At 66.4% G+C, this 57,440-nt stretch carries 51 protein-coding genes (1 of these 51 running past the window's edge); 14 read left to right on the forward strand and 37 right to left on the reverse strand.

Annotated elements, in window-relative coordinates; all coding sequences use genetic code 11:
• Window positions 1–163 precede the first annotated feature (163 nt).
• From QW887_RS31975 to QW887_RS31995, 5 genes are all read right to left on the reverse strand, one after another.
• On the reverse strand, window positions 164–883 hold the full coding sequence (locus QW887_RS31975; RefSeq protein ID WP_315716983.1) for a ribonuclease activity regulator RraA: 720 nt from the start codon (window positions 881–883) through the stop codon (window positions 164–166).
• 154 nt (window positions 884–1,037) lie between these two features.
• A complete protein-coding gene (araD, locus tag QW887_RS31980; protein WP_315716982.1) occupies window positions 1,038–2,774 on the reverse strand; it encodes an L-arabinonate dehydratase in 1,737 nt (578 codons plus the stop codon).
• The gene (locus tag QW887_RS31985; RefSeq protein WP_315716981.1) at window positions 2,771–3,631 is read right to left on the reverse strand and encodes an ABC transporter permease; all 861 of its coding nucleotides are present in this window, start codon (window positions 3,629–3,631) and stop codon (window positions 2,771–2,773) included. Before QW887_RS31985 ends, araD begins: the two co-directional genes overlap by 4 nt.
• Before the next feature lie 11 nt (window positions 3,632–3,642).
• Window positions 3,643–4,407 carry an ABC transporter ATP-binding protein gene (locus tag QW887_RS31990; RefSeq protein ID WP_316173306.1) on the reverse strand — a complete coding sequence of 255 codons (765 nt, stop codon included), beginning with the start codon at window positions 4,405–4,407 and terminating at the stop codon, window positions 3,643–3,645.
• Window positions 4,407–5,438: an ABC transporter substrate-binding protein gene (locus tag QW887_RS31995; RefSeq protein WP_316173307.1), complete on the reverse strand. Its 1,032-nt coding sequence runs from the start codon at window positions 5,436–5,438 to the stop codon at window positions 4,407–4,409. The genes QW887_RS31990 and QW887_RS31995 overlap by 1 nt, the downstream gene beginning before the upstream one ends.
• Window positions 5,439–5,562: 124 nt before the next feature.
• Here QW887_RS31995 and QW887_RS32000 point away from each other — a divergent pair, with 124 nt between their 5' ends.
• From QW887_RS32000 to QW887_RS32010, 3 genes are all read left to right on the forward strand, one after another.
• A complete protein-coding gene (locus tag QW887_RS32000; RefSeq protein ID WP_316173309.1) occupies window positions 5,563–6,273 on the forward strand; it encodes a GntR family transcriptional regulator in 711 nt (236 codons plus the stop codon).
• 382 nt (window positions 6,274–6,655) lie between these two features.
• Complete coding sequence (locus QW887_RS32005) at window positions 6,656–7,090, forward strand: response regulator (RefSeq protein WP_316173311.1); 435 nt, start codon at window positions 6,656–6,658, stop codon at window positions 7,088–7,090.
• Window positions 7,071–10,682 (forward strand): PAS domain S-box protein, encoded by a 3,612-nt coding sequence (locus tag QW887_RS32010; protein ID WP_316173312.1) that lies wholly within the window; start codon window positions 7,071–7,073, stop codon window positions 10,680–10,682. The genes QW887_RS32005 and QW887_RS32010 overlap by 20 nt, the downstream gene beginning before the upstream one ends.
• Window positions 10,683–10,782: 100 nt before the next feature.
• On the opposite strand, the gene QW887_RS32015 is transcribed toward QW887_RS32010, so the two are convergent.
• The 10 genes from QW887_RS32015 to QW887_RS32060 all read right to left on the reverse strand — a co-directional run bounded on the left by QW887_RS32015 (window position 10,783) and on the right by QW887_RS32060 (window position 20,996).
• Window positions 10,783–11,418 (reverse strand): response regulator transcription factor, encoded by a 636-nt coding sequence (locus tag QW887_RS32015; protein WP_315750719.1) that lies wholly within the window; start codon window positions 11,416–11,418, stop codon window positions 10,783–10,785.
• A gap of 461 nt (window positions 11,419–11,879) precedes the next feature.
• Window positions 11,880–12,389, reverse strand: a complete 510-nt coding sequence (locus QW887_RS32020; protein WP_315750717.1) for a response regulator — start codon at window positions 12,387–12,389, stop codon at window positions 11,880–11,882.
• Between the two features lie 197 nt (window positions 12,390–12,586).
• Complete coding sequence (locus tag QW887_RS32025) at window positions 12,587–12,910, reverse strand: PilZ domain-containing protein (protein WP_315716973.1); 324 nt, start codon at window positions 12,908–12,910, stop codon at window positions 12,587–12,589.
• 34 nt (window positions 12,911–12,944) lie between these two features.
• The gene (locus QW887_RS32030) at window positions 12,945–13,814 is read right to left on the reverse strand and encodes a protein-glutamate O-methyltransferase CheR (RefSeq protein ID WP_315750716.1); all 870 of its coding nucleotides are present in this window, start codon (window positions 13,812–13,814) and stop codon (window positions 12,945–12,947) included.
• Between the two features lie 29 nt (window positions 13,815–13,843).
• Window positions 13,844–14,233: a response regulator gene (locus tag QW887_RS32035; RefSeq protein WP_315716971.1), complete on the reverse strand. Its 390-nt coding sequence runs from the start codon at window positions 14,231–14,233 to the stop codon at window positions 13,844–13,846.
• Between the two features lie 30 nt (window positions 14,234–14,263).
• Window positions 14,264–14,737 carry a chemotaxis protein CheW gene (locus QW887_RS32040; protein WP_315800634.1) on the reverse strand — a complete coding sequence of 158 codons (474 nt, stop codon included), beginning with the start codon at window positions 14,735–14,737 and terminating at the stop codon, window positions 14,264–14,266.
• 26 nt (window positions 14,738–14,763) lie between these two features.
• On the reverse strand, window positions 14,764–17,532 hold the full coding sequence (locus QW887_RS32045; protein ID WP_315714011.1) for a hybrid sensor histidine kinase/response regulator: 2,769 nt from the start codon (window positions 17,530–17,532) through the stop codon (window positions 14,764–14,766).
• 257 nt (window positions 17,533–17,789) lie between these two features.
• Window positions 17,790–18,185 carry a flagellar biosynthesis repressor FlbT gene (gene flbT / locus QW887_RS32050; protein WP_315740791.1) on the reverse strand — a complete coding sequence of 132 codons (396 nt, stop codon included), beginning with the start codon at window positions 18,183–18,185 and terminating at the stop codon, window positions 17,790–17,792.
• Between the two features lie 216 nt (window positions 18,186–18,401).
• Entirely contained in the window at window positions 18,402–19,952 is a 1,551-nt protein-coding gene (locus QW887_RS32055; RefSeq protein WP_315729343.1) for a flagellin, read from the reverse strand.
• A gap of 294 nt (window positions 19,953–20,246) precedes the next feature.
• Window positions 20,247–20,996 carry a histidine kinase dimerization/phospho-acceptor domain-containing protein gene (locus QW887_RS32060; RefSeq protein ID WP_315825811.1) on the reverse strand — a complete coding sequence of 250 codons (750 nt, stop codon included), beginning with the start codon at window positions 20,994–20,996 and terminating at the stop codon, window positions 20,247–20,249.
• Window positions 20,997–21,665: 669 nt separating this feature from the next.
• On the opposite strand from QW887_RS32060, the gene QW887_RS32065 reads away from it, so the two are divergent.
• From QW887_RS32065 to QW887_RS32085, 5 genes are all read left to right on the forward strand, one after another.
• A complete protein-coding gene (locus QW887_RS32065) occupies window positions 21,666–22,388 on the forward strand; it encodes a Crp/Fnr family transcriptional regulator (protein WP_316173644.1) in 723 nt (240 codons plus the stop codon).
• Between the two features lie 237 nt (window positions 22,389–22,625).
• The gene (locus tag QW887_RS32070; RefSeq protein ID WP_008968243.1) at window positions 22,626–23,015 is read left to right on the forward strand and encodes a response regulator; all 390 of its coding nucleotides are present in this window, start codon (window positions 22,626–22,628) and stop codon (window positions 23,013–23,015) included.
• Window positions 23,016–23,238: 223 nt separating this feature from the next.
• Window positions 23,239–23,553, forward strand: coding sequence for a response regulator (locus QW887_RS32075; RefSeq protein ID WP_316173645.1), 315 nt, complete (start codon window positions 23,239–23,241; stop codon window positions 23,551–23,553).
• A 6-nt stretch (window positions 23,554–23,559) separates the two neighbouring features.
• On the forward strand, window positions 23,560–26,109 hold the full coding sequence (locus QW887_RS32080; protein WP_316173315.1) for a hybrid sensor histidine kinase/response regulator: 2,550 nt from the start codon (window positions 23,560–23,562) through the stop codon (window positions 26,107–26,109).
• Window positions 26,110–26,356: 247 nt separating this feature from the next.
• A complete protein-coding gene (locus tag QW887_RS32085) occupies window positions 26,357–26,602 on the forward strand; it encodes a hypothetical protein (protein WP_006614403.1) in 246 nt (81 codons plus the stop codon).
• A gap of 123 nt (window positions 26,603–26,725) precedes the next feature.
• On the opposite strand, the gene QW887_RS32090 is transcribed toward QW887_RS32085, so the two are convergent.
• Window positions 26,726–27,331, reverse strand: coding sequence for a helix-turn-helix transcriptional regulator (locus QW887_RS32090; RefSeq protein WP_315825808.1), 606 nt, complete (start codon window positions 27,329–27,331; stop codon window positions 26,726–26,728).
• A 315-nt stretch (window positions 27,332–27,646) separates the two neighbouring features.
• Here QW887_RS32090 and QW887_RS32095 point away from each other — a divergent pair, with 315 nt between their 5' ends.
• The gene (locus QW887_RS32095; protein ID WP_315750707.1) at window positions 27,647–28,798 is read left to right on the forward strand and encodes a hypothetical protein; all 1,152 of its coding nucleotides are present in this window, start codon (window positions 27,647–27,649) and stop codon (window positions 28,796–28,798) included.
• A 32-nt stretch (window positions 28,799–28,830) separates the two neighbouring features.
• On the opposite strand, the gene ipdC is transcribed toward QW887_RS32095, so the two are convergent.
• The 4 genes from ipdC to QW887_RS32115 all read right to left on the reverse strand — a co-directional run bounded on the left by ipdC (window position 28,831) and on the right by QW887_RS32115 (window position 33,285).
• Entirely contained in the window at window positions 28,831–30,468 is a 1,638-nt protein-coding gene (gene ipdC / locus QW887_RS32100) for an indolepyruvate/phenylpyruvate decarboxylase (protein ID WP_315715990.1), read from the reverse strand.
• A gap of 156 nt (window positions 30,469–30,624) precedes the next feature.
• The gene (locus QW887_RS32105) at window positions 30,625–30,816 is read right to left on the reverse strand and encodes a hypothetical protein (protein ID WP_315715989.1); all 192 of its coding nucleotides are present in this window, start codon (window positions 30,814–30,816) and stop codon (window positions 30,625–30,627) included.
• 141 nt (window positions 30,817–30,957) lie between these two features.
• A complete protein-coding gene (locus tag QW887_RS32110; RefSeq protein WP_316173317.1) occupies window positions 30,958–31,869 on the reverse strand; it encodes an acyl-CoA acyltransferase in 912 nt (303 codons plus the stop codon).
• 195 nt (window positions 31,870–32,064) lie between these two features.
• A complete protein-coding gene (locus QW887_RS32115) occupies window positions 32,065–33,285 on the reverse strand; it encodes a hypothetical protein (RefSeq protein ID WP_316195963.1) in 1,221 nt (406 codons plus the stop codon).
• Between the two features lie 147 nt (window positions 33,286–33,432).
• Between QW887_RS32115 and QW887_RS32120 the strand changes: the two genes are divergently transcribed.
• Window positions 33,433–34,617: a glycosyltransferase family 4 protein gene (locus QW887_RS32120; protein WP_316169913.1), complete on the forward strand. Its 1,185-nt coding sequence runs from the start codon at window positions 33,433–33,435 to the stop codon at window positions 34,615–34,617.
• Here the strand turns inward: QW887_RS32120 and QW887_RS32125 are convergent, their stop codons facing one another.
• From QW887_RS32125 to QW887_RS32165, 9 genes are all read right to left on the reverse strand, one after another.
• Window positions 34,618–35,796, reverse strand: coding sequence for a glycosyltransferase (locus tag QW887_RS32125; protein WP_316173318.1), 1,179 nt, complete (start codon window positions 35,794–35,796; stop codon window positions 34,618–34,620).
• Window positions 35,789–36,811: a polysaccharide deacetylase family protein gene (locus QW887_RS32130; protein WP_316173320.1), complete on the reverse strand. Its 1,023-nt coding sequence runs from the start codon at window positions 36,809–36,811 to the stop codon at window positions 35,789–35,791. Before QW887_RS32130 ends, QW887_RS32125 begins: the two co-directional genes overlap by 8 nt.
• Window positions 36,808–38,328: a lipid II flippase MurJ gene (locus tag QW887_RS32135; RefSeq protein WP_316173322.1), complete on the reverse strand. Its 1,521-nt coding sequence runs from the start codon at window positions 38,326–38,328 to the stop codon at window positions 36,808–36,810. Before QW887_RS32135 ends, QW887_RS32130 begins: the two co-directional genes overlap by 4 nt.
• On the reverse strand, window positions 38,325–38,504 hold the full coding sequence (locus tag QW887_RS32140; RefSeq protein WP_316173323.1) for a hypothetical protein: 180 nt from the start codon (window positions 38,502–38,504) through the stop codon (window positions 38,325–38,327). The genes QW887_RS32135 and QW887_RS32140 overlap by 4 nt, the downstream gene beginning before the upstream one ends.
• Window positions 38,501–39,658, reverse strand: coding sequence for a glycosyltransferase family 4 protein (locus QW887_RS32145; RefSeq protein ID WP_316173324.1), 1,158 nt, complete (start codon window positions 39,656–39,658; stop codon window positions 38,501–38,503). Before QW887_RS32145 ends, QW887_RS32140 begins: the two co-directional genes overlap by 4 nt.
• Window positions 39,655–41,925 carry an exopolysaccharide transport family protein gene (locus tag QW887_RS32150; RefSeq protein WP_316169917.1) on the reverse strand — a complete coding sequence of 757 codons (2,271 nt, stop codon included), beginning with the start codon at window positions 41,923–41,925 and terminating at the stop codon, window positions 39,655–39,657. The genes QW887_RS32145 and QW887_RS32150 overlap by 4 nt, the downstream gene beginning before the upstream one ends.
• A gap of 26 nt (window positions 41,926–41,951) precedes the next feature.
• Window positions 41,952–43,106 carry a glycosyltransferase gene (locus QW887_RS32155; protein ID WP_316195899.1) on the reverse strand — a complete coding sequence of 385 codons (1,155 nt, stop codon included), beginning with the start codon at window positions 43,104–43,106 and terminating at the stop codon, window positions 41,952–41,954.
• 380 nt (window positions 43,107–43,486) lie between these two features.
• Window positions 43,487–44,179, reverse strand: a complete 693-nt coding sequence (locus tag QW887_RS32160; RefSeq protein WP_316167743.1) for a DUF2848 domain-containing protein — start codon at window positions 44,177–44,179, stop codon at window positions 43,487–43,489.
• Between the two features lie 72 nt (window positions 44,180–44,251).
• Window positions 44,252–45,577, reverse strand: coding sequence for a DUF3422 domain-containing protein (locus QW887_RS32165; protein ID WP_316195901.1), 1,326 nt, complete (start codon window positions 45,575–45,577; stop codon window positions 44,252–44,254).
• A gap of 1,181 nt (window positions 45,578–46,758) precedes the next feature.
• On the opposite strand from QW887_RS32165, the gene QW887_RS32170 reads away from it, so the two are divergent.
• Window positions 46,759–48,063 (forward strand): sorbosone dehydrogenase family protein, encoded by a 1,305-nt coding sequence (locus QW887_RS32170; protein WP_316195903.1) that lies wholly within the window; start codon window positions 46,759–46,761, stop codon window positions 48,061–48,063.
• Between the two features lie 61 nt (window positions 48,064–48,124).
• Here QW887_RS32170 and QW887_RS32175 read toward each other — a convergent pair whose 3' ends face one another.
• Window positions 48,125–48,370, reverse strand: coding sequence for a hypothetical protein (locus tag QW887_RS32175; protein ID WP_316195905.1), 246 nt, complete (start codon window positions 48,368–48,370; stop codon window positions 48,125–48,127).
• Window positions 48,371–48,556: 186 nt separating this feature from the next.
• Here QW887_RS32175 and QW887_RS32180 point away from each other — a divergent pair, with 186 nt between their 5' ends.
• Window positions 48,557–48,730, forward strand: coding sequence for a hypothetical protein (locus QW887_RS32180; RefSeq protein WP_315715975.1), 174 nt, complete (start codon window positions 48,557–48,559; stop codon window positions 48,728–48,730).
• A 130-nt stretch (window positions 48,731–48,860) separates the two neighbouring features.
• Here the strand turns inward: QW887_RS32180 and QW887_RS32185 are convergent, their stop codons facing one another.
• On the reverse strand, window positions 48,861–49,670 hold the full coding sequence (locus QW887_RS32185) for an NAD-dependent protein deacetylase (protein WP_316195965.1): 810 nt from the start codon (window positions 49,668–49,670) through the stop codon (window positions 48,861–48,863).
• 107 nt (window positions 49,671–49,777) lie between these two features.
• Here QW887_RS32185 and QW887_RS32190 point away from each other — a divergent pair, with 107 nt between their 5' ends.
• Window positions 49,778–49,933: a hypothetical protein gene (locus tag QW887_RS32190; RefSeq protein WP_316195907.1), complete on the forward strand. Its 156-nt coding sequence runs from the start codon at window positions 49,778–49,780 to the stop codon at window positions 49,931–49,933.
• Between the two features lie 6 nt (window positions 49,934–49,939).
• Here the strand turns inward: QW887_RS32190 and QW887_RS32195 are convergent, their stop codons facing one another.
• Genes QW887_RS32195 through QW887_RS32215 form a run of 5 tightly spaced genes read right to left on the reverse strand, consistent with a single transcriptional unit; the run spans window position 49,940 to window position 54,617 of the window.
• Entirely contained in the window at window positions 49,940–50,845 is a 906-nt protein-coding gene (locus QW887_RS32195; RefSeq protein ID WP_316195909.1) for a polysaccharide deacetylase family protein, read from the reverse strand.
• A gap of 4 nt (window positions 50,846–50,849) precedes the next feature.
• Entirely contained in the window at window positions 50,850–51,650 is an 801-nt protein-coding gene (locus tag QW887_RS32200) for an ABC transporter permease (RefSeq protein WP_315715972.1), read from the reverse strand.
• The gene (locus tag QW887_RS32205) at window positions 51,647–52,513 is read right to left on the reverse strand and encodes an ABC transporter permease (RefSeq protein ID WP_316195912.1); all 867 of its coding nucleotides are present in this window, start codon (window positions 52,511–52,513) and stop codon (window positions 51,647–51,649) included. The genes QW887_RS32200 and QW887_RS32205 overlap by 4 nt, the downstream gene beginning before the upstream one ends.
• A gap of 2 nt (window positions 52,514–52,515) precedes the next feature.
• Entirely contained in the window at window positions 52,516–53,586 is a 1,071-nt protein-coding gene (locus tag QW887_RS32210) for an ABC transporter ATP-binding protein (protein WP_316195914.1), read from the reverse strand.
• Complete coding sequence (locus tag QW887_RS32215) at window positions 53,583–54,617, reverse strand: extracellular solute-binding protein (protein ID WP_316195916.1); 1,035 nt, start codon at window positions 54,615–54,617, stop codon at window positions 53,583–53,585. The genes QW887_RS32210 and QW887_RS32215 overlap by 4 nt, the downstream gene beginning before the upstream one ends.
• A gap of 197 nt (window positions 54,618–54,814) precedes the next feature.
• On the opposite strand from QW887_RS32215, the gene QW887_RS32220 reads away from it, so the two are divergent.
• Window positions 54,815–55,552 carry a GntR family transcriptional regulator gene (locus QW887_RS32220; RefSeq protein ID WP_316195918.1) on the forward strand — a complete coding sequence of 246 codons (738 nt, stop codon included), beginning with the start codon at window positions 54,815–54,817 and terminating at the stop codon, window positions 55,550–55,552.
• 14 nt (window positions 55,553–55,566) lie between these two features.
• Here QW887_RS32220 and QW887_RS32225 read toward each other — a convergent pair whose 3' ends face one another.
• Window positions 55,567–57,440 carry the 3' portion of an adenylate/guanylate cyclase domain-containing protein gene (locus QW887_RS32225; protein ID WP_316195920.1) on the reverse strand. 223 nt of this gene lie beyond the right edge of the window, so 1,874 of the gene's 2,097 nt are visible here — the last part of the coding sequence; its start codon lies beyond the right edge, outside the window; it ends in the stop codon at window positions 55,567–55,569.

Raw genomic sequence — 57,440 nt, forward strand, 5'->3', positions numbered from 1 at the left:
CTTCTAACCATCCTGAATGCCATGATGCGCGACCGAAAACCTTATGCGATCACTCCATCAACATAACAGTTGCCGGCTCAAGGCCGGGACGACAGCGGAGTATGGGGCCAATCTCGCCTCGCAATCGGCGTCGCATCCGCAACGACAGCCGAGGACGTAGCGGCTACCGGTTGTTCTTCGCGCGCCACGCCGCGAAGTCGGCGGGCGTCTGCGGATCGGTCGCCGGATAGAGGCCGAGGATCGAGCGGCCCTTGGCAACTTCCTCGGCAACGAAATCCTCGAACGCGGTCATCTCGAACGTCTCGTCCGCGATCTCGTCGGCGAGATGGGCGGGGATGACGATGACGCCGTCGGAATCGCCGAGGATGACGTCACCGGGAAACACCGGCGCGTCGCCGCAGGCGATCGGGCCGTTGATCTCGATCGCATGATGCAGGGTGAGATTGGTCGGCGCGCTCGGACGCTGGTGGAAGGCGGGGATGCCGAGCTTGGCAATCTCGGCGGCGTCACGGAAGCCGCCGTCGGTGACGACGCCGGCGACGCCGCGCTGCTGCAGGCGGCTCACGAGAATTGCGCCGGCCGAAGCGGCGCGCGCGTCCTTGCGGCTGTCCATCACCAGCACGGCGCCGGGCGGACAATCCTCGACGGCCTTGCGCTGCGGATGGCCGCGGTCGCGAAACACCTCGATGGTGTTGAGATCCTCGCGCGCTGGGATGTAGCGCAAGGTGAAGGCTTCGCCGACCATGGTCGGCTGCGCCGGGCTGAGCGGATGGACGTTCTCGATGCACTGGATGCGCAGGCCGCGCTTGAACAGCGCGGTAGCGACCGTGGCCGTCGAGACGGTCTTGAGCTTGTTGCGGGTGGCGGTGCTGAGTCTGGTCATGCGGTGCTCGTCGTTCTCCCCTCCCCCTTGCGGGGAGGGGTTGGGGGTGGGGGTCCACATCAACGGTGTCGCTTTGGGTACCCCCCTCCCCCGCAAGGGGGGAGGGAGCGCACCTCGATCGCGGAAACAGCGCGGGCTAACGCGGCGCTATGAACTAATAAATCGCGGGTTCCCCGACCGGCGCGCCGAAGCCGGTCTCCAGGAAGTCGAAGTCGCAACCGTCATTGGCTTGGCGGATGTGGCGGGCGAACATCCAGCCATAGCCGCGCTCGAAACGCGGCGCCGGCGGTGTCCAGGCGGCGCGGCGGCGCGCCAGCTCCTCCTCGGGCACGTCGAGATTGATGGTGCGCGCGGCGACGTCGAGCGTGATCAGGTCGCCATTCTTCACCAGCGCCAGCGGGCCGCCGACATAGGCCTCCGGCGCCACATGCAGGATGCAGGCGCCATAGCTCGTGCCGCTCATGCGCGCGTCGGACAGCCGGACCATGTCGCGCACGCCCTCGCGCACGAGCTTGGTCGGGATCGGCAGCATGCCCCATTCCGGCATCCCCGGCCCGCCCTGGGGCCCGGCATTGCGCAGGATCAGCACATGGTCGGCGGTGACGTCGAGATCGGGATCGTCGATCGCCTTCTTCATCGAGGGATAGTCGTCGAACACCAGCGCCGGGCCGGTGTGCCTGAGGAAGCGCGGATCGCAGGCAGAGGGCTTGATGACGCAGCCGTCCGGCGCAAGGTTGCCCTTGAGCACGGCGAGCGCGCCCTCGCGGTAGATCGGGTTCGACTGCGGACGGATGACGTCGTCATTGTAGACGCCGGCGTCAGCGATGTTGTCGCCGAGCGTACGGCCGTTGACAGTGAGGCAGTCGAGATGGAGATGCTCTTTCATCCGGCTCATCAGCCCGGGCAGGCCGCCGGCGTAGTAGAAATCCTCCATCAGATAGGCGTCGCCGCTCGGCCGGACATTGGCGAGCACCGGCACCTTGCGGCTGGCGGCCTCGAAATCGTCGAGGCCTATATCGGCGCCGGCGCGGCGCGCCTGCGCGATCACATGGATGATGGCGTTGGTCGAGCAGCCCATCGCCATGGCGACCGCGATCGCATTCTCGAACGCTGCGTGGGTCTGGATCTTCGATGGCGTCAGGTCCTCCCACACCATCTCGACGACGCGGCGGCCGCATTCCGAGCTCATGCGGATGTGCTCGGCATCGGCAGCCGGAATCGACGAGGCGCCGGGCAAGGTCATGCCGATCGCTTCCGCGATCGCGGTCATGGTCGAGGCCGTCCCCATGGTCATGCAGGTGCCGTGGCTGCGGGCGATGCCGGCCTCCATGGCATTCCAATCGGCGTCCGACAGCTTGCCGGCGCGGCGTTCATCCCAGTACTTCCAGGCGTCGGACCCGGAGCCGAGCGTCTTGCCCTTCCAGTTGCCGCGCAGCATCGGCCCGGCCGGGAGATAGATCGCCGGCAGGTTCATGCTGGTGGCGCCGAGCAGCAGCGCCGGCGTGGTCTTGTCGCAGCCGCCCATCAGCACGACGCCATCGACGGGGTGTCCGCGCAAGAGCTCCTCGACATCCATCGCCAGCATGTTGCGATAGAGCATCGTGGTCGGCTTCAACAGCGACTCCGACAGCGACAGCGCCGGCAGCTCGATCGGGAAACCGCCGGCCATCAGCACGCCGCGCTTGACGTCGTCGACGCGCTGCTTGAAGTGCATGTGGCAGGGCTGCGCGTCGGACCAGGTGTTGATGATGGCGATGACCGGACGGCCCTTCCACTCCTCCTGGGCATAGCCCATCTGCATCACCCGCGAACGATGGCCGAAGGAACGGAGATCGTCGGGCGCGAACCAGCGCGCGCTGCGCAGCTGATCGGGGCTCTTCTTGTGGCTCATGATTGCGTTCCCCAGGTCAGCACGGTCTTGCGCTCGATGGTGCGGAAGATCAGATTCTCGACCACGAGGCCGATCAGGATCACGGTCAGCAGGCCGGCGAACACCGCGGGGATCTCGAGCAGATTGCGGTTCTCGAAGATGAACCAGCCGAGGCCGCCCTGCCCCGAGGAGACACCGAACACCAGCTCGGCCGCGATCAGGGTGCGCCAGGCGAAGGCCCAGCCGATCTTCAAACCCGTGAGGATGGCGCCGAACGCCGCCGGAATCAGGATGCGGATCACATAGGAGAAGCCGCTGAGACCGTAGTTGCGCCCGACCATGCGCAGCGTGTTCGAGACGCTTTTGAAGCCGGAATGGGTGTTGAGCGCGACGGGCCACAGCACCGAATGGATCAGCACGAAGACGAGACTGCCGCTGCCGAGCCCGAACCAGATCAGCGCCAGCGGCAGCAGCGCGATCGCCGGCAAGGGATTGAACATCGCCGTGATCGTCTCGAGGAAATCGGTGCCGATGCGGGTCGAGATCGCGAGCACAGTCAGGATCGCCGCGAGAACGATGCCGGCGGCATAGCCCATGAACAGCACCTTCAGCGAGGTCCAGACGCGCATCGGGATGGTGCCGTCGCGGACCTTCTCCCACAGCGCCGCGATGGTGTCGGAGAAGGTCGGGAACAGCAGGGGATTGTCGAGATAGCTGCCATAGGCCTGCCAGATCGCGGCGAGCAAGACGATGATCAGGCTCTTGCGCACGAAGCCGTCGTTCCACAGCAGCTCGAGCACGCCGAGCTTGCGCGCGACATCTGCAGGCGCGGCGCTCGCGGGCGACGTATCGCGCAGGATGATCTTGGCTTCAGCCATGGGCGCCGTCCTCAATGCGTCGTTGCAGGTTCGGAGAACAAAAGATCATGGATCTGCTTCTCCAGGCGCGCCGCGCTGCCGTCCTCGGCCGAGACCTTGTCGACGTCGACCACCTCGGCCTTGACGCGGCCGGGATGCGGCGACAGCAGCAGAATGCGGTTGCCGATCTTGATGGCTTCGGCGATCGAATGCGTCACGAACAAGACGGTGAATTTCGTCTCGTTCCACAACTGCAGCAGCTCGTCCTGGCAGGTGCGCCGCGTCAGCGCATCGAGCGCGGCGAACGGCTCGTCCATCAGCAGGATGTCCGGCTCCATCGCCATGCCCCGGGCGATCGCGACGCGCTGCTTCATGCCGCCCGACAGCGTGTGCGGATAGGCATCGACGACGCGCGTCAGCCCGACTTTCTCGATATAGGTGCGGGCGCGGCTCTCGGCCTCCTTGCGCGGCATGCGCCGCGCCGTCAGCAGCGGGAACATCACGTTGGCGAGCACGGTCTTCCACGGCAGCAGCTGGTCGAACTCCTGGAAGATCATCATGCGATCGGCGCCAGGACCGGTGATCTCGCGGCCGCTGATGCGCATCCGGCCCTCGCTCGGCTTGATGTAGCCACCGACCGCCTTCAGCAAGGTCGACTTGCCGCAACCGGACGGTCCCAGCAGCACGAAGCGATCGGAGCGGTCGACGGAGAAGCCGACCCGCTCCGTCGCGGTGATTACCGCGCTGGAGGTCTTGTAGCGCAGGGTGACGCCATCGACGTCGAGCAGCGCGGACATCAGTTGCCCTTCAGATCATGCGCGACCGGCAGATAATAGTCGGTCCAGGCCTTGGGCTGGGTCTTGATGGTACCGATCTTGGCGAGATGGGCCGCGAACTTCATGGTGCCCTGCGGCTCCAGATTCCATTCCATCATGCCGGGCTCCTTGAGCCAGGCGAGCAGGTCATCGACCGAGGTCTTGTCGCCGGTGATCTCCTTGTAGATCTCGACCGCCGTCCTGGTATCGCTGCGGATCAGGTCCTGCGCTTCCTTGGTCGCATCGCGCACCGCCTGGATGATCTTCGGATTGGCGTCGGCGAACTTCGTGGTGGTGAAGAACTGCGCCTGGCTCAGCGGTCCGCCCATGACGTCGGGCGAATTCATCACGACATGCGCGCCGGGCACGTTCTTCAATTCGAGGAACGTGTAGGGCGGGATCGAGAAATGATTGTGCACCTCGTGCTGCGGGTTCGACAGCGCCGTATAGGCGTCGGGGTGACCGAGCTGCACGGTGTTGGCGTCGAGCTTGTTCCACTGATCGGCGCCGAACGCTTCGGCGGCCGCGATCTGCAGCACGATGGCCTGGGTCGAGACCTTGACGGTCGGCACGGCGATCTTGTCACTGGGACCGAAGTCCTTGATCGACTTGATGTTGGGATCGCGGCTGATCAGGGTCATCGGCTGCGCCGAGGTGGCGACGATGCCCTTCACGCCACCGCGGGTACGATCCCACAACAGCAGCAGATTGCCGGTGCCGGTGTTGAGGATGTCGACGCTGCCCGACAACAGCGCATCGGTCTGCGCGCCGCCGCCGGAGAAGGTCAGCCATTTGGTGGTGACGCCGGGCACGCCGAGCGCGGCCGCATGCTTCTCGATCAGCTTGTTCTTCTCGATGATGTGGCTCGGCATGTAGAAGATGCCAGGCTGGCGCGACAGCGAGATTTCGGTCTTCTGCTGGGCCTGCGCGGCGTCATTCCAGGCCGCCGCGACCAGCAGCGTGGCCAGCAGGCCGGCGGCTCGTGCGCCCGAGCGCGCGAACTTCTCGAACATGGGACATCCCTCCTCGCGTGCCGGCTCCTTCTTGACGGCCGGCGGAGAGATGCACTAATGCATTAGTGCATCTCTGACAAGGGCTGTTCTCCCCCTGCGACATTCGAGCCGGACGTCCCACCAAATGGCATTGCCCGCGACGCCTGCTGCGGTTCTCCCGCCCGAACGGCTCGATCCGAGCCGGCGCGCGGCACCGCAGGTCTTCGAGCGGTTGCGCGACCAGATCATCGCCCTCGCGCTCCCACCGGGAGCGCCATTGTCGCGGCCGGCGCTGCAGGCCGAGTTCGGCCTCAGCTCGACGCCGATCCGCGACGCGCTGATGCGCCTCGCCGAGGAAGGCCTCGTCGACGTGTTCCCGCAGCACGCGACCCTGGTCAGCCGCATCGATGTTGGTCGGGCGCAGCAGGCGCAGTTCCTGCGCCAGGCGCTGGAGCTCGAGATCGTGCGCCTGCTCGCGCTGCGGCCTGCGGCGGCGCCGATCGACGAACTCCATGCTCTGATCGCCCAGCAGCGGCGATTCGCCAGGGACGGCGACTTCGCGTCATTCACGGTGGTCGACAACGCATTCCACGAGCGGCTCTACACTGCCGCGGACAAGCACGAGCTGTGGACCCTGGTGCGCAGCCGCAGCGGTCACATCGACCGGTTGCGCCGGCTGCATCTGCCCTCACCCGGCAAGGCGCAGACGATCCTGCGCCATCACAAGCAGATCGTCGATGCGATCGCCGCGGGCCGGCCGAACGACGCGCAGACGCATCTGCGCGAGCACCTGACCGGGACGCTGAGCGACCTCGCGACCATTCGCGGCCGCTGGCCGGACTATCTCAGTGGCTAGCAGCCCCGCCCAATCGGAGGACGTGAGCGGTGTCACGCCGCACGCCGGCATGTCGTCTGTGGCCACTCCGTCCCGTGCTGGTCCGCACCGTCTGTCGCGCCGCCTGGGATCGCAAATCCTCAGACATGTGCTCAAATATTGTGCATTCGGCGCGAGGACGAGGCGATTATGGAGCGCTCCGTGCCATGCAACTACGGCGCGAGCGCCCCGAATGCAGGCCCGGCGCCCGGATAGTCCACCCTTGTCCCGTACAGGACATCGATCACCGCGCCCCATCCTGCATGTGACTTGCCCGGCGAAACGCTTGCGGCGCGCCGCGAATTGGGCAAAACCTTACAACTGACCGTTGGTCTTGCTGCCAGCCAATCGGGAGATGCGGAGCGTGGCGAAGATTCTGGTCGTGGACGACGATCCGCTCATGCAGCTGACAATTCAGCGCGTGCTCGAACGGGCCGGTCACGTCGTCGGCATCGCGGGCGACGGCCAGAAGGCGCTCGTCCGCTTCACGAGCGAGAGCTTTGACTTGGTGATCCTGGACATCTTCATGCCGGGCATGGACGGGCTGGAGGCGATGCGCTTGATCCTCAAGCACACGCCCGGCGTTCCGATCATCATGACCTCGGGACGTGCCCACAGCCCGACCTCAGTGATAGAGCCCGATTATCTTACCATGGCCACGAGGCTGGGAGCGGTGTCCGCATTGCCCAAGCCGTTCAAACCGGCAGCTCTCCTGACGATGGTTTCCGAATGCCTGGCATCGGCAGGCGATCGGGCTGCTCGACCCCGGCCAGGCCAAGATGCTGTTCCGAAATCCTGACGGCCGAACCGAAGGGCTCCTGCTCAGCGGCGCGCAGCGCGCGAGCGAGACGCCGCGGTTCGGCGGCCGCCTCACGCTGACGACGCGGCTGGCGATCGCGATGATCCTGCTGGTCGCGATCGCGGTGTTCGCCGTCGGCTGGCTCGGCTATCGCAGCCTCGAGCGGGCGCTGTTGCCGCGCGCGCTCGATCGAATCGAGTCGCATTCGCGCCTGATGGCGACCGAGCTCGAAAACTATGTCGGCGGCGCCCGGAACGACATCAACGGCTATCGCGCCTCGCCGAATCTGGCAACGTTGATACGCACACTGAAGACGGGAGCTCCCGATCCCCGCGAAGGGCTGCCGGCGCAGTCGTGGCGCGAGCGGGTCGCAACGCGCTACTTCGCCGAGCTACAGGCCAAGCCGACCTACGCGATGATCCGCCTGGTCGGGATCGAGAACGATTATCGCGAGCTGATCCGGGTCGACCGGCTCGGGCCGGGCAACACGGTTCGGATCGTTCCGGAGAACGAGCTGATCACGCGCGGCGAGCGCAACTACATCAAGGAGACGCTGAGCCTGCCGCCCGGCGGCATCCGGCTCTCGCCGATCATTCTCGACGGCAACACGACGGACCCCAAGACAGGCGTGCCGATGCTGTGCGTCGGCACGCCGGTGTTCGCGCCGGACGGCAAGCCGTACGCGATCCTGATGGTCGATCTCGACATGCGCCCGATCTTCGCGCATCTGCGCACGGCGGCCCGCCCGGGCGCGCAGCTCTATGTCGTGAACGCCCGCGGCGACTATCTCTTCCATCCCGAATCAGACCGGGAATTCGCCTCGAAACGCGGCCGATCGACGCGATGGCAGGACGATTTTCCGACGCTCGCAGGCGCGACCGGCAGCGCCGAGGGTTTCGCGCAGATCCTGCACGACGAAGCCGATCGCCCCGGCGGTGTCGCCTTCGCGCCGGCGCTGCTCGCGGGACAGGAATGGGTGGCGGTGATCGAGACGATCCCGAACACCGCCTTCATGGCGCCCGCCCTCGCCATCCGCAAGACGGCGATCGAGGTCGGCCTGATCGCGATGCTGTGCGCGGCCGCGCTCGCCTTCGTGGTCGCGCGCTCGCTGACGCGGCCGATCAACCAACTGACCCAGGCCGTCGAGGGCGTGGGGCGCGGCGAGGCGGTGAATATCCCGCTCGATGCGGTCGGCGAGACCGGCGTGCTGGCGCGCGCCTTCGCCCGCGTGCTGGACGAGGTTCGCACCAAGACCGCCGAGCTCGAGCGCGAGGTCCAGGAGCATTACCTGACCGAAGCAGCGCGCGACCATTTCGCCGCCCGCGAACGGCTCTACAGTGCCGCGGTGGAATCGTCGAACGACGCGATCGTGACGCTGTCGCTGGACGGCACCATCACCGCCTGGAATCCGGCAGCCGAGGCCATGCTGGGCTACTCCGCCGAGGAGGCCGTGGGCCGCCTTGCGGATTTCCTCGTGCCGCCCGAGCGCATGGCCGAGGCCCAGGACCTTCTGGCGCGCATGGCCCGCGGCGAGCGGATCCAGCATTTCGAGACGGTGCGGATCCGCAAGGACGGTGAGCTGGTCCAGGTCTCGCTCAGTGTCTCGCCGATCAAATCACCGACGGGCCAGATCATCGGCGCCTCCAAGATCGCACGCGACATCACCGAGAGCCGCCGGACCGAACTGGCGCTGCGCCAGCAGACCGAGGAACGGCGGCGCATCTTCGAGACGTCGCAGGACCTGATCCTCATCACCGACCGCAATGGCATCCTGGTTCAGGTCTCACCGAGCGTGGAGGCGATTCTCGGCTATACGCCGGCGGAGATGATCGGCCGCAGCGGCGCGGAGTTCATCCACCCGGACGATCTACCCAAAGCACGCGAGGAGCTTCGCGCCTCGCGCCTCGGCCTTCGGGCGCGCACCTCCGACTGCCGCTACGTCCACAAGGACGGCCGCGTGGTGACGCTGTCCTGGACCTCGAACTGGTCGGAGCCGGTGCAGCGCCACTTCTTCATCGGCCGCGACATGACCGAGAGCCGGCTGGCGCAGGAGACGCTGCGGGAAAGCGAACAGCTCGCCCGCAACATCGTCGAGACCGCGCTCGATGCCTTCGTCCAGGTCGACGACAACGGCGCCATTCTCAACTGGAACTCCCAGGCCGAGAAGATCTTCGGCTGGTCGCGCGCCGAGATCATCGGCAAGGACGTCTTCGACGTGATCACGGTCGGGGATGTCGGCGAGGAGCTGCGCGCCGCGCTCGGCCGCATCCTGATGACCGGACAAGCGAGCGCACTCGGGGGCGGCCGCCGACGCGAGGTCATGGTGAAGCGGCGCGACGGCCGCGAGTTCAAGGCCGAGCTCAGCGTGACCGCGCTGAAGACCCGCAACGGCTTCGTGCTGAACGGCTTCTTCCGCGACCTCACCGACAAGATCGCGACCGAGGAGCGGATCCGCCAGTCCGAGAAGATGGAGGCGATCGGCCAGCTCACCGGTGGCATCGCACACGACTTCAACAACATCCTCACCGTGATCACCGGCACGATCGAGATTCTCGCCGCGGCCGTGGCCAAGGAGCCGCAGCTCGCCGCGATCACCAGGATGATCGACGAGGCCGCCGCGCGCGGGGCCGATCTCACCCAGCATCTGCTCGCCTTTGCGCGCCGGCAGCCACTGCAGCCGCGCGAGGTCGACGTCAACACGTTGATGATCGACACGGCCAAGCTGCTGCGGCCGACGCTCGGAGAGCAGATCGAGATCGAGTCCGTCTTCCAGGACGAGACCTGCGTGGCGCATGTCGATCCGAACCAGCTCGCCACGGCGGTCATCAACCTCGCGCTCAATGCCCGCGACGCGATGCCGAATGGCGGCAAGCTCATCCTGGAGACCGGCTGGGCCGACCTCGACGAGAACTACGCAAGTCTCTACGACGACGTGCGGCCCGGTCGCTACGCGATGATCGCGGTGAGCGACAGTGGCAGCGGCATTCCCGCCGCCATCATCGACAAGGTGTTCAATCCGTTCTTCACCTCGAAGGGGCCGGGCAAGGGGACGGGGCTCGGATTGTCGATGGTGTACGGCTTCGTGAAGCAATCGGCCGGCCACATCAGGATCTACAGCGAAGAGGGCCACGGCACCACGATCCGGATGTACCTGCCGCCGGGCAGCGAAGAAGCGATCACGCAGCCCTCGGGCGACGCGCCGGCGATCCAGGGCGGCCAGGAGACGATCCTGGTGGTGGAGGACGACCGGCTGGTGCGCGGCTACGTTCTCGCCCAGCTCCATGCACTGGGCTATGCGACGCTGGAGGCGGCCAATGCCGCCGAAGCGCTGGCGATCACCAATGCCGGAGAGCCGTTCGATCTGCTCTTCACCGACATCATCATGCCGGGGACGATGAACGGCCGCCAGCTCGCATCCGAGATCCAGCGGATTCGTCCGACGCAGCGGGTCCTGTTCACCTCCGGCTACACCGAGAATGCCGTGGTGCATCACGGCCGGCTCGACGAAGGAATTCTTCTGCTGCCGAAGCCGTACCGCAAATCCGAGCTCGCCAAGATGATCCGCAAGGCGCTCGCCGCGACCGAGGCTTGAAAAACGAGACTTGGCCAAGGCGGCCCGACCAACGCGGCCTGGCGCTTGCGGTTGCCGCTACTCCAGCTTGAGGCCACGTGCGGGCGGCCCGGCCATCGGCTCAATTGGCGCGCGACGCCGTCATCACGATGCGGATCAGATCGGCCGCGTTGCGCGCGCCGAGCTTCTTCATGATGTTGGCGCGGTGATCCTCGATCGTGCGCGGGCTGATGCCCAGCGTGCGCCCCGCCTCCTTGTTCGAGGCCCCCGCCGTGAATTGTTCCAGGACCTCGCGCTCGCGCCGCGTCAGCGGCTCGCGGCCGGGGAAATGCAGCGAGCCGATCTTCGGCGAGGCATTCTCCTTCTGCCGCCGCGCGAACGCGCCGATCGCCTCGTTCAGACGGGCCACGATCTCACTGCCGCGGAACGGCTTCTCGATGAAGTCGAGCGCCCCGTTCTTGATCGCATTGACGGCCATCGGGATGTCGCCCTGGCCCGAGATCATGAAGATCGGAGCCGGATAGTCCTCGCCGTGCAGTTCCCTGAGAATGTCGAGACCGGACTTTCCGGGGATGTGCACGTCGAGCAGGATACAGGCCGGTGTCCTGCTCCGCGCCACCGCCAGGAGCGCGGCGCCGTCCGCAAAACAGATCACTTCATACCCACCTGCCGACAAGACCATCGAGAGGGTGTCGCGCACGGCTGGGTCGTCATCGACGACAAAAATCTCACCGCGGGAAGCTGTTTGTTCGGCCATGGGCGATTGCTCTTGCAAAGGAGAAGAAACAATGAAAGCGCGTCTTATGATACCATACTCGTCGGGTGCTTTGGGCACCCGTATTTGTACGGTTTATGATCCTAACCCACAAGTAGTAGCTGCAGATCGGTGATCGCCTTCACGAGACCATGATCTGGACACGATCTCAAGGCAGTCGTCTCGGGCAGCATGCTGCCTTGCAAAAACACATCAACGCCGACAGCGTCATGATCGACATCAAACTCTGATCGCATCGGCGTTGCCCACGTGCACCACGCCCACAGACATGCTCGGCGGCGGACGCGTGCACGGCCCTCAGCCCACGAAAATCTGCACGGCATTTGACACAAGACGTACAGCCGTCAGCCGGCCTTGCCCTCGTTTTGATCAGAGATCGGCGGGATTCGGACGTTGCATAGGATTGTGCGCCCTGGACCGCGGCTTGCGCCGATGCAGCTCTGTCAGGACCGATGCTTCGCGGCAACACTTTCGGCGGCGACGCCGCCCCAGGTGTGAACCACGGGCAGGCCGAGCACAGTCTTGCCGAGATTCGCCAGGCAGATGCGCAACGCTGCCAGATCGACTGGCTTCGGCAGGCTCTGCAGGTCGATCCCGAGCGAGCGCGCGAACAGCCGGGCCTCAATTCGCTTTGCCGCATCCATGCCGCTGATCACGATCACGGAACCGGCGAAGCGGGTATCTGCGATGACCTTGAGGACCTCGGTCCCCTCGCCATCCTCGAGCATGAGATCGAGCGTCACGCAGTCAAAGCGGTTGTTGCGCACCTCGCGGATCGCATCGCTGCACGTGGCCGCGACCGTCACGGCGTGGCCGGCCTGCTTGGCCGCCAGCGCGATCAGCGTCCGCTGCGCGGCGTCGTCGTCGACGACCAAGAGCTGCAGCGCGCGCCGTTCGCCATCATCGGCGCGCTCCGACCGGCTGGATGCAAGTTCCGAACTCATGACCGGCATTGGCCGTCCCTGGAAAATTTGACCGACGTCGTTGTCATACACGTCCGACCCTGCGGCGACGTAAAGCGGCTCTCGGAAAAAAGGCCACGCGTCTTAGGACTTGCGCAGGACCCGGGCTGGCGCGTCTCCTCGTCGCTCCGCGCGCGGAAGTTTCCCGAGCGGCGGGCGAGCAATGCGCCGTGCTGCCGCAAGGCGAACTAGTTGACGGTCGTTTCCTGGCCGGCGGAAGCGTTGCCACGTTTCTTCTTGTTCTTTCCCTTGATGAACTGGATGTCCATCTCGGAGCCGTTGACCCGGACCAGCTCGCAGCGGCGGTAGGCGAGCCCCGTCGAGGACAGCAGCAGAAAGAACTCTTTCAGATTCAATCCCTGGATCGATCCCTCGACCGTCAGCACCGCGTCGGTGTCCGAGATGGCGTTGAGCTGGCAGTCCCTGCGCCAGGTCCCGTCGATGCCCATGATGCAGACATCGTAACCACGGCTGAAGGTGACGCGCTCCGTACCTTTGTTGTCGTCAGACATCTTCGCGTCCTGCTCTATTGGGCTGCGGGAACATCTAGTTGCCCGCGGCCGCGATCCTGGGCATTCCCGGAGCGGACGCCTTCGCCGCGGAAGCGATCCCGCTCGGGCGATACAGGCCACGCCGGTCCGCGAGCGGCTTGAACACGTCGGTGAGGCCGACGACGGTCTCCGCCGCACCGAGTACGAGGAAGCCGTCCGGCTCCATCTGCTTGGCGAGCCGGCCGAAGATGTTGATCTTGGTGTCCTGATCGAAATAGATCAGCACGTTGCGGCAGAACACGACGTCGAACGTGCCGAGCTGTGAGAAGTCGTGCAGCAGATTGAGCTGGCGATGCTGGACCATGCCGCGCACGTCGGAATTGATCTGCCAGAGTTCGCCTGCCTGCTTGAAATATTTGACCAGAAGCTGGATCGGCAGCCCGCGCTGCACCTCGAACTGGCTGTAGAGGCCGGCCTTCGATTTCTCCAGCACCTCCTGCGACAGATCGGTGGCGATGATCTCGATGCGCCATCCACTGAGCGCAGATCCCATCTCCTTGAGCGACATCGCCAGCGAATACGGCTCCTGGCCGGTCGAGCAAGCAGCGCACCAGATCCGGATCGACTTGCGGTTGGCGCGCGCCTTGAGGAGCTCCGGCATGATCACGTCGCGAAAATGATCGAACGGGACCTTGTCGCGGAAGAAGAACGTCTCGTTGGTCGTCATCGCTTCGACGACCTGGCTGATCAAGGCGCTCGACCCGTCCTTCAGCTTCTGGACGAGATCGCTGATGCTGGCCAGGCCGGCCTTGCGCGCGAGCGGAAGCAGGCGGCTCTCGATCAGATATTGCTTGTCGGCAGACAGATCGAGACCGGACTTGTCTCGAAGCAGCTTGCGCAGGAACTCATAATCAGGCTGGTTCACGGGCGGCCTCTTCTGGGCAGACGAAGGGATCAGGCGGATTCGGCTGACAGCGCCTGGATGAGACCAACTTCCTGGAATTTGGCGGCCACAATCTCTTTGTCGAACGGCTTCATGATGTATTCGTTGGCGCCGGCGTTCAGCGCGCGCGAAATGTGATCGATGTCGTTTTCGGTGGTGCAGAACACCACCTTGGGGCCTTCGCCGCCCGGCAGCCGGCGCAGGCGCCCGAGGAAATCATAACCGTCCATGACGGGCATGTTCCAGTCGAGCAGAATGGCGTCCGGCAGGCTCTTGGTGCAGATCTCGAGCGCCCGCTCGCCATCCTCCGCCTCGACGACGGAGAAGCCCAACTCCTCCAGGATACGCCGTGCGATCTTGCGCACGACGCTGGAGTCATCCACGACCAGACAGCTCTTCATTGTTGTCTCCCCTATGGGACGGTTGACGGGCTAGGCGGCGATTGCTGCCTTCGGCAGGAGTTCGAGCACGCGATCGACGTCGAGAATGACCATCAGCTGGCCGTCGAGGCGGTGCACGCCGCCGGCGAATTTCGCCATGCGCGGGTCGAGATTGACGGGGTTCTCCTCCCGGCCCTCCTCGGGCAGCCGCAGCACCTCGCCGATCTGGTCGATCAGGAGACCGTAGGACTCGCCGCGCAGATCGACGCCGACCGCCATAGGCGGCTTGCCGTCCTCGGCGCGGGCAAGGCCGAGCCGCGCCCGCATGTCGACGACGGTCACGATGCGGCCGCGCAAGTTCAGGACCCCGGCGATCTCCGCCGATGACAGCGGCACCCGCGTCACCCGCTCCGGCATGAACACGTCCTGTACCCGGGAGATCGGCAGGCCGAACAGCTGGCCGCCGATCATCGCAGTGACGTATTCGACGGCGGCGCCCTCGGTGGTTTCGATCTTGCTGCTCATCGCACGCTACTCCTGTCCGCTTGCTGTCACGCGGCCCGCCGGTTGGCTTCGGCGCGGGCCCGTTCCTCGATCTGTTCCTTCAGCGCCGCGATCAGGCCTGGCCGGTCGAACTTGGCGATGTAGTCGTAGAGGCCCGCCTGGCGGCCGCGCTCGATCGCCGCCGGCGACACCAGCGACGACACCGCGATGACCGGCATCTGGCTCAGGTTCTGGTCGGCGCGGATCGCCTCGGTGAACTCGAAGCCGTTCATCTCCGGCATCTCGATGTCGGTGACGACGATGTCGAAGCTGTGCCCGGAGCGCAGCGTGGCCAGGCCCTCGATCGCCGAGGCCGCCGTGCGCACCTTGTAGCCGGCCGACTTCAACACCGGCGCCAGCATGTTGCGGAAGAACGGCGAGTCGTCGACCAGCAGCACCGACTGCGTCTGCGCGTCGGTGTGCATCTCCTTGCGGATGAACCAGTCGGCGAAGGCCATCGGCAGGAAGTGGCCGACGTCGATCACCTCGGTCGCCTGGCCCTTGATCACCGCCGAGCCGAGGATGCCGTCCTTGGCGCCGGAGACCTGGATGTTGAGCCGCTCCTCGACGATGTCGATGATCTCGTCGACCACGAGGCCCATCGCGCGGGTCTCGTCGGCGAACACCAGGATCGGCTGCGAGCCCGACGTCTGCACCGACACGCCTTCCATCTGCACCAAGGGCATCAGCTGGTCGCGGTACTGCACCATGTAGCGGCCGTTGGAGATCTCGATCTTGTCGGCCGCGATCTCCTCCAGGCGCGTGACCAGCGCCAGCGGCACCGCCTTGGGCTGCGCCGTGCCGGCGCGGAACACCAGCAGCGAGGTGAGCTGCTCGCCGCCGATGGCGTGATGCGCGGCGTGCTCGTCGGACACCGCCTGCGAGGCCGAGCCGGCGGCGCCGAGCGCTTTCGCAATGCCGTTCGGATCGATGATCATGATCACGGCGCCGTCGCCCAGGATGGTGTTGCCCGAGAACATGTCGATGTGACGCAGCTTGGTCGACATCGGCTTGACCACGATTTCCTCGGTGTGGAACACGCAGTCGACCACGATGCCGAAGGTCTGGTTGCCGACCTGCGTCACCACGATGAAGCCGTTCTCCGGATCGGTCGACGAGCCGTCGTCGATCTTCAGGAGCTTCTTCAGATGCATCAGCGGCAGCAGCTTGTTGCGCAAGCGCAAGACCGCGGTGTCCTTGATGCGCTCGATGCGATGCTCGGAGTTGGCGCGCGCACGCACCAACTCGACGACCGACAATTGCGGGATCGCGAAGCGGTCGCCGCCGGCTTCGACGATCAGCGCCGAGACGATCGCGAGCGTCAGCGGGATCTTGATGGTGACCGAGGTGCCCTCGCCGAGCACCGACTTGATGTCGATGGTGCCGCCGATCTGGTCGATGTTGGTGCGCACCACGTCCATGCCGACGCCGCGGCCCGAGACCGAGGTGACGGCGGCCGCGGTCGAGAAGCCCGGCTCGAAGATGAACTTGTGGATCTGCGCTTCCGTCATCTTCTCGAGCTCGGCCTCGGTGACGAGGCCGTTCGCCAAGGCCTTGGCCTTGATGCGCTCGGTGTTGAGGCCGCGGCCGTTGTCGGCGATGCAGATGATGATATGGCCGCCTTCGTGATAGGCGGACAGCCGGATGGTGCCCTGCTCGGCCTTGCCGGCCGCGGCGCGCTCGGCCATCGTCTCCAGGCCGTGATCGGCGGAGTTGCGCACCATGTGGGTGAGCGGGTCCTTGATCAGGTCGAGCACCTGGCGGTCGAGCTCGGTGTCGGCGCCGTGCATCTCGAGCTCGATCTGCTTGCCGAGTTCGGTGGCGAGGTCGCGGACGATGCGCGGCAGCTTCTGCCAGGCATTGCCGATCGGCTGCATGCGCGTCTTCATGACGCCCTCCTGCAGCTCGGCGGTGACGTTGGACAGCCGCTGCAGCGGCACCTTGAACTCGGTGTCCTCGTTGCGGCGGGCGATCTCCAGGAGCTGGTTGCGCGTCAGCACCAGCTCCGAGACCATCGTCATCAGATGTTCGAGCGTGTCGACGTTGACGCGGATCGACTGGTTGGCGACCTTGTCGTTCTCGTGCACCTCGCCGTCGGCATTGACCTTCGGCCGCGCCGCCTTCTTCGGCTCGGCCTTGGCCTCTGCTTCCGCCTTGGCAGGCCCGGCCTTGGCGACCGGCGCCGGGGCAGCGGCCTTGGGCTCAGGCGCCTTCTCATGCGCGGGCGGCAACTCGATCGCGGTCTCGCGGAAGGCCCGCTCGAGCTCGTCGAGCGACACTTCGCCCGGACGCAGCGGACGCTCCAGCGTCTGGTCGATCAGCGAGCCGTGCGTCACCGCGGGGGCGGGCGGCGCGGCCGGCACCAGCGGCGGGGCCGCCTCGCCGGCGGCCATCGCCGCCATGCCGCGCTCGACCATCGCCTCGAGCTCGCTGATGAGGTCGCGGTCCTCGCCCTCGGGCTCGGCCTCGTTGGCCTCGAGCTGTCCCAGGATGTCCTTGATGCGGTCGATCGTGGTCAGGATCAGCGTCACGGCCTCGCCGGTCACCGGCATGCCGTCGCGGAATTTGCCCATCAATGTTTCGGCGGCGTGCGCCAGCGCCTCGAGCCGCGGCAGGCCGAGGAAACCGCAGGTCCCCTTGATCGTGTGCACCAGCCGGAAGATGTTATCGAGGATCTTGGCGTTGTTCGGCTCCTGCTCGAACCGCACCAATTGATTGTCGACGGTGTCCAGGCTCTCGCTGGTCTCCGTCAGGAACTCACGCAACAGATCGTCCATGAAACTGGCCTTCCAAGAATTGGCGCCGCGGTCACGGGGCGACCGCTGATCCTGTCAGAGCGACGGTCGGTCACGGCCTTCACCAGCAGCGCGGATCGATACCCGGCCCTCGGCGACTCCGGCTGAACAGACTTTTGTCCACGCCATCGTTAGGTGGGGCTTTTATCCGTCCCGTTAATTTTATTGTCCGTGCTAATACGGACGTAGTACCAACCTCTCAGGCTGTGGCGAGCCCGGCTCCTTCCGCGGCCGGAATGTCAAGGCATCGCTTCGGCCGGCGCGACTGCGCGATCCTCTCGCTCGATCAGCGCCCTGATCTCCTTCAGAGCCTTGTACAGCGCTCCTTCCGTGACATGGCGATCCACCGTCTCGGCTTGGCCGGCGGCTTCCGGAATCGCCCTGCGCAACTCGTTCATACAGGCGAGATAGGACGCGCGATAACGGATCGCGTCGTTCTTCAGATACATCGTCTGGACGCAGAGATAGAGGCGCTTGGCCGGCGTATCGGCGGTCTCGGCGGTGACGGTGTCACGCTCGCGGAGGATGGGCGCGTCGCCTTCGACGATGAAGCGGGCGCGCGTATTCGAATTAACGATGACGCTGTCGCCGATCACGATGCGCTCGAAAGGCTTCAGCTCGACCCGCAGGGGCATGGCCCAGTCTCCTCTCAGAAGGCTCCTCTCGGGAGTCTCCTCTCGGGAGCGGCGTCGTCGGCAGGCTGCATTCGCGTCGACACGACGTTGCTCTCGTGCTCGCTGTCCGGCTGATCCGGCGCCGCAGCCGAGCGGCGTCAATTTGCGAATAGTCTAGAGCCGAAAACGGCGGGGCAAGCCCCGCCGCCTCCGATATTCGTGGGTGCCGCCCGCGCCTTAGCGCAGGAGCTGCAGCACGCTCGCCTGCGACTGGTTGGCGAGCGACAGCGCGGACACCGCGATCGACTGGCGGGTCGACAGCGCCTGGCTGTTGGCCGCTTCCTCGTTGGTGTCGGCCAGCGTCAGGTTCGACGAGCCGGTCTGCAGCACGTTGATCAGGTTCTTGTTGAAGTCCTGACGAACCTGCACCACCGAGAGGTTCGAACCCAGCGTGGAGGCCTCGTTGCGCAGCGTGGAGCTCGCCGAGTTGAGGACGCCGATGACCTTGTTCGCCGAGTTGTTGTCGAGGAAGTCGGTGCCCGAGGTCAGGTTCGACAGGCCGAGGCCAGCCGAGTTGAACGTGACACCGGTGATCGACAGCGTCGACTTACCCGTTTCGTTGAAGGTCAACTTCAGCGTGTCGCCGTTCAGCAGGTTGATGCCGTTGAACGAAGCGTCAGCCGCGGTCGTGTTGATCTGCGCCAGCACGTTGTTGTACTGGGAGACCAGGCTCGCGCGCTGCGTCTGCGCGGTCGCGTCCGCCACCGGAGCCGCCGCCGTCAGACCGTTGAAGGCCTGGCTGGATGCAGCCGACGTACCGCCGATCGCACCGATCGTGGCCGAAGCCGCGTCGTTGGTCGTGGTGATCGAGATCTTGCCGGTGGACGAGTCGACCGTGGCCTGCAGGTTGTTGGCTGCGAGCTTCGCGTTGAGATCGTTCAGCGACTTGACCTGTCCTGTCCCTAGACCGAACGTGATGCTTGTCGCCGTGCCACCTCCTGTGGCGCCGACCGTCAAGGTCTGACCTGACAAGCCGTCGCCGACAGCAGTCAGCCCGAGCTTGCCCAAGGTGCCGGTGCTGCCCGAGAGCGTCAATCCCGCCGCCGGCGGCGTCAGGGTGATCGCACCCGCGGTGATCGACGCGGTCACGCCGGTCTGGGTCTGGATCGCCGACAGCAGGTTGCTGACGCTGTCGCCGATGCCGATGTTGGTGCCCGTCGAGGACGTGCCGGTGATGAAGGTGAAGGTGGTGCCGTTGACGACCAGCGTCTCACCGGAGGTGATGCCGGAGGCGAGGTTGTTCGACGCGGTGCCCGCCGTGCCCGACAGCTTGGTCGAGCCGGTGATCGCCACCGCGCTCGAGGTATTGTCGTTGTTCACGACCGAGCCGGTCACAGCCGTCGAGCTGGAGCCGAGCAGGTCAGTGGCGGTCGCACCGGTCAGAGCCGCCGAGGTCACGCTCGACTTGGTGGAGTAGCCCACCGCGCTCTGCAGAACCTGGTTGGCGATCGACTTGGCGCTGTCGACGAGCTTCTGCAGCGAGGTGATGCCGGTGTTGGCGGCCTGCAGCACCTGCACGCCGTTGCCGATGCCGTCGAGCAGATTGGAGATGTCGGAAGCGCGGTTGTCGAGACCCTGGGCGGTGAAGAAGTTGGTCGGATTGTCGAGCGCCGAGTTGACCTTCTTGCCCGTGGAGAGGTTGTTCTGCGTGGTGGCGAGGAGCTGAGCCGTCGACTGGAGCGAGAGCAGGTTCTGGCGAACCGACGCAGAGAGTACGATACCTGACATTGTCATTCCCTTCTGGATGAACATGAGTAGACATCGCCGCACCGTTCTGTCGGCGATGGCGCAGACTGGTCCGCGGAATCCTACCCGTTCGTTAAATTGACTTCGGAACGGCCGCGCGCAGCCTCCCCCGCCGCCGTTAATCCTAATTGGCCGCTAATCAGTTTGATCAAATGCGTGCAGGCCGCCGCGATTCACGGTAAAATGGCGCACGGATCCACGTCTGACGGGCGCGCGCCGATACGCGGTGCGACCGTTAAGGCAGTGCTAACTATGAGCTTGCGGAAGAGCGGCCGGTTACGCGGGGGTGCGGTCCGCGTGCGGGAGGACGATCTCGACGCTGGCGGTCCGGCCGTGCGGCTCCTGGAGCTCCAGACGTCCGTTCGAGCGCCTGACGAAATCCTCGACCAGCCGGATCTCCGAGAACACGGGATCGGCTGGACCGGCCTCCGCCGCACTCACCGACGCCGTCAACACGATCTGCACGTCGGAGGAGATGCCGCCGGCGCCCGAGGCGTCCGCACTCATGCGCCTGGCCTGGATGTCGATGCGGCCACCGTGCTCCAGTCGATGTCGGGCCCCGATCGCAAGACACAGCAATGCCGCCATCAACTGGCCCGGATCAGCGAAGACGGCCGGCACGTCCGCGTCCACCGACGTCGTCACCTCGACCTCGGTGCCCAATGTCGGACGAAGCAGGCGAGCGACGTCGACCAGGAGCTCGTTCAACTCCACCGCACATGGCTGCGGCGGCCGGCCCCTTGCGAACGACAGAAGCTGCGACGTCAATCGAGCGCCCCGGGTCGCGGCCTCGTCGATCAGACGCGCGACGGCCGCCAGTTCAGGCTTGTCCTCGACCGCTTCGGCGAGAATGTCGATGGTCCCCGTGATCACGGTGAGAATGTTGTTGAAGTCGTGCAGCAGGCCACCGGCAACCTGACCCACGATGGCCATCCCGGGGTGGATGTCCGGCGTCGCTGCAGCCGGAATGTCTGCGCCCGGGCTCGGTAGCGACTGATTGGATCGCTGGTAGGTGGAAGAGGCCATGAATCGTGCAATACCTGTTGGGGGGGAGGACGGCGGGGCTATCGGGACGCAAACGCACGGACGCCGCTGCGATGTTCAGCTTCGTCTTGATGCTCAGCCTTGGCGCTCAGTCTCACCGCTGACCATCGATCGCGCTCCGGCTGGATGCAGCATCAGTCGGACTCCCGCTCCTGCCAGGACGACAACCTCGTCACGCCAGTCGCAGGACACCGGCCGATGCCTCCACTCGCGACGAGAGTTGCATCCGACAGAAAAAGATCCGTCAACGAATCAGCGCGCTTATTAGCGATTTTGGCCTCAAGATGTCCGCTGTCAATTGCGGCGCTTGCTACGTGGCGTCCGTGCCCATCGGAGCTGCCGCGGCCGGAGCAACGAGACGTTCGCCGCAAGTGTGCTGCGCTGCTTTCACGAGCCGAGGCGGAGGCCGGATGCGTGCCGACTGTATACAACCGCGCGCGATCAGATCAGCACATCGCACACACGTTGACGGCCCAAATCCGCAAAGCGCATTCGCGCCTGTCTGCACGACAACGCACACAGCAGGAACGAATGGCCTTTACTGGGAATATTACCCGTGATTCTTCTTGTCAGCGGATGGGACGCAGTTCTATGGAACCATGAGGGCATTGAGATCTGCGAGGCTCCGATACTGCAATGCAGGAGATGGCTTTGGACCCCAGCTTGCGTTCTCCGAACGGTTTCCTGTCGTCGTTGACCGACGATGATTTCGAGCTGATCCGACCCTATCTGCGGACCGTGGATCTGGTGCAAGACTCCATTCTCGCCGAGGTCGGCGAAAAGCTTTCGCGCATCTACTTTCCTCATCGCGGCGTGATCTCGCTGGTCGTGAACCTCGCGCGCGGAGAGCGCGTTCAGGTGGCGATGATCGGTCGCGATAGCTTCTTCGGAAGCATGTCCCTGCTCGCGGGCGGCGATCTGGTGGTGCTGAACAGCGCGGTGGTCCTCGTTCCCGGTGCTGCATCGGTCGTCGACATCGACAGGGTACGGGCAGCCGCCGAACAGAGCCCCTCGTTTCGCGCGCTGATGTTGCGCCACGCACTCGCCATCTACGTGCAGAGTCAGCAGACCGCCGGTTGCAACGCCGCCCACACCGTCGAGTCGCGTCTCGCCCGTTGCCTGCTGCAGACGCATGACCTTTCAGGCGGCAACAAGCTCTACATCACCCAGGAGTCCCTGGCCCAGATGATCGGCGCCCGGCGCAACAGCGTTTCGCTGGTGGCGAGCACGCTGCAGCAGGCGGACTTCATCCACTATAGCCGCGGCCATATCGAGATCATCGATCTGGAGGGGCTGAAGAAGACGGCGTGTGAGTGCTACGGCGCCGTGAAGGCCCACTACGAGAATCTGGTCCGGCCGCGCAGCTTGCCGTAAGCAGGCGTCGTTCCGGCCGTCGCGCGCCGGCGCCTCGCCGAACGCCCTTGCCTCCGTACAACTACGGCCCATTGCATGATCCCCATCACCGCTGCGGACGGAATTAACGCGCTGTTCAACGGGCGCTGATAATTGTCGACGTGCTGACGAGCGCGAGTTCCAAGAAGCGTCGAATTATCTTCGTGCTGATATATCTCGCCCGTGTTCGGCTTTTGACCAGACGCGCGGAGTAATGACATGGCCTTTGATCTGTCGATGCCGATCCTGGTGGTCGATGACTACGCCACTATGATCCGGATCATCCGCAACCTGCTGAAGCAGCTCGGATTCGAGAACGTCGACGACGCCAGCGACGGATCGGCCGCGCTCTCCAAGATGCAGGCGAAGAAGTATGGCCTCGTGATCTCCGACTGGAACATGGAGCCGATGACCGGCTACGACCTGCTGCGCGAGGTGCGCGCCAGCCCGGAACTGTCGAAGACGCCGTTCATCATGATCACGGCCGAATCGAAGACCGAGAACGTCATCGCCGCCAAGAAGGCCGGCGTGAGCAACTACATCGTCAAGCCGTTCAATGCTGCGACGCTCAAGACCAAGATGGAAGCCGTGTTCGGCCCGGCCGAATAGCCGAACTCCACGGGAATGCCCTGCGCGGCGGCCGGACCGGTGTTCGGCCGCTTTCTCTTTGGCGGACGAACACCGCGCGGTTGACGACGGCAGGACGCATGCATCGCCGCACCCTCCCCGTAGTCGTACGGAAACCAAAATTTACGAGGGGGTCAGAGCCGGCCGGTAGACATGATCCTGCTTGCCGATGACCGTGTCAGGGTGGCAACGGGACAGGGAATTCATGCGCAACGGACTCCTCGTGATCGAAGATGCCGCCGTGCATCTTTCAATCTTGCGAAAGATTGCAGCACAGGCCGGCTTCAACACGACGGACGTGAGCTCGGTCGACGCCGCCTCGATCGTCCTGCAGAAGAGGAGCTTGGACTGCACCATGCTGGACCTCTCGCTGGGCAACCGCCCCGGCACCGAGGTTCTCGAGCTCAACATAGATCCCCCCTTCTCGAAGCCGATCGACCTGATGCGGCCCCGGCAAACTCTGAAGCAGATCGCGCAGCAGACCGATCGCCGGCGGCTGGTCCGAGCGGCGGGCTGGTAGCAGGCGATGAGCAAAAAGAAGCGCTTTCTGGGAGCGCCTGCAGCGATCGCGCTGATCCTCATCTGCGTCATTGCCGGCAGCAACCTCTTCTTCCTCACCAATCTGCGCGAGAACGCGCTTCAGCACGCCGAGGAAGATCTCAGCCGCCATAGCCTCACGCTTGCCGAGAACGCCGACCGTTCGGTGAAATCGGTCGACCTCGTGCTCACGAGCGTGCGCGACTACCTGGTGCGCGGCGGCGCCATCGACGCTGCGGCGTATCGCAAGGTCGCGTCAGACCATCAGACCCACCTCCTGCTCAAGGAAAAGATCGCGGGACTGCCGCAGATCGATGCGGTGACGCTGATCGACGCGCAAGGCAGGCTCCTGAACTTCTCGCGCTACTGGCCGATCCCGGACGTCAACATCGCCGACCGCGACTACTTCAAGGCGCTGAAGGCCGACCCTGCACCGCACACGTTCCTCAGCACGCCGGTTCAGAATCGCGGCGACGGCACCTGGAACATCTATTTTGCCCGCCGGCTCGACGATTCCAATGGCGAGTTCATGGGCATGATGCTCGGCGCCATGTCGGTGCCCTATCTGGAGAACTTCTTCGGCTCCACCGCGCAGGGTCTCGATGCCGCGGTGTCGCTGATCCGCGAGGACGGGACGCTGCTCGCGCATTTTCCGCCCACGAGCGAGATCGGCAGGCCGACCTCCGGCTTCGGTCAGCGCGCGCTGTCGGCCGGCGGCGTGCTGCGCGAGCCCTCCGCACGAACCGGCGAGATGCGCCTGCGGGCGGCAAAGATGCTGCCCAATTATCCCGCGATGATCGTGGTGTCGGTATTCGAGCACGACGTCCTGAAGGCCTGGCGCGACATGGCGACGCTTCTGGTCATCGTGTCGCTGGTGAGCGCGATGGCCGTGCTCGCGGCCGCGGTCCTGATCTCCCGCTGGTGGGAACGCCACGAGCACCTGATCGAGGCCGCCGAGGCCGCGAATGCGGCGAAGTCCACCTTCGTCGCGATGATGAGCCACGAGATCCGCACGCCGATGAACGCGGTGCTCGGCCTCGCCACGACGCTGCTGGAAACCAATCTCGATCCCGAGCAGCGCCGTTCGGTGGTGGCGATCCACAATGCCGGCGACAATCTGCTCGAGATCCTCAACGACATTCTCGACTTCTCCAAGCTCGAATCCGGCCAGCTCTCGCTCGAGGACATCGCGTTCTCCGCCGAGGCCCTGGTCCACAACACGCTCAGCATCATCGGGCCGCGGGCTTCCGCCAAGGACCTGAAGCTGAGGAGCGTCGGCGACCCGGCCGTGCCGCCGGCGCTGGTCGGCGACGCCGGCCGCATTCGCCAGATCCTGCTCAACCTGGTGTCCAACGCGGTCAAGTTCACCTCGTCCGGCGAAGTGGTCGTCACGACGCGCTGCATCGAGAAGCATGACGAGAAGGCGACCGTGGAATGGACGGTGACCGACACCGGCATCGGCATTGCCGCCGACAAGATCGGCTCGCTGTTCGCGAACTTCGTCCAGGCCGACAATTCGATCAGCCGCCGGTTCGGGGGCTCCGGACTCGGACTCGCGATCTGCAAGCGACTGATCGAGCAGATGGGGGGCGATATCAGGGTCACCTCGACGCTGGGCAGAGGGTCCACCTTCTCGTTTCGCCTGACGCTGCCGATTGCCGAGACCATCGCGGTGCCAGAGCAGAACGACGACGGCATCTACACCTCGCTGCAGAACCGGATCGCGGCGTTCGGCCGGCCGCTGCGCGTCCTCGTGGTGGACGACAATCCGACCAACCGCCTGGTCGCGACCAAGATGCTCAAGGATTTCGACATCCAGACCGACACGGCCTGCGACGGCGCCGAGGCCGTCACCGCCGCCAGCCGCTTCAACTACGACCTCATCCTGATGGACGTCCGCATGCCGGAGATGGACGGCTTCCAGGCGACCCGGATCATTCGCGCGCGAGGCGAGCGCCGCTCCAACGTGCCGATCATCGCCTTCACGGCGAACGCCTTCATGGAGGATATCCGAGCCTGCCGGGAAGCCGGGATGAACGATTTCGTCGTCAAGCCCGCCCGCAAGAAGGCGCTCGTGGAGGCCATCCTGCGCGTGCTGCCCCTGCCCGTTCCGGTGCCGGAAACCGCGGCGTCAGACGCCCCGCTGGTGCCGGCTCAGGCGGATGCCGCGGCCGCCGACATTGGCGCCGATACCGAAATTGCTCCCGAAGCTGCGCTGGACCGCGAAGCCTACGCCGAGCTGGTCGGCGAGATCGGAGACGAGGCGGCGCAGGAGATCCGCGACGTGTTCTTCAGCGAGACGGATGCGCGGCTGAAGCAGCTCCGCCAGCTGACGCTCGACGGCGAGCGCATCAAGATCGGCCGCGAGGCGCATTCGCTGAAGAGCGCAGCCGGAACCTTCGGGTACCGCCGGCTTGCAACCTACGCGCTGGCGCTGGAGAAGAGCGCACCACGCCTGTCCGCCAAGGAGTATGCCGAGCTGCTCGACAACATCGAGGCCGCCTACGCCGCCGCCCGCGCCCAGGAGCTGCAATATTGAAGCGGGGAGGCCGCAGGCCTCCCTGGCGCATGCCGATCCGCGCGACGTCCCCGCACGGCGCGCCGCGGCGACGAGGACGGGCTCCGACGATCGAGATGGCAAACGAGACGTTCACGAACGCGGATTCGCCGAACCTGACCTTCATAATCCCTTACAATGGGTTGACGCCGTACTTCTACGGCTCACGATTTTCACAATCAACTAATCATGAGCTGCGAGACTCGGGGTCACATAGGAGATGTGTCCCATGTTTACTTTTGAAACCGCCGACCAGAAGGAAGTCAGGCGTTTCCGAATTGCGCAGTTCAACGGCCGGACCGCGACCGTGAAATCCGGCGGATCGACGATCACCGGCCACGTCCGTTCAGTCATGGAAAAGGAAGCGAGCGTACCGCCGCGCTGGACCATTACGATCGTGCCGACGCCGCCCAAGGCGCAAGCGCCGCTGCGCCCGACCTCCCGGGTTCGTCCCTTCGCCGAGGATTATTTCTGACAGCACGGACATCCGCGTCCGCAATCAGCGCGTTCGACCGAGCCGGTCGGACGCCGATTGTCGTTGTCTGCATCGCAGGGCCCACCTCGAAGGCACGAGCGCGGCATTCGCGCTCGTTCGCCGTCATCCGATCTGATTGAGGAGTGCTGCGCGGACGAGTTCGGCGGTATTGCGCGCGCCAACCTTGCGCATGGCTTCGGCGCGATGGCTCTCGAAGGTGCGGGGGCTGATGCCCATGCGCAAGGCGCCCTCCTTGTTCGAGTGCCCCTCACTGATCAGCTTGAGGACCTCGTATTCGCGCGGGGTCAGCGACTTGCTGGCCCGGCCGGGTGGCCGCCCGGGCACCGCGCCCTCCTCGAGAGCCGGCGCCGCCCGTGACAGCGGTCCGAACTGCCCGTGCGCGCCGGACATCTGGTTGACCAGGGCGCAGATCCGCTCGGTCTGCAGCAACGCGTTGTCGACGACGAGCTGGACATGCCGGCGCTCGCCGGGCGTCCTGGCAATCTCGTCACTGCGCTGCTTGATTTCCTCCATGTAGAGCATCAGGGCGGTGAGCGAACCGTTCAGCTGACGCGCCAAAGCGAGCCTGCCCTGGTCGTCGTGACGTCCCATCGCGAGCGGCGCAGACATGCCGGAACGGGTCGCCAGGAGATCCGGGTCGTTAACCCCTTGGCCGCCCGGAGCAGGTGCGGCGTGAGCGTCGGAAAGGCTGTTGTTCAGCTGTGCCATGCCTCATTCTGACGCGAGGGCGGCTTTAACATGGTTAATTATGTCGTCCGTAGCAATACGGGATTGTTCCGGCAACTCGCGCAACCGTCGATCATTTCCCCAAAAAGTTGCAAGCTGCAATGGTTAAGCCGGGGCGTGATGCCACCCTTCAAGGAGACGTCCGCGGCGCGTGCGGCGGCGGCTGTCCACGATGCCGCGCATTACTACGATTGTTTACTGACATTAATTTCGCACCAACTGTTTCGTGCTTCCATGCGTTCCGTGCCCGTCCGTGGAGACGAGCGACCTTGAGATATAGCTGACAGCCTGACGCCAATGGGACCGGTCGACCGGATCTGGGAATTCCTGCAGCGGTTGTCACCGCTGACACGAAGCTGTCTGCTCAGCGAGCTCGAACGGCTGGAGCTGAGCGGCGTCGACATGCCGGGATCCGCCGACCTCCAGGCCCGGCTGCGCGCCGAGATCCGCAACAACAATGGCGCCGGCGGCCACCGCACCATCAATCCTTCGCGCTACTTCTTCATGCCGGTCGAGCAGCTTCTCATCGACGGTTCGCCGGAGCATGCCAATGAGGGCCGCATTGCCCGCGGCTCCCTCACGCCGATCTGGGAATGGATCTCGCGCGATCTGCTGCCGACCATGGCGCGCGACTATAATGCACAGATGAAGGACCTGATCGCGGCGGACAAGCAGCGCGAGATCCGCCAGACGGCGAGCGCGTTCCAGACCAAGGTGACGAAGTCGCTGGAAGGCACGTTGGCGCGCGCCGAGGGCATCGAGCAGGTCCGCAGCAAGCTGAAGGCCTATACGGCCTCGCCGTCGGTGTTCGACGATGTCGTCAAGCTGATGAAGGCGCTGCGCGCCCGCGAGGAACTCGCGAAGTTCGCCGATTCGCTGCCGGACCGGATCGCGGAGTTCGACGATCCGCAGGTGAAGAAGATGGTGCTGCTGCTCGATGCCCTGCGCAAGAGGCAGCCGGAAGCCGTGCCCTTTGCGTTGACGCTCGTCGCCAAGCGTCTGAAGGAGCCGTGGCAGGTGATGCGGCTGGCGACGAAGGCGGCGCGCTCGAAGAACATTGCCGACGTCATCGCGGCACCCTACGCGATGACCGTGCCGATGGTGCTCGACCAGTTGGAGGACAAGCGGCTCGCGCTCCGGATCGCGTTGAAGAACAACCGCGTCGTGACCGCCAAGGAAATCCTGACCAGCATCTATGACATCGAATATGCGATCCAGGTCCGCATCGATCGCATCGAGGACTCGGACTGGGGTACGCGCCTGAGCACCATCATGGCCAATACCGACAGAATGGTGCAGGCCGAGGTCAAGCGCTTCCCCGAAGAGGTCGGACACGTGCTCGGCTCGAACAGGCTGCGCAGCCATCGCTCGTTCGGCGGCCGCCTCACCTATTTCGCCTGGAAGGGCCGCGACGCGATCAAGACGGTGCTGCGGTCTGCAACCGGTTGACGGCGGCGCGTCGAGACGGCCTTCCGGCCATCCTATCCCTGGGCCATGCGTTCGCGCGCCGACTTGAAGCCCGCCACGAAGCGCGCCAGCGTGTCCGAGGTCTTGCCGCGCGGCAGCATCACTTCGATCAGCGAGAAGCGTCCGCGCCGATGCACTGCGCGCTCCAGCGCGGCGACGAGCTCGCTGCGGGTGGCGACGCGCTCGCCGGTGCCGCCGATGGAATTGGCGATGTCGGCATAGTGCCAGTCGTCGAGATCGTTGAACCGCGATTCCGGCTGGAACACACGCAGCATCTCCCAGCTGCAATTGTTGAACAGCACGACGATCGGATCGAGCCCGTAGCGGCGGCAGTTGCCGAGCTCCCATCCGGTCATCTGGAACGCGCCGTCGCCGACCAGGATCAGCGGACGAAGTCCGGTCGCGGCCACGCCGATGCCCGCCGGCACGCCGAAGCCCATCCCCGCGTAGTAGCCCGGCGCGGCCAGCGCGGTATTGTCGATCTCCATCGCGGTGAACAGGCAATCGCCGATATCGGAGGTCATCGGCATCCGGCCGTGGCGGTCGAACATGTCGTTGACCGCGGTCGCGATGTCCGAAGGCGCAATCGGCGCGCCATCGGCAGCGAGGCCGCGCGGATAGGCCGAGCGCTGCCGCGGCAGGCCGGGAGCTGCGGCCCGGGGTGCCGCGCGCTCGTCGAGCGCATCGATCAGATCGCCGAGCGGCATGTCGCGATAGGCGTGATGACCGATCTGCACCTCACGGCTGGCGGCCAGGATCATGCGGCGCGGGTCTGGCGCCCGGTTCGACAACGCGAAATTGGTATCCGACAGGATGACGCCCAGCATCAGCACGAGATCGGCATTCTCGACCAGCTCCGTGATCGCCGGATTGCCCGCGGCGCCGAGATAGGTGCCGGCGACGACATCGTCGGCCCTGTCGAGCAGGCCGCGGCCCATGAAGGTCGTCACCAGCGGGAGACCCAGCTTGCGCGCCAGCGCGGCGATCCTGTCCTCGACACCGTAGCGGCGGATTTCGACGTCGACGACGATCACGGGACGCTCTGCCTGCGCGATGCGGGCGAGGATCTCCTCGACGCATTCGTCGAGCGCCTCGCGGCTGGCCCGCCGCGGCGGCAGCGGCACCACCGGCTCGACCTCGGCATCGACCATGTCGCGCGGAAATTCGAGATACACCGGCAGCGACATCTCCTTCGCGCTGCGCAGCACGCGCGCAATCTGGGCCGGGGCGGTGGCCGGATCGCTCAGCACCGCCTGATCGCAGGTGATCTCCTTGAACACCGCGAGCTGCGTGTCGACGGTGCGGGCCTGGTGGTGCAGCAGAAAGCCGGAGACGCGCTCACGCGCGCCGGGCGCGCCCGCGATCACCACGACGGGCGAGCGTTCGGCATAGGCGCCGGCGACCGCGTTCACGACGTTGAAGGCGCCGGCGCCGTAGGTGACGACGGCGACGCCGAGGCCGCCATGATAGCGCGCGGCCGCATCCGCGGCGAAGCCGACCGCCGGCTCATGGCTCAGCGTGACGCTCGGCAGGATGTTGCTCTCCTCGATGACCTTGAACAGCGGCAGCACGAAGTCGCCGGGAATGCCGAAGATCTCGCGGGCGCCATGGTCCTTCAGGGCGGCGAGCAGCGCATGGGCAAGAGCAGGCATCCGGATCCCCTGAGCGTGGCGTGAGGTTCAGCCGGTGCTACACGATGAGGGGCGGACTGCCAACCGGCGGCCGTTCGATCTGCGAGCCGTCCCGTCTGGATCGCCCCGTCCAAACATCATGCTCGAGCGGCAAGGCCGGAGCTCACCCGCGCCACATCAGTTTGCCGTCAGCACCAGGGCGTGGGCGGATGGTGCGCCGCCATGCGGGACGGCCAGCGTAACCGTGAACAGGATGGCGACGACCATGATCATGCAGAGCTTCATCATGACCGTCCTGCGATCGGTGATCGGCAGGAACAGGAAGAACAGCAGCATCGCCGCCAGCGCGAGTTCGAAAACGTAAGACATGGATGACCTCCTCCGTTGCCAGGAGGATGGCGCATGCCGGAAGCCCAGACTGTGCGTGCCGTCACACCGGTCCCATAGACCACGCGAGCGAGTATCCCGGCCGCCGCAGCGGGACCATGCAACCCAATCGATTGCCACCTCTCAGCCGTCGAACAGCGCGGCTTCGGTGAAGGCGAGATCGCCGAGATGCGGCGGATGCGGACCTTTGGCATATTTGCGTCCGCGCTTGTCCGAGTACCAGCCGGCCAGCCCTGCGATGGGCCCATTGGCATCGAGCCGCACCAGCAGGCCGCCGCGCCGCAGCAGCAGCCAGCCGATGTTGCCGGCCAGCCGCACGAGGTCAGCGACATCCCGGCAATACAGCAGGCGATACACCGGCAGCGCATTCATCACCCGGTGCTTCTGAAACACGAACGGATACGCCGCATCGGCCTCGCGCGCGACGAGACCGAGACACCCCCATTGCGCATGCTGCCGCAACAGATCCGCCTCATCGGGAGAGAGCCCGTGCACATCGTCCTCGGAGAATTCTTCGATACGGACATCCGAGCGCGGTCGCGACAGGGCCAGCGCGGCGTAGACCTGTCCCTTGCAGTAGACCGAAAAGCCCTGAGCCTCGACCTGTGGCCAAGTGTGCGGGGCCGGCGTGATGTTGAAATAGGTCACCGTCTTGTCGCGCGTCGCCGCGCGCACCAGCATCGAGCTGAAGGCACGGAACGCCGGCTCGACATACCAGCTCGAGACATTGGCCCTGACGATCGGCTCACCGCCGATGTGGAGCTCGGAGAACAGCAGCAGGATCACGCCGACAGGCACCCCGGCTTGGTCGAGACAATAGCCGAATGCCGGATAGCCGGCCGGCCGCGGGCGCGCCGCGTGGCGTTCGAGTCCGCGCAACCAATAGGCCTCGCTGCGAAAGGCGAATCCGCGCGTCAGCAGTGCGGCGACCGCCGGCAGATCCGCCGCGCCGATCTCTCGGATGCGAACGCCGGTCACGGCCTGCGCGGGAGCCGGCCTGTCATTTGCAATCTCAGCCTTTTTGATTGGCTGCATTCCAGCATCACCCGAGAGAGATCCGGCGCGCCACCCATGGCGCGGCGGGATCGTCATGACGGCAATTATCGTAAAAAGCTTTGGCGGCAGTGAACCACGTCGTGCTGGCCTTACTTTTCAGTTAATGGAACATGCGAGCCACACCCGACAGGCTTCGATCAGCGCCGACATGATCTTCGCGATCCGAGCCGCCGCTCACGGCCGCGGCACGCGAAACATGTAGGTTTCATCGGCATTGAGGCCGTCGACGAAGAAACGTCCGGGCTTTGCCTCGATCCGGCGCCGCAGCCCATCCCAGCCCCAGACCTCGAGGCTGCGCGTCCCTGCGGGCAGCTCGAGCTCGACCGCGCGGCCCGGCCGCTCGGTCCAGCCGGCAATGTTCTGCCACACGATCAAATCGGCATCCGATCCGCGCAGCGTGTACAGCGCCAGCCGCCGGTCGATGGACACGATCCTCATGTGACCGGCGAGCTGCAGCACCGTCTTCACCACGAGGCTGCGCGCCTCCGGGGTCCAGGGATCCTTGCCCGTCGCCATCGCATAGGCCAGGCCGTCGACATCGGGCGTGTCGCCGAGATTCCAAGGAAACGCCAGCATGGACACCGGCATGCTGCCATCCTTGCCAACCACCGCAAGCTGGTCCCACATCGCATTGAGAAACAATCTCGCCGCGTCCGTATCGCTGTCCCACGCGCCGGCGCGCGCGACGTTGAACTCGGTTGCGTAGAAGTTGATGTCGCGGCTCAGCCCCATCGCCTGCTTGATACGGTCGAAGCAGGTCTGCACCGAGAACTCGCGGCCGCGGGTCATCGGATACCATTTATCATTGTAGTAGGTATGCAGGTCGATGCCGTCGAGACGGCCGTCCTCGAGCAGATCGGCGATCGCCGGACCGTAGCCGCGCAACGTCGCGTCGCCATGCGAGTTGCAGGTGGCAAAGCCGCCGGGAACGACCCGCAGCTTGGGGTCGACGCTGTGAACACCGTCGGCAAGCCCGGCCAGCGCGTCGTGATAGTCCTGGCGCGGGATCGTGGCCTGCACATCGGGCTCGTTGATGGCGGTGAAGACGGTAGCACCCCAATCGGGAATACCGTTTTCGCGGCCCCATTCGCCGCCGGGGCGGAAACGTCTCGCCATCGCCTGCCCAGCCGCGAACCAGTCCTGATAGGACCCGATCGGCTGCGGCGGAGCCAGGCTCTGATAGCTGCCTTCATACTCCAGCAGGATCAGCGGCATGATACCGTTCTTGTGCGCCTCCAGCATCGCGGCATCGAAATCGTGCGGCGTCGGTACCCGCGCCAACGTCCGCCAGCCGTAGGAATCCATTCGGCCCATCCTGGCACCGACGCCGTGCAGTGCCTGATAGATCTGCGCGCTCTTGCCGGCCAGATGCGTGACCAAATTGCCGCCGCCGATGCGCTCGTCGATCCGCAGCGCCGAGGCGTTCGTTTCGCCGGCGTGGACAGCGCTTAGCCATGGCGACGTGACAAACGTTAACAGGGCTGTGCTAATGACCAGCAGATTGGAACGAAGTCGCAATGTCTGATCCCTTAGATTTCCGCTATGACGTTTGAGATCGTCCAGGTCGTTCAAGAGATAAGCAATGCCGGCGGCGTGGAAACAGTCGCTATCGAGCTGGCGCGCGTTTTCGGCCGGAATGGTTTATCGAACATCGTGCTTGCGAGCACCGTCGCGGACAATCTCGAACACACGATCCGAGTCGAGCGCGTTGCGCCATGGCTGGCGCGGATTCCGACTCGCGGACTGTTCCGGCACATCGGCCGCGCCATTGTCGTGCCGCTGTTCACGCTGGCCGCGACACGGGCGCTGGCGCGTCACCCCGACGCCGTCGTCATCAGCCACGGCGACAGCCTCAAGGGTGACGTGCTGATCGTGCATGCCGTCAATGCGCAGAGCCTCGCCGAGAAACGCGCCGCCGGCAGTCGGCGCTGGATGCTCAACCCTATGCATCTGTGGGTCGCGCTGCGCGACCGGTTCATGATCGGAGGCCTGCGGTATCGGGCGTTCGTGGCGGTGTCCTCCCGCGTCACCGCGGAGCTGCAGCGCTTCTTCCGCGTGCCGGCCGCCCGCATCCACGTCATCTCCAACGGCATTGATCTCGCGCGCTTCAAGCGCGACGCCGTCGGCGGCCAGGCGATCCGGCGTGAGTTCGGCATCCCGGAGAACGCGCGCCTGCTGCTGTTCGTCGGCCACGAATTCAACCGCAAGGGACTGGCGCATGCGATCGGCGCGCTCGATCGGCTCGGCAACGACGTCTGGCTGCTGGTCGTCGGCTCGGACAATCCCGCGCCCTACCGCAGACTGACGCGCAACGCCCAGCAACGACTGATCTTCGCCGGCCCACGCTCGGACCTGCCGGCGCTGTACTCGGCGGCCGATGCCTTCGTGCTCCCCACGAGTTATGAGACCTTCTCGCTGGTCTGCATGGAGGCCATGGCCTGCGGGGTGCCGGTGTTCGCAACGCCGGTCGGCGGCATCGAGGACTATCTGCGCGACGGCGTCAACGGCTTCCGCATTTCAGCAGACGCCGATGACATCGCGGCCAAGCTCGCGGCCGTCTTCGCCGACCCCGCACTGATGCGCCGGCTGCAGGACGGCGCCCAGGCGACCGCGCAGATCTATGGCTGGGACCAGATCGGGCTGCAATACATCGAACTGCTCAAGCAGATCGATGCCGCCAAGCGCCAGTCCGGCCGCGCAGCGATGGCGCTGCCGGTGAAGGCCTAGCTAATTCGTCTGCAGCCGCTGTGGGCGGGCGAGGCCGGATGCGGTTCTCGACTGATGCGCCGCGCGGCATGCCGTTTCAATCGCCGCCGCGACCGCATCATAGGTGAAGCGCCGAAGCACGTTCGCACGGGCCGCCTCACTGCGAACAGCGAGCTCCGCCCGCTGGCCGCTGAGCTCATCGATGAGCCGACACAGGCTGCCGGGATCCTGCTCCGGCACGATCCAGCCGCCGTCGCCGACGACATCCGGAATCGCTCCGCAGGTCGATCCGATCACCGGGATGGCGCAGGCCTGGGCCTCGATGATCACCCGGCCGAACTGCTCGCGCACCGCGTCCGTGGTTCGCGTCAGCAGCAGCAATGCGTCCAGGCGGCGCAGAAAAGCCGCGACTGCAGCGGATGAAGCCCAGCCCTGGATGGTGACGCGCCCGCCCAAACCAAGTTCGGCCACGCGCCGGCGCAGATGCGGCTCGTGCGGACCTTCGCCCATGATGCTCAGCGTCGCCACCGACTTGCTGCGCGCGAGCGCTTCGAGCGCATCGTCGAGGCCCTTCTCGACCACCAGCCGGCCGACATAGCCGAGCCGCAGCGGCGAGCCGGCCGTCGCATTCGATCGATCATCCGCCGGCATGAAGGTCGCGAGATCGACACCATAGCCGATCGGCGTCACCGGACCCGTGTAGCCGCACGCCCTCACGACCTCAGTCGCATCGGGACTGCGCGACAGGATGTGGGCGGTGCGGCCGAGGACGAATTTGCGGATCGCCTCGAATGGTGGCGGCAGCCGTTTCAGGATGTTCTGGTCGACCTCGAGCACGAGCGCCGCACGGCCGCGCAGCATCTGCGCCTGCAGCGCGACGATGCTCCAGGGCTCTTCCCAAAGGTGAATCACGTCGGGATCGAGCTCGCGCAGCAGGCGGCGCAGCGCCGGATAGAAGTGCAGGTACCATTTCATCGGACCCGCGTCCGGGAGTCGGATCGGGAGCCGATGGATGGGAAAGGCTTCGTTGGAGTGAGCCGCGGTGATGGTGCGGCCGAATTCCTTCCACACCTCGGGCGTCACGAGATGCAGATCGACGTCGGGCCGGGACGCGAGATGGCGGTAGCGCAGCCGGCCGGCCTCGCTGCTGGTGGCCGGATGCGCAATCGAGACGATTCGCAAGCGCCCCCTGCTAGACACGGCCCATCACCTTCGCTGCAGTCCCGCTGAAGCCCGTGAGATGCAGCTCCATCGCCGCAAGCGTACGATGCGCGCCATTCATGGTGTTGCGCGGAATCGAGAACGCATCCTGCCCTGCTTTGACAAGGCCCTTGCGCGTGGTCGCGGCACTGGCGAATCCGGCCTGCCGCGCCAGCGCAAAGTCCCGCGGTCCGCAATCGGCGGCGCGCCCGTAAGGAAACGCGAAGTGCCGGACGTCGATGCCGAGCCGCTCGTTCAATCGCAGCCGCGCGCCGGCCAGCTCGCGAAGGGCGTCTTCGGAAGACAGCGACGAGATGCGCGCATGCGAGACGGTGTGGGCTCCGATCTCGATGAGCGGATCCCCCGCCAGCACTTCCAGCATGTCCCAGGAGATCGCATGCTTCCAGTGCATTGCCTCGATGTCGATGGCGTTGGCGGCACAGAACGCGGCGTAACGATCCGCCGCCTGCGGGCCATCCCAGCGCGAGGCGATCTGCGCGAACACCGCGCGGCGCTGCTCGGCGCTCGACGGCGCGATCCGCTCATCGTCGACCGTGACATGGCCCCTGTGCAGCAGCGCATCCTCCAAGCCAGCGCCCCACAGCGGCAAGGTGCCGTCGGGAATGCCGGTCGTCACGAACAGCGTCACCGGCACCTTGCGCCTGCGGAACACCGGCACAAGCAGATCGAACGTATCGCGGTAGCAGTCGTCGATCGAGAAGTTGACGTAGCGGCCGGACGGCTCGGCGCTTGCCGTCCGGCGCAGCGCCTCGCTGATCGTCACGACATCCCAACCCTGGTCGAGGACATAGCCGAGGAAGCGATCGAGAAAGTCGGCATCGACGTAGAAGTCGCGATTGGGCAGACGCTCCCACTGCTCTGCCGGCGCGGTGCGATGGAACGTCAAACAGCAGCCGCGCGGGCCGAGCACACGATCGATCACTTTGGCGACGGGAAGGACGAAGGCGCCGGATGCCATCATCGCTTTGGCAGCAGCGAGGGCCAGCAGGGTCAACTCAGCTCTCCCTTCATCTTGAACGTACGACGAACATGACGGAGCGCCGTGCCGACCACGGCCGGCAGCAGGATGCCGATCGCGAAGGCCAGGCAGAGGAGATACGCCAATCCGCCGGCGAACAGGCGCGGCAGCAGGCCCGGCACGGAGGTCTGAATCATCAGGCCGAGCACGACCATCAATGCGGTCGGCAGCAGGGCCAGGCCGATCACGAGCAGGAGCTTTCGCGCATCACCGAGCACGAACACCACGCCCGACAGCAGCACGAGGCTGCGGATCGCTTCGCCGATGCCGAGCAACTGCATGCCGGCCGCCGGCGACGGATCGAACAGCGGCATCAGCAGGTTGAAGCCCATGTTGGCGAGATAGGCCGAGACGATGATGACCGCAGCGACGCCGTTGCGCCCCGCGCCATTGAGCAGACGGATCAGGATCCAGCCGAGGGTCGCGGCCCAGACGCCGCAGGCGATGCCCTTGAGCGCATGCGAGGTCAGCAGCAGGGCCTCGTCGCCGAACGCGCCGCGGAAATAGATCAGGCGGACGATGTCGGTCGAGAAGACCAGCAGGAACGCCGAGGCCGGCAAGATCAGCGCGAGCAGCGGCCGCAGCAGCGCCTCGGTCTGCGCACGCGGATCGCGTGGGGCATGCTGCGACAGCACCGCCATGCCGAGCGGTTGGCTGATCAGCAGCAGCGCGCTCTCGGTCAGCGAGCGCGCGTAGTCCAGCGACGCGACGGCGCCGGTCGTCAGCCGCGATGCCGTGAAGCGCTCGATCCAGACATTGCCCTGCTCGGCCAACGGCAACGCCAGCAGGACGCGCAGCCGGCGGAAGAATTCGATACCCTTGTCGATCACCATGCCGGCGGTCAGGCCGGAGACGCTCAGCGCGCCCTCGCGCCACAGCGTGAACAGACCCCAGGCGGCGAGGCCATTGAAGGCGGCGGTGAAGGCGCAGGCGAGCATGTAGGCGTCGCCGGTCAGCACCAGCAGGCCGATGCCGCCGATCACCGCGACGTTGAGCAGGCTGGCACGGACATTGGTAAGCCGCGTGCGGCCGAGCGCGATCTCGCCGGCGGCAAGCACATTGAGCACCGCCGACGCCGGCATGCCGAACGCCATCATGCGCACGAAGTGCAAGGTCAGCGCGCGCCCCTCCGCCGAGAAGCCGCCGACGACGGCGTTCACCCAGAGCTCACCGAGCAGCAGGATGATCGCGGTCACCAGGCTCGAGACGACGGCAATGACGATCGTCAGCGCACCGAGGCTGCGCGCGGCATCCGGCCGCTGCAGCGCCTCGCGATGCATCGGGATCATGATCGCCGGCACGCTCTCGTTCTGCAGGAACGCAAGCGGGATGAGCACGGCCGCCATGGCGGCCCGGAAGCCGTCGGCGATGAGCGAGGTGCCGAGCACATGCGCCATCAGCACCTCGCGGCCGAAGCCGAGCATCTTGCTCGCCAGCGCACCGCTGATCAGCAGCGCACTGAAGCGCTTGAGCGAAGGACCGGAGGCGCTCATGCGGCATCCTCCGACACGGCCGGCGGCCCTTTCCATCGCGCAGGGACTTGTCCGTCCTCGAGCAGTCTCGGCCACGACGGCACCGGCGCGAGAATGGCGAACGGCGGGCCGCAATCCACGACGAGATCGACCATGCGCCGCTCGGAGGCCGGGGCAGGTGTGACGATCGTGCTCACACCGCCGCTCCCGCACCGACATTGCGGATCAGCAGCCCGATCGAGTCCAGCATGCGTGCCAGGCTGTAATGGGTGCGCGCGCGGCGCGACGCGTAGTCGAGCTGGGGCGCGAGGATCTCGGGTTGAGCCAGCACCGCGTCCAAGGCCTCGGACAGCGCACGCGCGTCGCCAGGCGGCACGAGCAGACCGGCCCGGCCATGTTCGAGGATGTCCGGCGCAGCGCCGGCGTCAGTGGCAATCACCGGCACGCCGGCGAGCATCGCTTCGACCAGGGTGCGGCCGAACGGCTCGGGATCGATCGACGGATGCACCATCGCGTCCACCGCCTGCATCAGCAGCGGCACGTCGCTGCGATGCCCAAGGAAGTGAACGCGATCGCCGAGGCAAAGCTTCGCGACCAGCCGTCTCAGCTCAGCCGCGTAGTCCTGCTCGCCGAACAACGCGTCGCCAACGATGATACCGTGCACGTTCGGCAATTCGGCCAGCGCCTCGATCAGGATATGCTGCCCCTTCCACCGCGCGAGCCGGCTGAATACGCCGACCAGCGGTCCCGACGGCAGGCCGAGCCGCCGCCTCAGCTCCTCGCGCGACGCGGGCACGGGTTCGACGGCGAGACCATTGGGCACGACCTCGACGAGAGAGCGTCGACCTCCGGCCTCGATGAAGGCGGCTGCGGCAGCTTCGGAGGGGACGACGACCTTCGCCGCGAAGCGGTTGGCGAGGAAGATCTGCATGCGACGCTGCAGCGCGCCGAAATGAGCCGGGCTGATGATGTCGTGCAGATGCCAGATCAACGGCCGCCGTGCCGCGATGTTGGCGATGGCCGACAGGACAAAGGCCTTCTGCGAATTGGCATAGAGGACGTCATGCTTGCGTGCGACATGCGCGAGCTCCGCGGTGATCGCCGCGAGTCTGCCGAACAGCGGCAGCGCCTCGAGCCACGAACTGTCGCGTCTGAACTGCCCCAGGCCGTGGCCCCAGCGCGACGTGGCGACCGACATCCCGCGCTCAGCCAGCACCTGGCCGAGCGGGCCCGGCTCGAACAGGAACACCGACGAATCCTTGCGGCCCTGGACGACATCGAGCAGGATCAACTCGGCGCCGCCGATCTGCCCGGTGTGATCGACGAACAGGACACGCTCGGTCGACATCACCCGGCTCCGGCGTAGGCCGCCACGGGCGCGGTCTGGACCACAGGCGCGCTGCGGTGCTCGACGTCGGTCATGGTGACGACGATGCCGACATCGCGGGCTCCGAGTGCCCTGCTCCTGTTCACCGTCGCGACCGCCGGCTCGATCAACGACCGGTCACTGCGCACGCAGACGATCGCCCAGTCCGTACCGGCAAGGAAGTCGTTCCGTTGCGACGGCAATGGTGTGTCGACGATCACGGCATCATAGCCATCGAGACCAGCGAGGAGACGGTCGAGGCTGATCGCGTCGAGAATGTCGCCGACCGGACCGGTCGCCTCACCAACCGGCAGCACGTCGAGCGAGGGATGCGCGGTGGGCAGAACCATGTCCCGGAGCGGCGTCCCGCGCTCCAGCGCGCCGAGCCATCCGGGGCTTGCCGGCAGCGCCATGATCTCTGCAAAGGCGGGATGCGAGACGTCGCACTCGACGACCAGCACGCGCCAGCCTGCGGCCGCGAGGTGCTCTGCCAGCGCACAGGTCGTGGTCGTCTTGCCATCTGCTGCATCGGGAGAGGTCACGACGATGCGCTGCGATCGGGCGGACCGCTTCAAACCGAGTTCGTGGACGAGATCATGCAGCGTGTGCTGAAAATCAGTGTCCTCGGAGGCGAGGCGCAAGACGCGCGGGATCGCCAGCGGTTGGTGGCTTTGCAGGATCGCGCCGAGCGCCGACATCTCACGCAGGCTCTTCAGGCGCGGCAGGCAGGCCAGGATCGAAACGTCGGCGACGCTCGGGAGATGGGACCTTCGTTCAGGCGCTGCCGGTGGCGTCGCCGCTTGCGGTGCGGTCACACGCTCGGCCAATTCAGGGACGATGGCCGGAGCTTCGTCGACAGCGGGCGCCTCGACCTGCTCGGCCGGCGCTTCCGGCGTGACGGGCACGGGCGGGCTGATCAGGCGCGCGCCGAGCCTGTCGGCGAGCAGCGCAGCGCCGACACCGAAGATCAACGCGAGCGTCGTGCCAGCGGCGAGGAACGGGATCTTCTTCGGGAAGAACGGCTTGCTCGGCAGCTCAGCGAGGCTGACGAGACGCGTGCTGCCGCGCAGGACACGCCGTTCGGTCTCGAGCTCGCTCGCCTTCTTGTAGAGCTCGGCATATTGCTGCCGCTTGATCTCGGTGTCGCGCACCATGCTCTCGATGGAGGCCTCGTCCAGCGTGGCCGAGCCGGCCTCCGCCTTCGCCGTCTCCATCTGCTTCTTCAGCGAGTTCACCAGCGCGGTGTTGGCATCGTACGTCTTCTGCGCGCTCGCCGCGATGCTCTGCATCTCGGCGATCAGCCGCTGCTGGATGATCGCCTGCTCGCGCGTCAGCGCCAGGATCGAGGGGTGCTTCGGCCCGAGCACACCGGCCGCACTGGCGAGCTGCGCGCTCACGGTCGTCAGTTGCTGCTTGAGGTCGGCGATGGTGCGGCTCTGCAGCACCGACGGGGCGTCGGTCGGCCCGCGCTCCTGCTCCGACTTGATCTCCTGCAGCCGCGCCGCGGCGTCGGCGCGCGCGGCCTCCGCCTGCGACAGCTGCTGGCCGATGCTGGTCAGCCGCTCCGAGGAGATCGGCGCATTGGCGCCACGCATCAGGCCCTTGGTGCGGCGGAACTTCTGGATCTTGTCGTCGGCCTCGCGCAGTTGCTGGTCGAGTTGCTTCAATTCCTTCCAGAGCCAGGAGCTCGCGACCTCGCGGCTGTTGGCGCCTTCGGTGCGCTGGTCCTCGAGAAAGGTCTGCGTCAACGCGTTGGCGAGCGTCTTCGCAGCCTCGGGACTGCTCGACTGATAGGAGATGTTGATGACGCGCGAGCGGCCGGCCGAAGCAACGCTGAAGCGACTGTCGACGTGATCGATGAACGCGCCCGGATCGGTCTTGAGGCGCTGGCACGCATCGCCCGAACCCATGAGACGGCCGCGCTCGCATTCGCCGACCACGGCGTCGACCACGCCGGGCGACGACATGATCTGACGCAGCAGGCGTGGCGAGCGGATCACCAGGAGCTGGCTTTCCATGTCGGCGGGATCGCCGATCTTCTGCGCCCACGCCGCCGAGGTGTTGGCACCCGGCTCCTGCTCGGCGATGATCACGGAAGCGGTGGCGAGATAGCGCACCGGCAGCAGCACGAGCGCGGCCACGGCAAGCGCGAGAACGGCGCCGGCCACGATGGCGAACACGCCGCGGCGGCGCCAGATCCGGGCGACGGCGTCAATGCCGGACAAGGCCTCGCCGAGAGCCGCCTGCCTCATGATCTGCACCCGTACCACATCCAATATTACGCAATCAGCCGCGTCGCGCGGCCCTGATGTCCCGCACGGAAACTGTCGATCTCCTCGTTGACCGCCGCGACGAACTGGCTGCGGAAACGCTCGGCCGAGAAGAAGCTGGCGCGCTGGCGGCAGTCGAGCCGCGAGATCGATTTCTCCTTGGCCACGAACGATCGCACGCAGGCCGCGATCGCCTCGGGCTCGGGCGAGCCGAAGAACATGCCGGTCGGCCGCGGCCCCGTGGTGAGGATCGACTCGCGTGCACCGCCGCGGCCGAGCGCCAGCACCGGTGCGCCTTCGGACTGCGCCTCGACCGGGATGATGCCGAAATCCTCTTCCGCCGCAAACACGAAGGCGCGGGCGGTTGTCATGAGGTCACGCAGCTGCTTGTCGGGCACGAAGCCGGCGAACTTGACGTTCGGCCCCGCGATCGACTTCAGCCGCGCGGCTTCCGGACCGTCGCCGGCCACGACCAGCTCGAGGTCCGGCATGGTGTTGAAGGCGCGCACGATCGGCTCGATGCGCTTGTAGGGCACGAGCCGGCTCGCGGCGAGGAAGTGGCTGCCGACCGGCAGGATCGCATCGCGCTGCGCGATGGTCACCGGCGGATAGATCACCTTGGCGTCGCGGCCGTAGATCTTCTTGATGCGGCGGGCGACGAACTGCGAATTGGTAAAGATGGCGTCGGGACCGTGCGCGGTGCGCGCATCCCAGATCCGCATCTTGTGCAACAAGGCGCGAGCGATCAGGCCCTTGACGCCGGTGGCGTAGCCGCTCTCCTGCAGATACTGGTGCTGCAGATCCCAGGCATAGCGCATCGGCGAATGCACATAGGCGATGTGCAGCTGCTCCGGCCCGGTCAGAACGCCCTTCGCCACCGCGCAGCTGGAGGAGATCACCAGGTCGTAGCTCGACAGATCGAGCTGCTCGATCGCGAGCGGCATCAGCGGCAGATAGGAGCGGTGATACTTCCGCAAGAGCGGCATCTTCTGCAGGAAGCTGGTGTGCGACTTCTCGAATCCCAGCTTGGCGCGGTCCTCGGGACGCAGCAGGTCGAACAGCGTGAAGACGTCGGCGCCGGGATAGCAGCGCAGGATCTCCTGAAGGACCTTCTCGGCGCCGCCAAGAACGTAAAGCCAATCGTGGACGATCGCGACGCGCACCGCACTCTCCCAATTCCCGGGGTATTTAATAAAACCCTTAAGGGAGGCGTTCACGCGCACAAACCCAATCCTAAACTTCTAGTTAATCGCCCTTGTCGTCCGACCCGTCGAATCCGCTGCTATCAGGTAAGGATCGATTAAGGATATGCCAGCCGCATTGCGTCTCATGCCGTGACATGGTGTGCCGGACCAGAACGCGAAACGAGGCCATGGTCCCGCTTCGGCACACTCCGGCACGATAGGCCGCCTTGCTTAACAGGCCCTTGCGGATCGCAACGCCTGCGCGAATGCAGCCATGCGTGGCGACGGCCGCGACGACGCGCCGCGGCCTGATCGTTAGCGCATTCCGCCGCACGCGAACGTGATCGCGCGCGTCCCGATCAGCCGGCGATGGCGAGCTGCTCGATCGCGTGGCCGTGGCGGATGGCGCGGTTCAGCACGGGATCGACCAGCTCGAAGTCGAAGCGGTCGGCGGGGCGGATGCCGCCCTTGGCGGCAAACGTGCCGCCGAACATCGCGGTGCCCTCGGGCAGGCCTGCCTCACCATAACGGCGCGCGATCAGGTCGACGGGCGCCAGCATGCCGCTCAGCGCACCCTCCTGATAGAGCACGCGCTCGCCGTTGATGGTCGCGTAGGCGCGCAGCATCAGCTGGTCCCAATGCGCGGCGACATCGTCAACCAGCCACAGCTCGGGCGCCACCGGCTTGTCGCACATCTGCTTGGACACGGTGATGTTGTAGGTCTCGACCTTGCGGTCGGTATGATCGGAGCCGACGCCGACATAGAGCCGGCCGCCGGACTTCACCAGCACGAACTCGACCTCGCCGGAGGAGTCGCCGCCGCTGACCTCGATGCTGTCCGACGTCGTCAGCCGGCTGGCCGCAGCCTCGTAATAGATCGGCGTCGTCGCCGGCCGGGGAATGCCGAGCTCTTCCAGCTCGGCGATGTGCTTGTCGCGGGCGACCGGATCGCGCCCGGTCCAGCCGGCGATGACGAGGCGGCTCAGCGTGATCCGCTGCCGCGTCGCCGCACCATCCGCGTGAACCAGGAAATCGATCGTCGCACCGCTCATCGTCTCATCGCCTCTTGCTGACCAGCCCGCCGCTTAGCCGTCCGGCCGCTCGCTGGCAAGGCGCCCAGCCGTTCACTCCTGCTCGGCCTTCTCCGCCTCGTGATCCTCCTTCAAGTGCCGCTTGCGGATCTGGTGGGTCGTGAACCAGATCAGCGCGATCGCGACCGGCACGAAGGCGGCGGTAGCCAGCGTCGGCTCGACCGGCAGGCCGGTGTCATGCGCGCCCTTGGCGAGATAGCCGAACAGGCTGACGACGTAATAGCCGATCGCGGCCACCGACAGCCCCTCGACCGTGCTCTGCAGCCGCAGCTGCAGCTTGGTGCGCTCGTTCATCGAGCGCAGGAGATCGCGGTTCTGCTGCTCCAGCTCGACATTGACGCGGGTGCGCAGCAGGTCGGCGGCGCGCGCCAGCTTGAGCGACAGGTTCGACTGCCGCCCCTCCAGCGCGTTGCAGGTGCGCATCGCCGGCGCGGTGCGCCGCGCCAGGAACGACGACCAGCTCGAATACGGCGCGACCGGCTCACCCTCGATCACCGCCAAGCGGGCCTGCACCAGGTCGTAATAGGCGCGGCTGGCGCCGAACCGGAACAGGCTGCCGGTGGCGCCGCGCTCCAGCAGCGCCTCGAGCTCGGTCAGCTCGCGCAGCAAATGGTTGTTGAGCTTGAACGACTGCGCGCCCTGCATCTCCGCGAGCACCTCGACCAGCCGCCGCTCGATGCGGTCGACGTCCGGCGCCAGCGCCAGCGCCGCCGGCAGGCCGAGCAGCGCCAAAGTGCGGTAGGTCTCGAGCTCCAGCACGCGCTGCACCAGCGCCCCGAGCCGCTCCGGGGTCGGGCCGTCGGCGCAGACCAGGATGCGGGTGAAGCCGTCGTCGTCGAGGCGGAAGTCGGAGGCGACCGCGCCGGCGCTGCCCTTGATCGTCACGATGGCGAGGCTGCTCTTGTCGAAGATCTCCTCCGCACGCGCCACCGGATCGGCCGCATTCTCGACCTCGAGCTTGACCGCCACCAGCAGCTCGCCGGCCTGCGGCAGCGCCGCGATCAGCGCCTGCAGCTCGGGCGCGATGGCCCCGAAGTGGCGCGGTCCGGCGCCGGCCGGCGGGCTCCAGATCCAAGTGAGGGTGGCGAATTCCGAATGCTGCTCGAAGCGCAGCCTGACCGGGCCGAGATCGACCTGATGATGCTTCACGCCCGGCTCCGGCGGCAGCGCGCCATGCTGCGCGCAGAACGCGGCGAGGCTGGCGCGGTCGACCGCCGGACTGTCGCCCTTCGCCATGAAGGCGAAGCGGATCACCAGCACCGGCTGCGCCAGCGGCGTGAACGGCCGCGCATGCACCTCGTTCAGCACGCTCTCGCGCAGGGCATGCGGCGTGAAGGCGGACTTGTCGAGCGACGTCATCGGGAGAGTCCGCGCGTGAGAGCGACACCTGACGCAGACGATCGCGCTGCGCCTGAATTGATCACCCCCGTCATGCCGTCCATCCCCCTGACTTCCGCTGTCGCCCTACTGCCAACGCGGCAGTCGCGTGTGACACCAGTGTAGCGCAATTCGATGACGGCGCCACGGCTGCGGCGATGTTGTGCGCACTGGCAGCTCTCTCAGCGCCACGGCAAGTCGATCATGATGCACGCAGACACACCAACACCTCCCGCGGCGCGATCGCGCCCGAGATCATCATCACCAAGACCCTCTTCAAATGCCGAGGGCGCAGGGAAGGCCGGGCCCCGACTGAGGCCCGTGGCCCGCCTGCGGAAAAAAATGCAGGCGGCAGGAACCACAGGTTCAGCCGGACAGACCCGGCCCTCCCTGCGCGATGGGTTTAACGTCTGCTCCGAGCTCTCCCCGGGGACCGGCTTGTTTGCCCCCGTCGCCTGATGACACGTCATGTCATCCAGACTTGGCGCCAGCATCGGGGCGCCAGGACCACACGGCTTGAACGTCCGCGAGCTGCCAATCGTCCAGCGCATCAGCACCTGACAACACTCGCGGCCACCGCTCCCCGCCTCAACGTATCGTGACGACGCGTACGCCCCTCTGCATGAGGACGGGATGCAGGGAGTAGAGCATGATTTCGGAAAAGTAGCAAGGAAGAATTTTGACGAGATGGGCTGGCCGAGGATGATGCGGGGCGACCGCATTTCGGGAAGATCGTGCCTGTCTCTTTCCTCATCGTCATGGCCGAGCTCGTCCCGGCCATCCTCGTCGTTCGTCGGGGAGAGACGTGGATGCCCGGAACAAGCCCGGCATGACGGGCAACCGATCTGCGCGCTTCAGCGTCGCAACGACCCATTTCGTTGCGAGCAATGGCGCCGATATAGTTGGGCTTGACCAAGCCACGCCAATTGCCGATCGGCACTGCACGATCAACCGCAGCGCCCCGCATGCCAGACGCCGCCGGAGGTTGGCTCTGATACGTGAATGCGTGCCAGGTGAAAGCCCCGGGTTCCGCAGCCCCGATCCGCGACCCATGCAATTGTCACGGTGGGCGTGGTAGATCATAACAGATTGGCCCTTTGCCATCGCTCGATGGTCCCTCGCCCATCAGATCCCATTTGCATCAAAGCCCTCACAGGACTCCCATGACAACCCTTTCCTCGATCGTTGCGCGCGGCGTCGCGCTGGTTGGCAATGCGGCGCTGCAGTGGCGCAAATTGCAGGGGGAGACGCCGCAGCCGGCCTGGGGCGCGCAGCCGCAGATTCCCCTGGCGAAGCCGCAGGGCCTGCTGCCGACCTTGAAGATGCCGACGGCGCGCGGCTGGCGCGACGGCGAAAAGCCGGTGGCGGCGGCGGGGCTGAAGGTGAATGCGTTCGCCACCGGGCTCGATCATCCGCGCTGGATCTATGTGATGCCGGACAAGTCGGTGCTGATCGCCGAGGCGACGCAGATTCCGAGCCCGGTGCGCAACATGTTCGGCTATGCGATGCAGGCGACGATGCGCCGCGCCGCAGCGCTGGGCGTCAGCGCCAACCGCATCACAAGGCTGGTCGATGCCGACGGCGACGGAAAGGCCGAGCGCCGCAACGCCTTCATGGAGAATCTCAGCCAGCCGTTCGGCATGGCGCTGGTCCGCGACACCTTCTATGTCGGCAACACCGACGGCATCGTCGCCTTCCCGTACAGCGCGGGCGCCGAGCGCATCACCGCGCAGGGCAAGCGTCTCACCACGTTCAAGCCGGGCGGACACTGGACGCGCAGCCTGCTGGTCAGCCCCGACGGCAGCAAGGTCTATGCCGGCGTCGGCTCGCTCACCAACATTGCCGAACTTGGCTTCGAGGTCGAGGAGGGCCGCGCCTGCATCTATGAGCTGGACATCGCGAGCGGCGTGAGCCGCATCTTCGCATCAGGCCTGCGCAATGCGGTGGGGCTGGCGTTCGAGCCGTCGACGAAGGTGCTGTGGACCGTCGTCAACGAGCGCGACGGGCTCGGCGACGAGACGCCGCCGGATTACCTCACCTCGGTGCGCGAGGGCGGCTTCTATGGCTGGCCCTATTGCTACTGGGGCAGGACGGTCGACGACCGCGTGCCGCAGGATCCGGCCCTGGTCGCGACCGCGCTGACGCCGGACTACGCGCTCGGCGGCCACACCGCCTCGCTCGGCCTGTGCTGGCTGCCCGCGGGCACCCTGCCCGGCTTCCCCCAGGGCATGGTGATCGGCCAGCACGGCTCGTGGAACCGCAGCAAGCTGTCCGGCTACAAGGTCGTGTTCATCCCGTTCGAGAACGGCAAGCCGTCCGGCCCGGCGCGCGACATTCTCTCCGGCTTCCTGGCGCCCGACGAGAGCTTCTCCTATGGCCGCCCGGTCGGCGTGACGCTCGGCCCGGACGGCTCGCTGCTGGTGGCCGACGACGTCGGCAACTGCATCTGGCGCGTGACGGGCGCGTGAGGCAGCAGGCTGCGACGATCGAGGCGGCGCGCGGCCTCGATCGTGCCTGCAACTGTCATCTTCAATCGTGGCCGTAGTACTGGCGGGTGCAGTAGCGGCGGCCGGCTTCGTGCTTGGCCGCGCGCTGGGCCGGGGTGGCGTTTGCCGGCATCAGGAAGTTGCCGCTCGCGAACAGTTGCAGGCAGTTGATGTAGTTCTTGTTTCCCAGCCATTCCCAGCCGGCAGACGCCGGCGATGTCGATGCGGATGCGAGCAGGCCCGCGCCGGCGACGATGGCGGCGGCGAAAAGACGAATGCTGGACGTCATGACCTTGTCCCTCGTTGCTTGCGGCTGCCCCTGCAGCCCATGCGAGGATCATGACGGTCAGGGCGCGCTGCTTCCGTGATGGTCCGCACAGAGAGGGGTGATGCCGCATGAACGGCGCCGCGGCGCTCGGCCGCGGAACAAGCATCACGCCCGCGACGTTGTCCGGCACAGCGACAGGAGAGTTTCATGGCCGACAACGTCAATCCCGAGCAGAAGCAGCCGGGCGAGCATCACGAAGGCAAGTTCCACTACAATCCAGGCAACCAGGCTGGCAAGACGGTCGAGGTCGGCAAGCCGGAGAACGAGCAGGTCAACAACAAGGACCGCATCGAGAACCGCGAGAAACCGCAGTCGCGGTGAGGCGGACACCATTTTAGTTTTTCGTCATGCCCGGGCTTGACCCGGGCATCCATCTTCTGAAGCACCGAGGAGATGGATGGCCGGGTCAAGCCCGGCCATGACGGCGGAGAGAGGGCGGCCCGCCCTACTCCTACAGCAGAAACGCCAGCGCCTCGTCGCACGGCGCTTCCACCTTCAGCGACAAGAGGTCATCCGCGCGGGTGCGGCCAAGATTGACGGCGGCGATGGGGATGTTGCGGTCCGCGGCGGCGCGGACGAAGCGGAAGCCGGAATAGACCATCAGCGAGGTGCCGACGACGAGCATGGCGTCGGCCTGCTCGACATGCTCGCGCGCGGTGGCGACGACCTCGCGCGGGACGGTTTCGCCGAAGAACACGACGTCGGGCTTGAGGATGCCGCCGCAGGCGCGACAGGCCGGCACATTGAAGTCCGCGAAATCGACGCCGTCGAGATCGGCATCGCCATCGGGCGCGGCGGCCGCATCATGCGCCAGCCAGCGCGGATTGGCGCCGGCCAGTTCGTCCTGAAAGTCGGCCCGCGACAGCACGGCGCCGCATCCCAGGCAGCGGACGCGATCGAGCCGGCCGTGCAGATCGATGACGTTGCTGGTCCCGGCGGCCTGGTGCAGCCGGTCGACATTCTGCGTCACCAGCAGCGAGCTCTTGCCCTGCGCCTCCAGCCGCGCCAGCGCATGATGCGCGCCGTTCGGCTGGGCGCGGCCGAACCGCCGCCAGCCGACCATGCTGCGCGCCCAATAGCGGCGGCGCGTATCGTCGCTGCCGACGAAGGCCTGATAGGTCACCGGCGGCGTGCGCTTCCACTGCCCGTCGGTGTCGCGATAGTCGGGAATGCCGGAGTTGGTGCTGCAGCCGGCGCCGGTGAGCACGACGATGCGGTGGTGATTATCGAGAAAGGATTTCAGCGCGGTGGGATCGGCCATGGCCCAGATGTAGTCGCCGGAACCGGCCTGCGCCAGTCCGCCACACCCCGGCCGGATCGCATGAACCATTGCGCGCGCCCGGTCTTATCCCGGCGGGAGGACCTGCCATGACACTACGCAACGGGCATGATCGCGGATTGTGGCCGCTCGACGCGGACGAACGGGATGGCGCGCCGATCGACGACGAGCGCGACCTCGCGACCGGCGAGGGCGGCACCATCGAGGTGCCGCTGACCGACGAGGACATCGCCAACGACGATTGACCGCGCTCAGGATTCCGGCGGCACCGTCGCCAGCCAGTGCCGGGCGATGTCGGCGCGCGGCGCGATCCACGCCGCACCGTTGCCTGTGATGTGATTGAGGATGCGGTCGAGCGCGCCGATCCGGCCGGGGCGGCCGATCATGCGCAGATGCAGCCCGATCGACAGCATCTTCGGCGCCGTCGCGCCCTCGCGCACCAGCCAGTCGAAGGCGTCGATGACGTAGTCGGCGAAGTCCGCGCCGCGGAAGCGCGAGCCGTTGAAGAACTGCATGTCGTTGCTGTCGAAGGCGTAAGGCAGCACCAGATGCGGGCGGCCGGCGACGGCGACATAATACGGCAGGTCGTCATTGTAGGCGTCGCTGTCGTAGAGGAAGCCGCCCTGCTCGACCAGCAGCCGCCGCGTGTTGGGCGAGCTCGCCGATCGCGTGTGCCATCCCAGCGGCGGCCTGCCGGTGACGCGCTGGATCGTCTCCACCGTCCGCGCGATCACGCGGCGCTCCTCGGTCTCGCCCATACCGGCGTGGCTCTGCCAGCGCCAGCCATGCGCAGAGACCTCATGGTCGCGCGCCACGGCATTGCGGGCGAGCTCCGGCGAGCGCTCCACCGCGCGGCCGCAGGCGCTGACGGTGACCTTGACGTTGTGGGCGTCGAACAGGTCCATGATGCGCCACCACGCCGCCCGCGTGCCGTATTCGAAATGGCTGTCGATGCAGGGGTCGGGGCCGTCGAGCCGGTGCACGACCTCGTAGATCGCCTCGTTGCTCGCATCGCCGTCGCACACCGAGAATTCCGAGCCCTCCTCGAAATTCACCACCAGCGACACCGCGACGCGTGCGTCGTGGGGCCAACGCGGATGCGGCGGCCTGCCGGCATAGCCCCTGAGATCGCGGCGGAAGGCAGGCTGTGAGGTCATCGTGTCAATCCGCGGTTCCGGCCATGCGGTGCAGGCCGACCAGGCGATCGCTGATCAGCAGCAGCACCAGGGTGCCGGCAAGAATGAGGGTGGAGAGCGCGGCCAACGTCGGATCGGGCGCCTCCTCGATATATTGCAGCATGCGGATCGGCAGCGTCTTGGAGCGGACGTCGGTGAGGAAGATCGAGACCGGATAGTTGTCGAACGAGGCCAGCAGGCTGAACAGCCCTGCGATCAGGAACGACGGCGCCAAAGCCGGCACCATCACCCTGAGCACGCTGCCGGCATAGGTGCAGCCGAGCGTGCGCGCGGCTTCTATCAGGGTGAAGTCGAAGCGGGAGAGCCCGGCGATCATGGTGCGCGCGACGTAAGGCAGCGTCACCACGAGATGCGCCACCAGCAGCGCGCTCCAGGTCGCGGTGAAGCCGACCATGCGGAAATATTGCAGCAGCGCGATGCCGAGCACGAGGCCGGGCATCATCAGGGGCGACACCAGCAGCGTGCCCAGCGCGGTGGCGCCGGGCAGCCTGCCGCGCGCGATGGCGATGGCGGCGAGCGTGCCGGCGACCAGCGACAGCGCGGTCGACAGCACGGCGATCTGCAGCGACAGCGACAGCGACGGCCAGAAGCCGTCGAGCCGGCCGATGCGGCCATACCAGCGCAGCGATGCGCCTGACAGCGGCAGGTCGAACACCGGCGTCGGCGAGAAGCTGGCCGCGGCGATCACGACCAGCGGCAGCAGCAGGAACAATGCGAGCCCGACCGCGAGCGCCCAGCAGATGATGATGGCAAGGCGCGACATCATTTGGGCTCGCGCGACAGCATCGCGCTGAGCGCGACGACGATGACGGCGATCGCCAGCAGCACCACGCCGGCGGCGGCGCCGAAGCCGGGCTCGCGCGCCAGGAGATAAGCCTTGGCGATGGTGGTGGCGAGCGTCGGATATTTCTCGCCGATCAGCAGCGTCGGCACCACATAGGCCGACACCGACAGCGAGAACACCAGGGCGACGCCGGCGATGATGCCCGGCAGGGTCAGCGGCAGGATGACGCGGAAGAACACGACCAGCGGCGAGGCGCCGAGCGTCGCGGCGGCTTCCGCATAGCGCCCGTCCAGCTGCGCCACGACCGCGTAGATCGGCAGCGCCATGAACGGCAGGAAGATATTGACGGCGCCGACGATCAGCGCGGTCTGGGTGAAGATCATGCGGATCGGATCCTCGATGATCCCGACTGCGATCAGCACCGTGTTGATGAGGCCGTCGCTGCGCAGCAGGATGGTCCAGGCGAACGCCTTGACGATGACGGAGGCGGCGAGCGGCAGGAACAAGGTCGCCAGCAGGATCGAGCGCAGTGGGCCGCGCGCACGCGCCAGCGCGAACGCCGCGGGATAGGAGATGAGGAAGGCGATCAGGGTCGTCAGCAGGCCGAGCCGCAGCGAGTTCCAGATGATTCCGAGATAATAGGGCGTGCCGAGCAGCCGGACGTAATGCGCCGAGGTGACGCCGCCCTTGGGGTCGAGCACGCTGACGCCGAGGAGCAGCGCCAGCGGCAGCACGAACACCAGCGCGATGATCAGCAGCGATGGCGCGACGAAGCCGAAGGCGGCGAGCCTGTCGCGATCCGGCGCGGGCTTGACGATCGGTGCTGATAGCACGGCGTCGGTCATGGTCAGGTCTCGGCGGCGAAGGCGAAGGTCTCGGCGACGGGCCAGGCGAAGCGGACCTCGTCATGCACGCGCGGCAGCTCGGCCTCGCGGCCCGAGAGCTCGGCGAGCAGGCTCGCGCCAGCGCCGGCATCGACGTCCACCAGGGTCCGCGAGCCCTGGAACACGACCGACCGAACTCGGCCGGCCGCGGAGTTGGCACCGTCACCAGCGCCCAGCCGCAACTGCTCCGGCCGCGTCGCCACGATCACCGAGGCGCCCGGCTGGAACGCGCCGCGCGCCGACAGGCGGCCGACCGGCGTCACCACCTCCACCGTGCCGTCCTGCGCGCAGACCACCTGGCCGGCGATGCGCGTCGACAGCCCGACGAAGTTGAGCGCGAACAGGCTGGCCGGCCGGGCATACAGCTCGCGCGGCGCGGCGAGCTGCTCGATGCGGCCCTTGTTCATGACCGCGACCCGGTCCGACATCGTCAGCGCCTCGTCCTGGTCATGAGTGACGAAGATCGCGGTCGCCTTGACCTCCTGCAGCAGGCGGCGCAGCTCGACCTGCATCTCCTCGCGCAGCTTGCGATCGAGCGCCGACAGCGCCTCGTCGAACAGCAGCACGTCCGGCTCGACCGCGATCGCCCGCGCCAGCGCGACGCGCTGCTGCTGGCCGCCCGACAGCGCCGAGATGCGGCGGCCGCCGAGATGGCTGAGCTTGACCAGCGCGAGCGCGCGCTCGACCGCGCGGTCGGTCTCGGCCTTGGGCGTGCCGCGCACCTTCAGTCCGAAGGCGACGTTGCCGGCGACGGTGAGATGCGGAAACAGCGCATAGCTCTGGAACACGACGCCGACATTGCGCCGGTGCGGCGGCACATGGGTGACGTCGCGCCCGGCGAGCGCGATCGTCCCGATGTCGGGCGGCGCGAGGCCGGCGATCGCACGCAGCAAGGTGGTCTTGCCGCAGCCGGATGGGCCGAGCAGGGTCACCAGCTCGCCGCGGCGGATCGTGAGATCGACGCGATCGAGCACGGTCGCCGCGCCAAACCGCTTCGAGACCCCGCTGATGACGAGATGCGGAGCGGCGCTCATGTCATCTCCTTGCTCCAGCGATCGACCCAGCCGGCGCGGTTCTTCGCGATGAAGGCCCAGTCGGGCGCGAACAATGTCGCGGGATCGGGATAACCGGCCGGCAGCGGCGTGGCCTGATTGGTCGGCGCGATGAACGCCGTCTTGGCGAGGATGCTCTGCGCCGCCGGGCTGAGATAGAAGTCGATCGCGGCGTCGGCGAGGTCGCCGGCCGGCGCGCCGCTCACCTTGGCGATGCCCGACGGCATCGAGAAGCCGCCATCCCTCGGGATTGCGAGATCGACCGGCGAGCCGTCCGCTTTCCGGATCAGCGTGTAGGCCGAGAACTGGCCGCCGATCATCCAGGCCTCGCCCTGCTCCAGCAGATTGATGGCCTGCGGTGCGTTGGTATAGACGTTCAGCAGATTGGCCTTCAGGCTCTTGATCTTCTTGAAGCCGGCGTCGATTTCGTACTGCGCCTCCTTGTAGGGCTTGCCGGTCTCGAGATGCGCGGCGGCGAGCAGCGTCCAGAACCCTTCGGTGTTGGACAGCGACGGCACGACGATCTTGGAGTCGTATTTCGCGTCCCACAGCTCGGCCCAACTGACGGGCGGCGTCTTCATGCGCCTGGTGGAATAGGCGATGCCCACCCACGGCTTCTGGTAATTGGCCCACATGCCGTCCTGGTGCACGGCGTCGTCGACCAGCTTGCCGAGATTGGGAATCGCCGACGCCGACATCTTGGTGATCAGCCCTTCGGCCGCGGCCGGCAGCATCACCGGGTCGTCCATGATCACCACCGAGATCTTCGGGCTCGCCTTGTCGGCCTGCATCTTCTGCAGATTGGTCAGCGAGTTGGTGCCCTCATAGAGCACCTTGCAGTCGAGCTTCTTCTCCAGCACCGGAAACAGGTCGGAGTTGAAATATTTGGCGGCGCCGGCCGGGCCGCCGATCACGATCTCTTTCGGGGCGGCGCGCACCAAAGCGGGCGCGGCGAAGGTGGCGGCGAAGGCCGCACCGGTCTTCAGGAGGCTGCGGCGGGAGAAGGGGTGCATGAGAGGATCCCGTGTGAGCTGTCGCGTGGCGTGTCACCCGCGATCAGCAAGCGCCGTGCCAAATGTGCACATTTTTGATTCATCAATGAGATCAGCGTTCCGGGCTATGTCTCGGTCCGGACGGCGCCCGGCCGCGGACAGAATGTGCACATTTTTTGGGGGTGACGTGCCGCGCCTTTGGGCCTAGCTAAAACCCCATGGCGATGCGAGCGCAGCGAATCGGGAAGGCCAATCCCGCCGAGGACGAGGCGGTGTACCAGGCCATCCTGCGCGCGCTGTTGGAGGGCAAGCTCAAGGCCGGCACCAAGCTCGCCGAGACGCCGCTCGCCGCGATCTTCGGTGTCTCGCGCGAGCGCATCCGAAAAGTTCTGCACCGGCTCGGCGCCGAGCGGCGGCTGGAGATGATCCCGAACCGTGGCGCGCGGGTGCCGCGGCCGACGCTCGATGATATCAGACGGGTCTATGAGGCACATCGCGTACTCGAGGCCGGCGTGCTCAGCCAGCTGGTGCTGCGGGTCGATGATCTCCTGCTCGCGCGGCTCGATGCGCATCTGGCGGAGGAGCGTGCGGCGGCACAGCGCGGCGATCGCGCGACCTCGGTGCGGCTGTCTGGCGCCTTCCACGTCCATCTCGTCGACTCCATCGGCAATCCCGAGCTGTCGCGCATGCTCGCCGATCTGCTCAGCCGCTCCTCGGTGATGGTGTCGGTGTACGAGCCGGCGGCGCAGTCGATCTGCGCGGTCGACGAGCACGGCGCGATCGTCGACGCGCTGCGCGACCGCGACCTGATGCGCGCGATCGCGGTGTCGCGCGAGCACTTCCTGCATGTCGAGGGCCGGCTGCGGCTCGACGAGGACGCGGCGACGCCGACCCAGGACCTCGCCGCGGTGTTCGCCGGACGGCGGCCGCTGCACGGCAAGCTGCGGTCGGCTTAGTCGGACCGGCCACGTTACTTCGTCGTCAGCGCCGTCACCGGATGCCAATGATGATCCGCCCGCGTGCCTGCCAGGGGCCTGCAGCGCGCGATCATGACCTCGGCGGCGCGATCGCCGGGCTTGAGCGCAAGGACTGCTTCAAACGCCGCGATGGCTGCCTCGAAGTGCTGCGCGCGATAGTCCTGAAGTCCGCACGCGTAGTGTGCGATCCAGCGCACGTCCTGCGCGGCGACATTCTCCGCAAGCCCGACCAGCTCGTGGACGCGCAGGCCCTCTTCGCGGCCATAGACGGCGATGCGGTCGATCTCGCGGGTGAGAAACGCATCGCCCGCCAGCCGCGCGGTGCCCTCGCCGATCAGGATATCGGTGCCGTAGCTCTTGTTGGCGCCCTCCAGCCGGCTCGCGACGTTCACGGCATCGCCGATCACCGTATAGTTGAGACGCACCTCGGAGCCAATGTTGCCGACCAGCATGGGGCCGGAGTTGATGCCGATGCGGATGGCGAGCGGCCGGCCGTCATCGTCGCACAGGCCGCTGGCCTCCACCGCGTCTCGGCACGCCAGCGCGGCGCGGCAGCACAGAACCGCATGATCCGGCTGCGCTGCCGGCGCGCCCCAGAACGCCATCACCGCATCGCCGATGAACTTGTCGATGGTGCCGCCGTGGTCGACGATGACGGTCGAGATCAGGTCGAGATAGCGCGACAGCAGCGGCACGACACGGTCGCCCATGCGCTCCGACAACCCGGTGAAGCCGGCGATGTCGATGAACATCACGCTGAGCTCCTGGACATGGCCGCCCGGCCTGGCGTCGACGCCCTGCCGCAGCAATTGCCGGACGAGATCAGCGGGAATGAACTTGCCGAATGACGACAGCCCGCCGGCCATGTCATGAATGGCGCCGGACAGGCTCGCGATCTCGCGAAGCCGCGAGGGATGACGTCGCACCTGCTCGAGCGCGAAGGCCTCGACGTGACGCAGTTCGGCCACCACACGCCCGAGCGGGGCGGCGATGACGGCACGCGCCAGCGCGGCGGAGGCCAGCGCCGCGAGCACGGCGCCGATGCCGAGACCGATGATCACGCGCCGCAGCGCCGCGTCGACCGGACCGAGAAACTCCGCTTCCGGAATCACCGTGACCAGCGACCAGCCGGGAAACGGCAGCGCCGTGCGCGCGACCTCGAAGGCGCCGTCGCCCGATAGCACGCGCCCGCGCCAGGCCTCGTCGCCTTCGCGCGAGGACCGCATCGCCTGCTGCGCGATCGGCAGCAGCGGCTGGCGGCCCTGCCCGGCATTGACCTCGTCGGCGGTCTCGTCGGGCGCCGCGACCACGCCGCCATCAAGCGCCAGGATGATGGCGGTGCCGGTGCGGCCGACCTGAAGCTGGGCGAGAAAGCGCGAGATGCGCGCGTGCTCGATGATGATGGCGAGCACGCCCTGCCGCTCCTGATAGACATCGATCGGGCCGGCCAGCGCGATCGCCGGGCGGTCTCCGCTCGGATGATGATCGACGCTGAACCAGCGCGGTTCGTCGGCAGCGAGGCTCTCCTTGAACCAGGGCTGGTCGGCGACCTTGAAACGGGTCGGCTCGAAGCGGCGTGTCGCGAACTCGATGTCACCGGGCACGACGTCGTATTCATCGACGCGGCGCTGGCCGGGATGATCGGTCAGCGAGATCTCCATCATCTCCAGGCGCCGGTCGCCGAGCTTGTGGGCGGCGAAGAACGAGCCGTCCGGCCAGCCGAACGCCGCCGATGAGATCGTCGCCTGCGACTGCAGCTGCGACAGGAACACGAATTCGCGCTTGTCCGCCTCGCGGGTGTCGAGCACGTTCTGCAGGAACAGCGTGCGGATGGCGGTGTGCGCGGCGCGCGCCTCGCTGACGATCG

Source organism: Bradyrhizobium sp. SZCCHNRI3052 (assembly GCF_032484895.1).
GTDB lineage: Bacteria > Pseudomonadota > Alphaproteobacteria > Rhizobiales > Xanthobacteraceae > Bradyrhizobium.

Excerpts from the sequence above, each read along its gene's own strand:
- QW887_RS31975 (WP_315716983.1), bottom strand. The coding sequence starts at position 883 with ATGACCAGACTCAGCACCGCCACCCGCAACAAGCTCAAGACCGTCTCG.
- araD (WP_315716982.1), bottom strand. The coding sequence starts at position 2,774 with ATGAGCCACAAGAAGAGCCCCGATCAGCTGCGCAGCGCGCGCTGGTTC.
- QW887_RS31985 (WP_315716981.1), bottom strand. The coding sequence starts at position 3,631 with ATGGCTGAAGCCAAGATCATCCTGCGCGATACGTCGCCCGCGAGCGCC.
- QW887_RS31990 (WP_316173306.1), bottom strand. The coding sequence starts at position 4,407 with ATGTCCGCGCTGCTCGACGTCGATGGCGTCACCCTGCGCTACAAGACC.
- QW887_RS31995 (WP_316173307.1), bottom strand. The coding sequence starts at position 5,438 with ATGTTCGAGAAGTTCGCGCGCTCGGGCGCACGAGCCGCCGGCCTGCTG.
- QW887_RS32000 (WP_316173309.1), top strand. The coding sequence starts at position 5,563 with ATGGCATTGCCCGCGACGCCTGCTGCGGTTCTCCCGCCCGAACGGCTC.
- QW887_RS32010 (WP_316173312.1), top strand. The coding sequence starts at position 7,071 with ATGCTGTTCCGAAATCCTGACGGCCGAACCGAAGGGCTCCTGCTCAGC.
- QW887_RS32015 (WP_315750719.1), bottom strand. The coding sequence starts at position 11,418 with ATGGCCGAACAAACAGCTTCCCGCGGTGAGATTTTTGTCGTCGATGAC.
- QW887_RS32020 (WP_315750717.1), bottom strand. The coding sequence starts at position 12,389 with ATGCCGGTCATGAGTTCGGAACTTGCATCCAGCCGGTCGGAGCGCGCC.
- QW887_RS32025 (WP_315716973.1), bottom strand. The coding sequence starts at position 12,910 with ATGTCTGACGACAACAAAGGTACGGAGCGCGTCACCTTCAGCCGTGGT.
- QW887_RS32035 (WP_315716971.1), bottom strand. The coding sequence starts at position 14,233 with ATGAAGAGCTGTCTGGTCGTGGATGACTCCAGCGTCGTGCGCAAGATC.
- QW887_RS32040 (WP_315800634.1), bottom strand. The coding sequence starts at position 14,737 with ATGAGCAGCAAGATCGAAACCACCGAGGGCGCCGCCGTCGAATACGTC.
- QW887_RS32045 (WP_315714011.1), bottom strand. The coding sequence starts at position 17,532 with ATGGACGATCTGTTGCGTGAGTTCCTGACGGAGACCAGCGAGAGCCTG.
- flbT (WP_315740791.1), bottom strand. The coding sequence starts at position 18,185 with ATGCCCCTGCGGGTCGAGCTGAAGCCTTTCGAGCGCATCGTGATCGGC.
- QW887_RS32055 (WP_315729343.1), bottom strand. The coding sequence starts at position 19,952 with ATGTCAGGTATCGTACTCTCTGCGTCGGTTCGCCAGAACCTGCTCTCG.
- QW887_RS32060 (WP_315825811.1), bottom strand. The coding sequence starts at position 20,996 with ATGGCCTCTTCCACCTACCAGCGATCCAATCAGTCGCTACCGAGCCCG.
- QW887_RS32070 (WP_008968243.1), top strand. The coding sequence starts at position 22,626 with ATGGCCTTTGATCTGTCGATGCCGATCCTGGTGGTCGATGACTACGCC.
- QW887_RS32075 (WP_316173645.1), top strand. The coding sequence starts at position 23,239 with ATGCGCAACGGACTCCTCGTGATCGAAGATGCCGCCGTGCATCTTTCA.
- QW887_RS32080 (WP_316173315.1), top strand. The coding sequence starts at position 23,560 with ATGAGCAAAAAGAAGCGCTTTCTGGGAGCGCCTGCAGCGATCGCGCTG.
- QW887_RS32085 (WP_006614403.1), top strand. The coding sequence starts at position 26,357 with ATGTTTACTTTTGAAACCGCCGACCAGAAGGAAGTCAGGCGTTTCCGA.
- QW887_RS32090 (WP_315825808.1), bottom strand. The coding sequence starts at position 27,331 with ATGGCACAGCTGAACAACAGCCTTTCCGACGCTCACGCCGCACCTGCT.
- QW887_RS32095 (WP_315750707.1), top strand. The coding sequence starts at position 27,647 with ATGGGACCGGTCGACCGGATCTGGGAATTCCTGCAGCGGTTGTCACCG.
- ipdC (WP_315715990.1), bottom strand. The coding sequence starts at position 30,468 with ATGCCTGCTCTTGCCCATGCGCTGCTCGCCGCCCTGAAGGACCATGGC.
- QW887_RS32105 (WP_315715989.1), bottom strand. The coding sequence starts at position 30,816 with ATGTCTTACGTTTTCGAACTCGCGCTGGCGGCGATGCTGCTGTTCTTC.
- QW887_RS32110 (WP_316173317.1), bottom strand. The coding sequence starts at position 31,869 with ATGCAGCCAATCAAAAAGGCTGAGATTGCAAATGACAGGCCGGCTCCC.
- QW887_RS32120 (WP_316169913.1), top strand. The coding sequence starts at position 33,433 with ATGACGTTTGAGATCGTCCAGGTCGTTCAAGAGATAAGCAATGCCGGC.
- QW887_RS32135 (WP_316173322.1), bottom strand. The coding sequence starts at position 38,328 with ATGAGCGCCTCCGGTCCTTCGCTCAAGCGCTTCAGTGCGCTGCTGATC.
- QW887_RS32150 (WP_316169917.1), bottom strand. The coding sequence starts at position 41,925 with ATGAGGCAGGCGGCTCTCGGCGAGGCCTTGTCCGGCATTGACGCCGTC.
- QW887_RS32160 (WP_316167743.1), bottom strand. The coding sequence starts at position 44,179 with ATGAGCGGTGCGACGATCGATTTCCTGGTTCACGCGGATGGTGCGGCG.
- QW887_RS32165 (WP_316195901.1), bottom strand. The coding sequence starts at position 45,577 with ATGACGTCGCTCGACAAGTCCGCCTTCACGCCGCATGCCCTGCGCGAG.
- QW887_RS32170 (WP_316195903.1), top strand. The coding sequence starts at position 46,759 with ATGACAACCCTTTCCTCGATCGTTGCGCGCGGCGTCGCGCTGGTTGGC.
- QW887_RS32175 (WP_316195905.1), bottom strand. The coding sequence starts at position 48,370 with ATGACGTCCAGCATTCGTCTTTTCGCCGCCGCCATCGTCGCCGGCGCG.
- QW887_RS32180 (WP_315715975.1), top strand. The coding sequence starts at position 48,557 with ATGGCCGACAACGTCAATCCCGAGCAGAAGCAGCCGGGCGAGCATCAC.
- QW887_RS32185 (WP_316195965.1), bottom strand. The coding sequence starts at position 49,670 with ATGGCCGATCCCACCGCGCTGAAATCCTTTCTCGATAATCACCACCGC.
- QW887_RS32190 (WP_316195907.1), top strand. The coding sequence starts at position 49,778 with ATGACACTACGCAACGGGCATGATCGCGGATTGTGGCCGCTCGACGCG.
- QW887_RS32195 (WP_316195909.1), bottom strand. The coding sequence starts at position 50,845 with ATGACCTCACAGCCTGCCTTCCGCCGCGATCTCAGGGGCTATGCCGGC.
- QW887_RS32200 (WP_315715972.1), bottom strand. The coding sequence starts at position 51,650 with ATGATGTCGCGCCTTGCCATCATCATCTGCTGGGCGCTCGCGGTCGGG.
- QW887_RS32205 (WP_316195912.1), bottom strand. The coding sequence starts at position 52,513 with ATGACCGACGCCGTGCTATCAGCACCGATCGTCAAGCCCGCGCCGGAT.
- QW887_RS32210 (WP_316195914.1), bottom strand. The coding sequence starts at position 53,586 with ATGAGCGCCGCTCCGCATCTCGTCATCAGCGGGGTCTCGAAGCGGTTT.
- QW887_RS32215 (WP_316195916.1), bottom strand. The coding sequence starts at position 54,617 with ATGCACCCCTTCTCCCGCCGCAGCCTCCTGAAGACCGGTGCGGCCTTC.
- QW887_RS32220 (WP_316195918.1), top strand. The coding sequence starts at position 54,815 with ATGGCGATGCGAGCGCAGCGAATCGGGAAGGCCAATCCCGCCGAGGAC.